Genomic DNA, 57671 nt, shown 5'->3' with positions numbered 1-57671 from the left:
GCACCGGCAACTGCAACTCCCGCTGCGCATCGATCGCCGCCCCCACTGCAGACATCGGCGACGAGAACGCCGCAGCCATCCCGTCACCGCTGTGACTGAAGACGTACCCCCCATGGGCATCGATCGTGGTGCGCAGCACCTTGTCATGCGCCGCCAGCGCCGCGCGCATCGCATCCGCTTCCGACTCCCACCGACGGGTCGAACCCTCGATATCGGTGAACAAGAACGTGACCACGCCACTGGGCGGGTCCCCCGCGGGCACCTGCACAGAATCGCACACCAAGTTCGCTGAGTGGCTAGTTACGACACGTTTTCTGCCACCGGTTCACGTGCGATAACTCCACATTCGGCGACGAGCTAGGCGTCTTCGAGCAGATCCGGTGTGACGGCCGACTCGGTGTCGGGAATACCGTCCTGCTTGGCCTTGCGGTCTGCCATGGACAGCAGCCGTCGAATACGGCCCGCCACGGCGTCTTTCGTCATCGGTGGATCGGCGAGCCGGCCCAACTCTTCGAGCGACGCCTGCCGATGCTCGACGCGCAGCTTGCCCGCTGCGGCCAGATGGTCCGGAACGGTGTCGGCGAGGATCTCCAGCGCCCGCTCCACGCGCGCGGCCGCAGCGACCGCCGCCCGCGCCGAGCGCCGTAGATTCGCGTCGTCGAAGTTTGCCAGCCGGTTGGCGGTGGCACGCACCTCGCGGCGCATCCGCCGCTCCTCCCACGTCAACCTGGTGTCCTGGGCACCCATGCGCGTCAGCAATGCGCCGATGGCCTCGCCGTCGCGCACCACCACCCGGTCGGCGCCCCTGACTTCACGGGCCTTCGCGCTGACCCCGAGTCGGCGTGCCGCGCCGACGAGCGCCAGCGCCGCCTCGGGCCCTGGGCAACTGACCTCGAGCGCCGAGGACCGGCCCGGTTCGGTAAGGGATCCGTGCGCCAAAAACGCGCCACGCCAAGCAGCTTCGGCGTCGGCGACGCTACCGCCGACCACTTGTGCGGGAAGGCCACGCACCGGCCGTCCACGCAGATCCAGCAGACCGGTCTGGCGGGCCAGCGCCTCACCGTCCTTGGCGACCCGCAGGACATACCGGGTGCTCTTGCGGATACCGCTCGCCGACAGCACATGCACCACAGCGTTGTAGCCGTACAGGTCGTAGATGTCCTTACGCAGGCGCCGGGCGATGATCCCCAAATCGACCTCGGCCTCGACAACCACCCGGCCGGACACGATGTGCAGTCCACCGGCGAACCGCAGCAGCGATGCCACCTCGGCGCGGCGCGCACTCACCGAATTGACCTGAAGACGGCTGAGCTCGTCTTTGACCTCGGCTGTCATCGCCACGAGTCGTCACCTCTCGGTCCGTTCGCTGTCGGTGTGGGCACGGTCGGCGTTGGAGACGCAGGCGGCGCCGCACCACGCAACCGCACACCCTCCAGAGCCGCGGCCAACCTCGCCGGGTCATGTAAAGGTGTACCAGGTCTGGACACGTCAGCAAACTCCACTTGGGCATCCAAGATTTTCGCGGTTCGGCGCAATTGCTCACGCTCCCGCTCGGTCGGGACACGGCTGGCGTCGACGATGACCTCGTGCATCGTGAAACCCGGCGCGTGCTGCGACAACACATGGATATGACGTTCGGCCGAGAACTCCGCGGTCTCCCCGGGTTCTGCCACCAGGTTCACCACCAGCGCCCGACGTGCGGCCGTCGCCTGCAGCGCCGCCACCAGCTGCGGAACGAGCACGTGCGGGATGACGCTCGTGAACCACGACCCAGGACCGAGCACGACCAGGTCGGCGGCCATGATCGCGTCCACCGCCTGCCTGGTGGCCGGCGGGTCACCCGGTATCAACCGGACCCTGCGCACCTTCCCGACGGTGGTCGCGATCGCCACCTGCCCCCGGATCACCCGGCTCATCCGCGGATCGGATTCCAGGCCCGCCACGTCGGCCTCGATGCTCAGGCCCATCGGGCACATCGGCAGGACCCGGCCGTGGATGCCGAGGACGCGGCCCAGCTCGTCGAGCGCCGCCACCGGATCGGCGAGCACCTCGTTGAGACCCGCGAGCATCAGGTTGCCGATCGGGTGCCCCGCGAGCGCACCGTTGCCACCAAACCGATGCTGCAGGATCGTCGCCCAGAGTCGCCCATGCGGTGTGTCGGATGCCAACGCGGCCAAAGCCATTCGCAGATCACCCGGCGGCACGACATCGAGTTCGCTGCGTAGCCGGCCGGAGGAACCACCGTCGTCGGCGACCGTGACGATCGCGGTGACGTGCGGGGTGAGTCTGCGGGCCGCCGACAGCGTGGCGTAGAGGCCGTGCCCACCTCCGAGGGCAACGATCCGCGGACTCATTCGCGCCCCAAATCCCGGTGCAATACCCGCACCGTGAGGTCGTCACCGCCCTGCAGTCTGGCCGCCAGCGCCTCGGCGATCGCCACGCTGCGATGCTTACCTCCGGTGCAGCCAATAGCAACAGTCATATAGCGCTTACCCTCGCGACGGTATCCGTCGATGACGAAGTCCAGCAGACGATGGTAGGTCTCCAAGAATTCTCCGGCGCCCGGTTGGCCGAGTACGTAGTCGCGGACGGCCGGGTGCTGTCCGCTATGCGGTCGTAGCTCGTCCACCCAATGCGGATTTGGCAGAAAGCGCACATCCATCACCGTATCGGCGTCCATGGGCAACCCGTACTTGTATCCGAAGGACTCGACGGTGACATTGGTGTGAGCGACGGTTTCGCCGCCGAAGGCGCGCTCGATGCTTTCCCGCAACGCGGGAACGGGCAGTGTCGACGTGTCGATGACCAGATCAGCGGCGGCCCGGATGGGCGCGAGCATGGTCCGCTCGGCCGCAATGCCTTCTGCAAGAGTCTGATTCCCCTGCAATGGATGGCTGCGCCGGTTTTGCTCATAGCGGCGGACCAGGATGTCGTCGGACGCTTCGAGAAACAGCACCCGCGGGGTGATGTTGCGGGTGGCCAGGTCCTTGCGGACCCAGTCGAGATCGCCGGTGAACCCGCGGGACCGCACGTCCATGACCACCGCCAGCTGGGTGATCCGCGAGCCCGCCGCCAGTCCAAGCTCTACCATCCGAGCGATCAGCTCGGGCGGCAGATTGTCGGCCACATACCAGCCGAGATCCTCCAGCACCTTGGCCGCCGTACCCCGGCCTGCGCCGGACAGCCCGGTGACCAGTACGACATCGATGCCGGATCCCCCACGTTCGCCGTTGCCGGCGCCATCCTGCAATTCTTTTTGCATGCCCTGATCTGTCATCCGGATGCTCTGCTCTGATCATTGCCGATAACCGGTTCGGGCGCTCCGGAATCGGGCGGGACACCGAGAGCTTCCAGAACGGCCTTCGCCGTCGCCGCACCGATGCCGGGCACGGCGGTGATCTCCTCGACGCTGGCCTCCTTCAAGCGAGCGACCGATCCGAAATGGGTGACCAGCGCCTTACGACGATGCTCGCCGAGCCCGCGGATCGAATCCAGGGCCGACGCCGTCATCCGCTTCGACCGCTTGCTGCGGTGATAGGTGATCGCGAACCGGTGCGCCTCGTCGCGTACCCGCTGCAGCAGATACAAGCCTTCGCTATTGCGCGGCATGATCAGAGGGTCAGGCTCAGCCGGGACCCACACCTCTTCCAGCCGTTTCGCCAGCCCGATGACGGCGACATCGCTGATACCCAGCTCATCGAGCACCGCCTGCGCGGCGTTGACCTGCGGGGCTCCGCCGTCGACGACGAACAGATTGGGCGGGTAGGCGAATTTTCGCGATTTCCCTTCCAGTGCAAGCTCTGTCGGATGTTGCAGGTCGTGCACGTGCCGGTGGAAACGTCGCCGGGTTACCTCGGCGATCGACGCGACGTCGTCGGAGCGCCCCTCCCCCGCAGCGCCCCTGATCGCATAGTGGCGATAGTCGGACTTGCGCGGTAGCCCGTCCTCGAACACCACCAGCGAGGCCACGACATCGGTGCCCTGAACGTGGCTGATGTCGACGCACTCGATGCGAAGCGGCGCGTCGGCCAGACCCAGCGATTCCTGAATGCTCTGCAATGCAGCGCTTCTTGCGGTGAAGTCGCCCGCTCGCCGGAGTTTGTGCTGCGTCAGCGCATCCTGCGCGTTGCGTTTGACCGTCTCGGCCAGCGCGCGTTTGTCACCGCGCTGAGGGACCCGCACCGACACCCTCGAGCCGCGCAGCTGTGACAACCACGTCTCGATTTCTTCGGCGTTGTCCGGCAGACACGGGACCAGCACCTGCCGGGGCACCGGCGTCAACGACATATCGGCGGCGCCGTCGAGGTCGGCCTGATCGCCGTAGAACTGGGTCAGGAACTGCTCGACGAGGTACTCGAGGCCGGATTCACCAGGCTCACCGGACTTTTCGACGATCCAACCGCGCTGGCCGCGCACCCGGCCACCCCGCACGTGGAACACCTGCACAGCAGCTTCCAGATCGTCGTCGGCGAAGGCCACCACGTCCGCGTCGGTGCCGTCGCCGAACACCACGGCCTGCTTCTCCATAGCCCGCTTCATCGCGGAAATGTTGTCCCGCAACCGGGCCGCCCGCTCGAAGTCCAGCAGCTCGGCAGCACGGTTCATCTCGTGTTCCATGTCACGGATCAGCCGGTCGGTCTTGCCCGCCAAGAAGTCGCAGAAATTCTCGACGATCTGCCGGTGCGACTCGGCCGTCACCCGCCCGACGCACGGTGCCGAGCACTTGTCGATGTACCCGAGCAGGCAGGGCCGGTCGATCTGCCTGTGCCGCTTGAAAACTCCCGCCGAACAGGTGCGCGCCGGAAAGACCCGGGTCAGCAGGTCGAGCGTTTCGCGGATCGCCCACGCATGCGAGTAGGGCCCGAAATAGCGAACCCCCTTGCGCCGCGCGCCGCGATAGACCATCAGCCGCGGGTACTCCTCGTTCAGCGTCACGGCGAGCACCGGGTACGACTTGTCATCGCGGTAGCGCACGTTGAACCGCGGATCGAACTCCTTGATCCAGTTGTACTCGAGCTGCAGCGCCTCGACTTCGGTGTTGACCACGGTCCACTCGACGCCGGCCGCCGACGTCACCATCTGGCGGGTGCGCGGCGCCAGGCCGGACAAATCGGCGAAGTACGAGTTCAGCCGGCTCCGCAGACTCTTGGCCTTGCCGACGTAGATCACCCGACCGTGCGGATCCCGGAACCGGTAGACACCCGGCTGGATGGGGATCGACCCGGGAGCGGGTCGGTACGTCGCTGGATCGGGCACGGATTCCAGGTTACTGCCGTCCCCGGACGAGTCCGATGAACTACCGTCGGGTGATGCGGTTTTCGGCGCTGACCAAGGTAATTGCCCCGCTGACCGGCGTCGTCTTGGTGCTTGCCGGATGTGCGGCCGACGAGAACGCGGAGCCCGACGCCGCCGGACCGTGCGCAATCGTCGCCAACGGCACCGCGGCGCCCAAGGCCCCGGCCAGCCCGACCGTCACCACGTCCCGAAATATCTCCACCAATCCCGCAGTCGCGACCGGATACCGCAAGGAAATGACCGCCGTCCGGACCAGCACCTACTCCGTGGCCACCGCCAATCCGCTCTCCACCCAAGCCGCATGTGAGGTTCTTCGCGACGGTGGCACGGCCGCCGACGCGCTGGTCGCCGCGCAGGCGGTGCTCGGTCTGGTCGAGCCGCAGTCGTCCGGCCTCGGCGGCGGCGGCTTCCTGCTGTACTACGACGCGGCGGCGGATTCGGTCCAGGCCTACGACGGCCGAGAGGTCGCACCGGCGGCGGCAACCGAGAACTACCTGCGCTGGATCTCCGACACCGACCGCACCGAACCCAAGCCCGACACCCGCGCATCCGGCCGTTCGATCGGGGTGCCTGGAATTGTGCGGCTTATGCAGGAGGTGCACGCTGAGCACGGGAAGACCGGTTGGCGCGACTTGTTCAGTCCTGCGGTCACCCTCGCCGACGACGGCTTCAAGATCAGCACGCGAATGGCGACCGCCATCGCCGGCGCTGCCTCGCAACTGAAATTGGATCCACGGGCGGCCGAATACTTCCTGAACCCTGACGGCAGCGCGAAGTCCGAAGGGACAGTCCTGACCAATCCCGCCTACGCAAAGACGTTGGGGGTCATCGCATCTGATCCGCAATCGTTTTACACCGGTGCGATCGCCGGCGATATCGTCGACGCGGTGGCCGACATCTCGGGCGGGCGCACCCCAGGCATGATGACCCGCGAAGACCTTGCCGGATACGCCGTGAAAATGCGCGAGGCGCTGTGTTCGCCATATCGCGGCAAGGTGATCTGCGGCATGCCGCCTCCCTCGTCCGGGGGCATCGCAGTCGCCTCCACGCTGGGCATCCTCGAACACTTCGCCATGGCGGGCCATAAGCCCACGGACATCGATCTAGACGGGGGCAGACCATCCGTGATGGGCGTGCACCTGATCTCCGAGGCGGAGCGGTTGGCCTACGCCGACCGGGACAAGTACGTGGCCGACACCGATTTCGTTCCGCTGCCCGGTGGCACGCCCAATACCTTGATCAACACTGACTACCTCGCGGGCCGCGCGGCACTGATCTCCGAGCAACGTTCGATGGGCACGGCGAAACCAGGAGAATTCGGCCCGCCGACCACCCCGGTGCCGCCGCCCCCGGAGCACGGAACAAGTCAGATCAGCATCATCGACGCGCGCGGAAACGCCGCATCGATGACCACGACGATCGAGTCGTCATTCGGCTCGTTCCACATGGTGGACGGCTTCATCCTCAACAACCAACTCACCGACTTCTCGGCCGAACCCACCGGACCCGACGGCGCTCCGGTCGCCAACCGAATCCAGCCCGGTAAGCGACCGCGCAGCTCGATGGCGCCCACGTTGGTCTTCGACGCGGCAGACCAGCCCGGAACGCGAGGTCCCCTGTACGCGACACTCGGATCGCCGGGCGGCTCGGTCATCATCCAGTTTGTCGTGAAAACCATTGTGGGAATGGTGGATTGGGGCCTGGACCCGCAGCAGGCGGTGTCCATGGTCGACTTCGGCGCGGCCAACACTCCGAAGACCAACGTCGGCGGCGAGCATCCCGTCATCGACACATCCGACAACGGCGACCACGACCCGCTCGTGATCGGTTTGCGCAAACTCGGACATCAGGTCGACCTGGCCGATCAGACGAGCGGATTGTCCGCGATCATCCGTGACAACGACGGTTTCATCGGTGGCGCTGATCCTCGCCGTGAGGGGCTGGTGATGGGCGACACCGGATGACCGCGAAGGTCATCCGTTTCGCCGAGTCCGATTGGAGGGTGTTCGCCGCGATTCGGTTGCGGGCTCTGATCGACGCGCTCGGAGAGCGGGATCCGCAATACCAAAAGGAAGCCGGGTTCACCGCGGCGCAGTGGCGGCGACGGCTACGCAACCACGCGCAATTCGCGACGCTCGTCGACGGTCGCCCCGTCGGGTTGATTGCCGCACAGCAGGAGAATCCGGACTCGGTGTATCTCTATTCGCTGTGGTTGGACCCGATCGTTCGTGGTCGGGGGCTGGCACGCCCGCTGGTGGCCGCTGCGGTGGACTGGGCTCGCAGCGAAGGCGTCCAGACCATCACGCTGCGGGTGGCATCCGGCAATCTGGCGGCGCGGGCCGTTTACGAGAGCCTGGGTTTCAGGTTTGCCGCCGTGTCGGACAACGCGAAACCCCGAGACGAAGTCGCGATGACGCTCAGCGTGAGTTGATGCCCTTGTAGCGTGCGAGCAGTCCACGAACGGTCTCCATCGCCTCGACTGCCCGTTCTTTGTCGACCGCCTGAATCGCCAGCACCGGAACGTACTCATCGTCTGGCAGATCCACCCGAGCCCAACGAGCGCCGGGATGGAAGGACACGTCGACGACGTCCGACCATCCAATGAGTCGATAGGTCAACAGGTTCCGCACCGCAATCCCCTGTGCACCGACTCGGACCCGCGGACGCGCGAACATCAGCACGAGCGCAGCGATGACGACACCGAGCAGGGCGATCGCCACCTGATCGGCGGTCTGGAAGATCACACCCGTCGACGCGATCTTCAGCAGTGCTCCGACGGTGACGTGCGCCGCCAGGATGAGCGCTGCTGCGCCGTACGCGAAATACGGTGTCAGATGAGGCCGTATCTCGACGTCCCAGTCGCTCATGATCGCGGCCGCCGCAGGTCGCGCAGCGTCATCGCGGTGGATATCGCCGCCGCCGCCGCCTGCGCACCCTTGTCCTCGGCCGAACCGGGCAGCCCGGCGCGATCCAGTGCCTGCTCCTCGGTGTCGGTGGTGAGCACGCCGTTGGCCACGGGGGTCGAAGCATCCAACGACACCCGGGTCAGACCCTGCGTAACTGCGTCGCAGACATAGTCGAAGTGCGGTGTTTGCCCGCGGATCACCACGCCCAGCGCTACCACGGCATCGTGAGTGGCAGCCAATGCCTGTGCGACGACGGGGATTTCGATGGCACCCAGAACGCGTACGACCGTCGGGTCGCTGATCCCGGCATCTGTGGCGACCTTGCGCGCACCGTCGAGCAGCGCGTCGCAGATCGTTCCATGCCACGTGCTGGCGACGATGGCAAGTGTCAGATCCGAGGCGTCGAGCTGAGGCAGATCGGGAACGCCTGCGCCTCCACTCAATTCAGGACTCCGTCCCGGCCGCTCACAGGGCTCCGCCGAGATCGCGCTCGGTTGGGGTGCGATCACGATCACCCAGCAGGTACACACCCTCTTCGTACGAGTCCATGGTCACGGCCTCGTGGTACTCATCCAAACCGATGAGGTCGTGGCCCATCCGGTCGCGTTTGGTCATCAAATAGCGGATGTTCTCCGCGTTGGCGCGGACTGGAAGCGGAACACGCTCGATGATGTGCAGCCCGTAGCCGTCGAGGCCGACACGCTTGGCCGGGTTGTTGGTCAGCAGCCGCATCGACCGGACCCCGAGGTCGACGAGAATCTGTGCGCCGATGCCGTAGTCGCGCGCGTCCGCAGGCAGGCCGAGTTTCAGGTTGGCGTCGACGGTGTCCTCGCCGGCGTCCTGCAGCTGGTAGGCCTGCAACTTGTGCATCAGGCCGATGCCGCGGCCTTCGTGACCGCGCATGTACAGCACGATGCCGCGACCTTCGCGAGCCACCATCGCCAGCGCGGCGTCCAGCTGCGGACCGCAATCGCAGCGCCGCGACCCGAACACGTCGCCGGTCAGGCATTCCGAGTGCACCCGGACGAGGACGTCGTGCCCGTCACCGTGCGGCCCGGCGATGTCGCCGCGCACCAGCGCCACGTGCTCGACGTCTTCGTAGATGCTGCTGTATCCGACCGCGCGGAATTCGCCGTGTCGCGTCGGGATGCGTGCCTCGGCGATGCGCTCGATGTGCTTCTCGTGCTTGCGACGCCACTCGATGAGGTCAGCGATCGAGATGAGCGCCAAGTCGTGCTCGTCGGCGAAGACCCGTAGCTCATCGGTCTGCGCCATGGCGCCTTCGTCCTTTTGGCTGACGATCTCGCAGATCGCCCCGGCGGGCTGCAGACCGGCGAGCCGGGCCAGGTCGACGGCGGCCTCGGTGTGACCTGGACGGCGCAGCACGCCACCGTCTTTCGCGCGTAGCGGCACGACGTGGCCGGGCCGGGTGAAGTCGTCGGCAATACTGGTGGGATCGGCGAGCAACCGCATGGTGGTCGCCCGGTCTGAAGCCGAAATACCGGTTCCGACACCCTTTTTCGCGTCGACGGTCACCGTGTACGCGGTGCCGTGCTTGTCTTGATTGACCGCGAACATGGGCAGCAGGCCCAGCTTGTCGCAGACCGCACCATCGAGCGGGACGCACAGATAGCCGGACGTATAGCGCACCATGAAGGCCACCAGCTCGGGGGTCGCCTTCTCGGCGGCGAAAATCAGATCGCCCTCGTTCTCGCGATCCTCATCGTCGATGACCACCACGGCCTTGCCCGCGGCGATGTCGGCGACCGCCCGCTCCACGGTGTCAAGCCTCGTCACCACATCAGTATGAACCACCCGGGCCGAAGTCTTATTCTCGCGCCCCTGACCTGGGTTTTCGGTTAATCTCCCGAGGCTTCGATCGAGCCGTCTCTGGCATCCAACAGCCGCTCGACATATTTGGCGATGATGTCGACCTCGAGGTTGACCGAGGTGCCGACGCCGGCCCGTCCCAACGTCGTCAGCTCGAGCGTCGTCGGAATGAGCGAGATCTCGAACCAGTCGTGTCCGACGGCGGAGACGGTCAGCGACACACCGTCGACGGTGATGGAGCCCTTCTCGACCACATATCTACTGAGGGCCATCGGCAGTGCGATCCGCACCACCTCCCAATGCTGCGCGGGGGTGCGCGCGATGACGTGACCGGTTCCGTCTACGTGGCCCTGCACGATATGACCCCCGAGGCGGCTGTTGACCGCTGCCGCGCGCTCCAGATTCACCCGGCTCCCCACGCCGACACCGCGCAGGCTGGATCTGTTCAGCGTCTCGCCCATGACATCGGCGGTGAACGCACCGTCGGAACGCACCTCGACCACGGTGAGGCATACACCGTTCACCGCAATCGAGTCACCGTGGCCGGCATCTGAGGTGACGATGGGCCCGCGGATGGCGAACCTCGCGGAGTCGCCCAGGTCTTCCTTGCCGACGATTTCGCCCATTTCTTCGACGATTCCGGTGAACACGCCGCCAGACTAATCCCCCATACAAGAAAGTCCAGCTCATCGGCTACTTCTCCGCTCCCGCGCGCGCCCGGCTAAAGGTTGCTGATGCCCCCACCCACTACGATGCAGTCATGCCGACCCGCCTCTTGGCGATCTTCGCCGCGCTTTTCACTTCCGTCGCTCTGCTCGCAGGGTGCTCAAGCTCCGAGGACGACTCGAACCTGCCCGACGCCGCGACGCTGCTGCAGCAGTCCGCCGAGACCACCAAGAGCCAGACCAGCGCGCACCTGCTGCTGACGGTGCAAGGCGAGATCGCGGCTCTTCCGATCGAGTCGCTCGAAGGCGATCTGACCCTCAAGCCCGCCGTCGCCGCGGAGGGCAAGGCCAACCTCTCGTTCCTGGGCACCCGCCTCGAGGGCGTCGGCTTCGTCGTCCTCGACGGCACCTTGTACGCCGCCATCACGGCCGGCACCTACCAGGACTTCGGGCCGGCCGCCGATATATACGACGTCTCGGCGCTCCTGTCGCCTGAGAAGGGTGTGGGCAACGTCATATCCAATTTCTCCGACCCCAAGGCCGAGGGCCGCGAGACCATCAACGGCGTAAAGACGGTCCGCGTGACCGGAAAGATCAGCGTCGATGCCGTGAACGCGATCGCGCCACAGCTCGCGGTGACAGAGCCGGTGCCCGGCACGGCGTGGATTGCCGAAGAAGGCGATCACGAACTGGTCCAGGTCAAGATGGAGCCCGCCCAGGGCCAAGCCGTCACGATCGCGATCTCGGACTGGGGTAAGCCGGTCACCGTCAACAAGCCGACGGTCTGATGCAGGCTTCGACCGAAACCGCGCAGCCGGAGACCGCCGGTCGGCGCATCGCGATCAGCGCAGGCAGCCTTGCCGTGCTGCTCGGTGCTCTCGACACCTATGTCGTGATCACGATCATTCGCGACATCATGAACGATGTCGGCATCGCGGTGAACCAGATCCAGCGGGTCACTCCGATCGTCACCGTGTACCTGCTCGGCTACATCGCGGCGATGCCACTGCTGGGCCGCGCGTCGGACCGGTTCGGTCGAAAGATGTTGTTGCAGGTCAGCCTCGCCGGTTTCGCCGTCGGCTCGGTGGTCACGGCGATGTCGACGGATCTCGACATTCTCGTCATCGGGCGGTTGATCCAGGGCATTGCCAGCGGTGCGCTGCTCCCGGTCACGCTGGCGCTCGCCGCCGACCTGTGGTCGAGCCGCAAACGTGCCGCGGTGCTCGGAGGTGTCGGCGCTGCCCAGGAACTCGGCAGTGTGCTCGGACCCATCTACGGCATCCTGCTGCTCTGGGCGTTCGGCCATTGGCAGTCGGTGTTCTGGGTCAATGTGCCGCTCGCGATCATCGCCATGGTGATGATCCACTTCAGCCTGCCTGCTCGTCAGAAACCCGAGAATCCAGAGAAGGTCGACGTCGTCGGCGGTCTGCTGCTCGCGTTGACCCTGGGCCTGGCGACCTGGGGCCTCTACAACCCCGCCCCGGACGGCAAAGAGGTATTACCGCGCAACGGTGTCATTTTGCTCATCGGCGCTCTGATCGCGGCCGTGGCGTTCTTCGTGTGGGAGCGGTTCGCCAAGACCCGGCTGATCGAGCCCGCAGGCGTGCACTTCCGGCCGTTCCTCGCGGCGCTGGGCGCGTCCCTGGTCGCGGGCGCCGCCCTGATGGTGACGCTCGTCAACGTCGAGCTGTTCGGTCAGGGAGTGCTGGACAAGGACCAGATCGAGGCCGCCCTGCTGCTGCTGCGGTTCCTCGTCGCGCTGCCGATCGGGGCTCTGCTCGGCGGCTGGATCGCCACCAAGGTCGGCGACCGGATCGTCGCGTGCGCCGGACTGTTGATTGCCGCAGGCGGTTACTACCTGGTCTCTGGTTGGCCCGCGGACGTGCTTTCGGCCCGCCATGACCTCGGCTTCATCTCGTTGCCGATGCTGGATACCGACCTCGCGATCGCCGGTCTGGGATTGGGTCTGGTCATCGGCCCGCTGACGTCGGCGACGTTACGTGTGGTACCCGCCGCCCAGCACGGCATCGCCTCGGCGGCCGTCGTGGTTGCCCGCATGATCGGCATGCTGATCGGCGTTGCGGCGCTGTCCGCATGGGGCCTGTACAAGTTCAACCAGTACCTGCAGGAGCGTCTCGCGGCACTGCCGCCCGCGGACGCCGACTCCCCCGGTGGGCTGATAGTGGCCGCTACCGCGCGGGTGAGCGAGGCATCACGTCAGGCCTACGTCCTGCAGTACGGCGAGATCTTCAGGATCACCTGCATGGTGTGCATCGTCGGGGCGGCCATCGCCCTGCTGATCAGCGGTCGTGACGAGCACGCTGACGAGCCCGAACCCGTCGAAGACGTCCCGAAGCGGGTGCGGGCCGGTTCACCGGCCGACGACAACCCGACTCAGGCATTCGAGACGCCGACACACCGCATTTCGAGTCAGTCTGCGGATGAGACGGCCCGCCTGGAACAACCGCGGGGCCACCGCCGGGCCGATTGATTCCGGTCAGCAGCGCTCGAGTCCCCGGCGCATCAGGGTGTGCTCGGGTACTGATTGCGGCTCATCGACCGACAGGCCCTTGATCGCGTCCCAGATCAACCCCTTGAGGTTGCGGGGATCCATTGTCCGATCATTGAGCCAGTCCTGCAATGCAGTCATGCTCGTCGTCCTTCGTTCGTGCTCACCCGCGCAGCTCGTCGGTGAAAGCGCGATATCCGGCAGAAAACGCAGCCGGACCAAAATGGCCAGCTCTGGTACGAGTGTACCGACCTGAACGGCCCTGTTTGTTGCTCACCACGCCGGGTATGCGTGAAAAAGCGACGATCAAAGGACAAAAATTCATGGCAACTTCACTGAATGGCAAGACTATTGCGTTCCTGGTCGCGCCCGAAGGCGTTGAGCAGGTCGAGTTGACGGAACCGTGGAAGGCGGTGGAACAGGCGGGCGGGACACCTGAACTCGTGTCGACCGAAGTCGGCAAGGTCCAAGGCTTCAACCATTTGACTCCGGCCGACACGTTCGAGGCGGACAAGGCGGTGGGCAGCGTGTCCGCATCCGACTACGCCGCGCTGGTCCTGCCCGGCGGTGTCGCCAATCCCGACTTCCTACGCACGAACAGCGACGCCGTCGCCTTCGCCAAGGGCTTCTTCGACGAAGGGAAACCCGTCGCGGTCATCTGCCACGGGCCATGGACGCTCGTCGAGGCCGATGTGGTGCGCGGCCGCACGATCACCTCGTGGCCCAGCGTCAAAACGGATCTGGTCAACGCCGGCGCAAATTGGGTCGACGATGAAGTCGTCGAATGCTCGCGCGGCCCAAACACATTGGTTTCGAGTCGCAAACCCGATGACCTACCCGCCTTCTGCAAGTCGTTGGTCGGGGTCATTTCGAAGGTCACATCGTAGCCAAACCCGACCCGCGGACGCGCAACCGTCGGTAACGTCGCCAGCATGCTGATGGCCGCGCTGCGCGACATGCAGTGGCGACGACGGCGATTCGTCATCGCGATCCTGTCCACCGCGATCATCTTCGCGATGACACTCGTTCTCACCGGTCTAGCCAACGGGTTCCGCGTGGAGGCCGACAAAACCGTCGATTCTCTCGGCGTCGACCTCTTCATCGTCAAGGCCGGTGCGTCAGGTCCATTCGTCGGAGCGACGCCGTATGCGCCGGTGGAACTGCGCAGGATCGCGAACGCGCCCGGCGTGGAGGCGGCCGCTCCCCTCGCCTACGCAGGCGGAACGGCCACACTCGATGGTTCGACGCGCAACGTGGACATCTTCGGGGCGCCGGAGAACGGTCCGGGCATGCCCGCGGTCTCGGAGGGCCGGCCGCCGTCGGCACGGTACGAAGTGGCGGTTTCGTCCACGCTCGGCAAGGCCATCGGCGACGAGGTCGAAATCGCCTCGCACAAGCTGCGCATCGTCGGCATCGTGGAAAACTCCACCGCGCTGGCGAATCTGCCCAACGTGTTCCTCACCACCGAGGGCGCGCAACAACTGGTGTACGCAGGCGAACCCCTCGTCGCATCGATCGGCGTGCGCGGCGGCCTCGACGAGGCGCCCCCCGGATACCGTGCCATCGACCGCAACGGTGCCGTCGAGGATCTGCTGCGGCCGCTTAAGGTGGCCGTCAACTCGATCACGATCGTCGCTGTGCTGCTCTGGGTGGTCGCCGCCCTCGTCGTGGGCTCGGTGATCTATCTATCAGCGCTCGAACGTCTCCGAGACTTTGCGGTGTTCAAGGCGATTGGAGTGCCCACCAAAGCCATCGCCGCCGGGCTCGCGATGCAAGCGATCATCGTGGCGTTGCTCGCCGCCCTTGTCGGCGCCGGACTTTCCATGTTGCTCGGGCCGCTGTTCCCGATGCAGGTCATTGTTCCCGCCGAGGCGTTCATCGCGCTGCCCGCCATCGCGATCGTCATCGGATTGATCGCTAGCGCAACTGGTTTGCACCGTGCCGTTTCGGTCGATCCCGCCCTCGCGTTCGGGGGTCCCTGACATCGTGGGCGATCTCAGTATTCAGAACCTGGTGGTCGAATACGCCAGCGGCGCCGACACCGTGCGCCCCATCGACGGCTTCAACCTCGATGTGTCTGCCGGCTCACTCGTGATCCTGATGGGCCCGAGCGGGTGCGGAAAGACGACACTCCTGTCGTGCCTCGGCGGCATCTTGAAGCCGAGTTCAGGCGCCATCAAGTTCGGTGACGTCGACGTGACATCGCTTGAGGGTCATGAGCTTTCGAATTACCGTCGCGAAACCGTGGGCATCGTGTTTCAGGCGTTCAACCTCGTGCCCAGCCTCACCGCGCTCGAGAACGTCATGGTGCCGCTGCTCGCGGCGGGCCAACCGCGCCGCGCGGCCCGCAAGCGCGCCGGGCAACTGCTCGCACGCGTCGGACTCGAGGAGCGAATGTCCCACCGGCCGGGCGATCTCAGCGGCGGTCAACAGCAGCGGGTGGCGGTCGCGCGGGCGATTGCACTCGATCCGCCGCTGATACTGGCCGACGAACCCACCGCGCACCTGGATTTCATCCAGGTGGAGGAGGTTCTGCGACTCATCCGCGAACTCGCGAGCGGTGACCGGATGGTCGTCGTCGCGACCCACGACAGCCGGATTCTGCCGTTGGCCGATCGTGTCGTCGAGCTCGTTCCCGATTTCGCGTCGACGGACCGCGCTCCCGACACCGTCGAGTTGGAGGCCGGAGATGTGCTGTTCGAGCAGGGCACGATGGGCGAACTGATCTACGTCGTCGCGGAGGGCGAGCTCGAGATCGTCCGCGAATTGGCCAGCGGCGGTGAAGAATTACAGAAACTGGCCAAGCGGGGCGACTATCTCGGCGAGATCGGTCCGGTGTTCCACCTCCCCCGCTCGGCGACTGTGCGCGCTCGGACCGACGCGACCGTCATCGGCTATACCGTGCGGGCGTTCCGGGAGCGCCTTGGCATTGGCGGTGTGCGCGATCTGATCGAGCACCGGCCACTGAGCACCGATCCCGATTCCGAACCCGAATCCGATCCGGACCCCGAACCCGAATCCGACTAGTTCGGAACCAGGCTGAGCAACACGTCGGGCCCGATCGACTCGACACCGTCGAACCGCCAGCGCTGCGCATGCGCGATCGACAGCACGCCGACATCATCGATCGCGGTGATCGGGCCGCCCAAGAGGATGGGGCCGATGTAGGCCAGGATGCGGTTGATAACGCCGGCGCGGAGAAACGCGCCCGCCAGCGTCGGTCCGCCCTCGAGCAGCACATCGGTCCGGTCCGAGAGCGCCTTGATGACCTCGTGCGGATCTCGGGTCCTGATCACCATCGTCCGCGAGTCGTCGTTCAGAACCTTTGCCTCAGAGGAAATTTCGCGCTCCCCAACCACCACCCGCAACGGCTGGCGTTCCGCCAGAGAGCCATCCGGCAGCCGCGCGGTCAGCAGCGGGTCGTCCACGAACACCGTGCCGGTACCGACGAGCACCGCGTCGGCCACGGCGCGCCTGCGGTGCACGTCGGCGCGCGCCGCCTCACTGGTGATCCACTGACTGGAGCCGTCCGCCGCGGCACTTCGACCGTCGACACTCGTCGCGAATTTCCATGTCACATGCGGCTGCCCGGTCCGCTGTTTGTGCAACCACTCCCGCAGCGGTCCACCGGCAACCTGATCAGCCAGCACGCCGGCGGTTACCTCGAGTCCGATGTCAGCCAGCCGCGACGCCCCGCCCGCCGCTACCGGGTTCGGATCCGCGACGGCGTAGGCCACCGCCGAAACACCGGCCGCGACAAGCGCATCCACGCAGGGCGGAGTGTGGCCATGGTGATTGCACGGTTCCAGCGTCACCACCGCCGTGCCGCCGACGGCGCGCTCCCCCGCTCTGCGCAGCGCCAGCACCTCGGCATGCGGGCCTCCCGGCGGCTCGGTCGCCCCGACGCCGGCGACGTCGTTGTCGCTGTCCAGGATCACCGCGCCCACGGGCGGATTGGGATATGTCGCACCCTTGACCCGGTCGGACTGTTCGATCGCCAGCCGCATCGCGGCCTCGAGGTTCATAGCTGAAGATGCGGGGATGCGTCTGCCGCCCGGCGCCGCAACGACTCCACAGCGACGGCGGGGTCCGCCGCGCTGTAGACCGCCGAGCCGGCCACGAAGCAGTCCACTCCGGCCAGCGCCGCCTCTTCGATGGTGTCGGCGTTGATGCCGCCGTCGATCTCGACCACGATCGTCAGCTCCCCCGCGTCGACGAGTCGGCGGATGGTCCCGACTTTCGGCAGCACCTCGGGGATGAACTTCTGGCCACCGAATCCTGGCTCGACAGACATGATCAGCACGGTGTCGAACTCGCGCAGGATCTCGAGGTACGGCTCGATAGGCGTGCCGGGTTTGACGGAAAGTCCGGCCTTGGCCCCCGCGGCGCGAATGTCGCGCGCCACGCCGACGGGGTTGTCGGTCGCCTCGGCGTGAAACGTCACGTTGTAGGCACCCGCCTCCGCGTACGGCGGCGCCCAACGCTCGGGGTTCTCGATCATCAGGTGGCAGTCCATCGGGATGTCGGTTCGCTTGAGCAGGGCTTCGACGACCGGCAACCCGATGGTCAGGTTCGGCACGAAGTGGTTGTCCATCACGTCGACGTGCAGCCAGTCCGCACCGGCCACTGCGGCGGCCTCGTCGCCCAGCTCGGCGAAGTCGGCGGCCAGAATCGACGGCGCGATCAGCGGCTTCGGCATGGCCTCACCCTACTTTGAGCGCCGCGGCGAACATCGCATCGGTGCCATGCCGGTGCGGCCACAACTGCACGTGGGGACCGTCACCGAGGCCGTCGACCGGATCGAACAGCGGCCGGGTGTCCAGCGCCGTCACAGGGTGGCGACGCAGCGCGTCGGCGACGACGCCCACGGTCTCGGCGAGATGCGGCGAGCAGGTGGCATACAACACCACACCGCCCGGCCGGGTGAGCCGGATCGCCGAGGCCAACAGCTCGCGTTGCAGTTTGGCCAGCTGCGGGACATCGCCGGGCATCCGACGCCAGCGCGCCTCGGGCCTGCGCCGCAGCGCCCCCAGCCCGGTGCAGGGTGCATCGACCAGCACCCGATCGAAGCCGGGATCCAGCCCCGGATCCCGGCCGTCGACGCGAAGCACATCGACCGGCAGCCCCTTGGTGTTCTGCTCGACGAGTTCGGCGCGGCGTTCGGCCGGTTCGATCGCGGTCACCCGGCCGCCGTCGGCAAGCGCCGCCAGCAGCGCCGTCTTGCCGCCGGGCCCGGAACACAAGTCCAGCCAGCGTCCGGTGTCCGGGCCGTCCAGCTCGGCACGTGTCAGGGCGAGGGCCACCAGTTGGCTGCCCTCGTCCTGAACGAGCGCGGCGCCGTCTCGGATCGCGGCGAGCCGGCCTGGATCGCCGCCCGGTAGGTACACCGCATACGGCGAGTAGCGGCCGACGGTGCCGTCGACCTGCTCGGCCAGCTGTGCGGCGGTCAGCACACCGGGGCGTGCGGCCAGATGGACGACAGGCCGTTCGTCATCGCTGCTCAACAGTGTGTTCAGCTGTCCGGCGTCGGCGCCGAGCGCGTCGGCGAAGGCCTGCGCGATCCAGCGGGGATGCGCGTGCACGAATGCCGCATGACCGATGGGATCGGTGGTGGCTTCGGGGGCCAGCTCGCTCACCCAGCTCGCCTCGTCGCGGCCCGCGATCGTGCGCAGCACACCGTTGACGAAACCTGCTCGTGCTGAATCGAATTCGATACCAGCCTGTTCGACCGCGGTCGACACCGCCGCGTGCGGTTCGACGCGGGTTCGCATGAGCTGGTAGGTGCCTAGGCGAAGCAGATCCAGCAACACCGGATCGATATTGTCCGGGGAACGTCCCGCTGCCGCAGCGATGATCGCGTCGAGTAGGCCGCGGGTGCGACAGGTGCCGTACGTCAGTTCGGTCGCGAAGGCGGCGTCCCGCCCGGTGATTCCGCGGTCGCGCAACATCGCGGGAAGCGCAAGGTTTGCGTAGGCATCCTTCTCCGACACCGCGCGAAGAACGTCGAATGCGGCGCGACGGGCCGGGTCGAGCGGCTTACGGCGCGTAGGACGCTTGTTGTTTCGAGGCCTGGTCATTGTGCCCGCGCGTTTTCGTCGAGACGTGCGCCGCGGGCCCAGTCCACGGCATTCATCGGCTTCTTTCCCGGGGCTTGGATGACACCGAGCGCGACGGGCTGCGAACCGGTGCCGATGTGCACGCCCTTACGTTCAACTCGGATTGTCCCGGGTGGCAGCGTGTCCGCGGACTGCTCGACGCTGACGGGCCCGACCTTCACTCGCAGATCCCCGATCATGGTCCACGCGCCGGGGTTTGGCGTGACCGCCCGGATACGGCGCTCGACGACGTGCGCGGGCAGGTCCCATCGCACCCGGGCCTCCTCGACGGTGATCTTGGGCGCGATGGTGATGCCGTCGGACGGTTGCGGCACGGCCGTCAGCGATCCGTCGGCGATGCCGTCCAGGGTTGTGGCCAACAGCGCCGCACCCGAGATCGACAGCCGCTCAAGCAATTCCCCCGCAGTATCGGTGGGCCGGATGGTTTCGGTGACCACGCCGTACACCGGTCCCGAGTCGAGCGCGGGTTCGATCTGAAAGGTGGTGGCGCCCGTCACGGTGTCGCCGGCGGCGATGGCTGCTTGCACGGGGGCCGCACCGCGCCATGCCGGCAGCAGCGAGAAGTGCAGGTTGATCCAGCCATGCTTGGGCACGGCGAGCAGTCCCTCGCGCAGCAGGGCACCGTATGCGACCACCGCGCAGCACTCGGGTGCCAGCGCGGCCAGCTCTTCGATGAACTCCTCGGAGTTGGGCTTGGTCGGCCGCAGCACGGGGATGTCGTGGTCCATGGCGAATCGTGCCACCGGCGACGGCGACGGTGTGCCCCGCCTACCGACGGCGGCGTCGGGACGGGTCAGCACGGCGACTACATCGTGACGTGGTGATTCGACGAGCCACGCCAGCGAGGGCAGGGCGGGCTCGGGGGTGCCTGCGAAGACAAGACGCACCGCGCCAGTCTAGAAGCGCCCCCACCCGGAAAAATTCAGCGAGGCGTTTGGTAGTACTCCTGCTCACTCACACCGGTCAGCGGTGCGACGAACATCCAGGGGATGGTGGTGATCAACCCGTTCAGGGTGGCCACCGAATCGTTGTAGTACTGACGCGCGAAGGCCAGCTTGTTCTCGGTGTCGGCCAGGTTGTCCTGCAGGTTCAGGAAGTTGTTCGACGAGTTGAGCTGCGGATAGCTCTGGCCGAGCGCCAGCAGCGGCGCCAACGCGGAATCCAGATCCTTCTCGGCGGCGCTGCGCTGGGCTACCGACGTGCCGCTTGTCGCCGACGTCAGCGCGGCGCGTGCGTTCGTGACGTGGTCGAGAATGCCCTTTTCGTGGACGGCGAACGTCTGCACCGTGTGCACCAAGCTCGGGATCAGCGACGCCCGCCGGGTCAGCTCGACATCGATGCCGGACAGTGCTTCGGCGACCCGTACGTGCGCCGAGCGGATCCTGTTGTAGCCCAACACGAAGATGATCAGTGCCGAAAGCGCCAGCACCAGCACGATGACGAGCAACAACCTCACCATGATCCGCCTCCTCCTCCACCGCCGCCGCCACCGCCACCGCCGGAGCTGAAGCTGCTGCTACTGCTGCCCCCGCTGGAGGACGACGACTGCGACGCAGTGTATGCACCGATCGATGACGACAACGCGGACTCGAAGCTGTCGAAGTCCGGGCCACCGGAGCCCCCGACAAAGCCCGAGCTCCTCGCCGACGACGAGTGATACCAATCGGGTTGCGGTGCAACGGTACCCGTCGTCGTCTCGTATTTCTTCGCCCACAACGCCGCGGCGCCGGCGGCCACCGCGAACGGAACGTAGGCCATGTAGAGGTCCTTGCGCGCCCCGAAGTCGAACCGCGCCTCGGACGAGTCGGTGGTCAGCATGCGGTGGAATCCGCCTGCACGCGACCATAGTTCGCGGCCGGCCTCGGTGCGCCTGGTACCCACACCGTCCTTCCAGGACGCCGAGGAGAACAGGAAGAATGCCGCGAACGGCAGCGCCCACATCGTGGTCGGGAAGCCCCAGCGGAAGAAGCCGAACAGCATCAGGATGAAGGCGATCGCGTTGGCGGTGCGCACCCACATTTCCTTCTTGCGCTTGACCATCAGCCCGTTGTCGAAGGCCCACTTCCGGACCTCCTCGGCCATATCCGTCTTGGCCTTGCTGAGCTTCTTTCCCGCTTTGGCAGTCTGCTTGGCCTCGAACTCCCGGCCGGGGCCCTGCACGTTGAGCGCCTTTGCGACCGCGACGCTGACCGGATCGATGTTCGCCCACGCGTCCCAGTCCGCAGCCCTGCTGCGGATGTTCCACTGTTTGTCGTTGACCTGCCGCATGTCAATCAGGCCGCGGTCGGCGAGATAGAACAGCGTGGCGGTCAGGCCGCTCTTGGGCACGCTCTCGGTGCGGATGTATTCGGTTTGCACCGGACCCAGTCCGGGCGGCGGCCCATATTGCAGCGGGAACCCGGGTGAGGGTTCAACGGTGGTGCGGTAGTACAGGATTGCGCCGAGCGCGCCGGCGACGGTGAGCGCGAGCACCCACAGCACGCCGCCCATGGACTGGCCGAGGACGCGATCCCAGGCAAAGGACCACGGCACCTCGTTGCGCGGCGGGGTCGGCACGTCCACGCCGGCGCGCAGCGTCACCGGGGTCCGCGGCGCCAGGTTCGACGCCGACAACTCGACCCGCTTCCCGCTGACGGTCAGATCGTCGCAGGCCCGGCCGATGCCGAAGCCGACAGAGCACTGGGCGCGTCCGACGTCGCCGGGCAGAGTCACCGAAATCTGGGCACGATCGATCTCGTTGTTCCACGCCTGCGCGATGACATTCCAGAAGAACACAGAGGGCGATCTCGAGTCGTTGCCGGTGGAGTCGGCGAACTTCTTGTCGGCGCCGGTTGTGCCCGGATCAAGGACACCGTCGATGTTGTAGCGGATCTCGAAGACATGCGTGCCGTAGCTGAGGTATTCGTCCGGATCGCCGATCTTCGCCACGCGGAATCGCTCGCCGCCTTCCCAGAGCATCTGGTAGGGCGCCGGTTCGCCGTCGAGCAGGATCGACGTGATCTCCGGGATCTGCCGCACCCCCGGATCGTTCTGATTGTCGACCGCCCAGTACTTGAAAAGCCCGTGCCGACCGCCCGGGAATTCGGCAGTGATCGTCTCCACCGCATCGAGGCGCCCGCCGGCACTGACGATGAGATCCACGTCGTAGTTGCTGAAGACCACGGGGTCGTCGGCGTCAGAAGCCTCCGCCGATGGGCGGAACACGACCGGCCACAGCACACCAACGGCGATGAGCGCCAACGGAATAAGCATCAGAAAGAAGCGACGCACGCCAACCTCCTGTCCACCACACGCCGGGCTGCCCGCATTACCCTATGTGCAAGGGGTCGATTTGCACACGCACCGGCTCGTTCTCGCGCCGCGCACTGAGCACACCGGCGGCGCGCCGCAGCGCCGCCGCGAGCGGCAGTCCGGCGTCGCGCGGCACTCGCACCAGCATCCGATTGACCGGCTTCTCCGGCGGCGTGCCGGGCGGTCGACGTGCGCCGGGTGGCAGGTCGACGGGCCCGAGCAGGTCGGCGTCGTCGGGCAGTTCCGCGGTGTCGATCATCGCGCGCACAGCGTCGGGCGCTCCGTCGATCGCGGCCATGTGCACCGCGGGGGGCAACCCGACCTCCGCGCGGGCGTCGAGCTCGGATTCGGCGTGGCCGACGGGATCCCACCGGATCAGCGCCTGCACAGTGGGGATGGCGGATTCGGCGACCACCGCCACGACGCCGCCGTCGGCACGGCTGCGGACGAGAGCGGCGGCGGCCATCCAGCGGCGCAACGCGTCCTCGGAAGCCCGCAGATCCTGCCGTCCGAGCAACGCCCACGTGTCGAGGAGCAGGGCGGCGCCATAACGGCCTGCAGCGAGCGGTTCCGCGCCGGGTGTCGACACGACCACGGCCGGCTCCGCAGGCACCGCGCCGACCATCGCGTCGCCGCCCGATGTCACGACGGTGACACCGGGAAATGCGCGGCCCAGTTCCTCGGCTGTCCGACGGGCACCGACGACGACGGCCCGCACGGCGTCGGATCCGCAGCGCGTGCAACGCAGTGCCGGTTCCTCTCGGCCGCACCACCGGCACATCGCGCCCGCGGCGTCGCGTGCGGGCAGCGACAGCGGGCCCGTGCAGTGCCTGCAGCGGGCGATCGTGCGGCAGCGACTGCACGCCAGCGCGGGCACATATCCGCGGCGGGGTACCTGGACGAGTACGGGCAGCCCGGATGTCAGCGCCGTACGCGCGGCCTGCAGCGCCATCGACGGCAGCCGCGCCGTCCGTGCCGCCGGATCGCGTTCCTGGGCGAAACCGCTGTCCTCGATCGCGATCACGCGCGGAGACCGTGCCCGCACCTCCTGTCGGGTGGCGACCAGATCGTGCGCCCAACCGGTGCGGACCAGTGCCTGCGCCTCGGCGGTGCGCGCAAAACCTCCGATGAGCGACGCGCAGCGCAGCTGGTGAGCCCGCAGCATCGCTACTTCTCTGGCGTGCGGGTAGGGGGCACGCGGCTCGGCGAGTGTGTCGTCGCCGTCGTCCCACACCATCACCAGTCCCAGATTCGCCACCGGCGCGAAAACCGCGCTGCGGGTACCGATGACGATGCGTGCCCCGCCCCGCAACACCGACAGCCATCGCCGATAGCGTTGTGCGGGGCCAAGACCCGCGGACAGCGCCACCACATGAGCCTCGTCGATCAGGGTGATGGCCGCGGCGTGCATCGCGTCGACGTCGCGCTGGTCGGGCAGGACGATCAGGGCGGCGCGGCCGGTGTTCGCGGTCGCCGCGGCCAGCTCGGCAAGACGTTCCGGCCAACCTTCCCCTGGCAGCGCCTGCCACACCGCGCGTGCGGCGCGCCCGTCGTACAGGGCGGCGACGTACTGCTGGCCGCCGCGGTACGCGGCCCACGCTGTGGTGTCCACGGGTTCGACGGCCAGGGGTTTCTGCTGCGGTGGGGGCTGCTTTTCGACGTTGGCATGGCGCGGTGGGACGGCGAGCCGCAATACGTCGGCCCGGGTGCCGCCATACCGGGCGGCGACGGCGTCGGCGAGCCTGCGCACGTCGGGCGTCAGCACCGGCTCGGCGGAGACAACCCGATCCAGCCAGCCGAGCTTCCCGACATGGTCCGTCTCCGAACGCCTTTCGAGCACGAATGCGTCGACCAGGCGGCCGTGGAATCGCACCCGCACACGCACCCCGGGTTGCGCGTCGTCGGACTGCTCAGCAGCGACCAGATAGTCGAATTCGCGGTCGAGATGCGGCACCGACAGCATCGGGAGCACGCGCGCAATGGGCTCGTGCTCGGCCTGCTGTCGCGTGCTGGTCACCTATGCAGATGTAGCAGATGACGCCGACGGATCTGCCGCGCGGCCGAAGAAGAAGCCCGCGGTGATGAGCAGCAGCGACGTCGCGTACGCCCACCAGATCGGTACGGCGAGCATCTCTGTGTTTGTTGGCGTCAATACGAACTTGGAGATGCCGATCATGCCGTCGGAGACCGCGAAGCACACCGCGCCGAGCGCGGTCCACGGCGTCGGCAGCCGGGCCATCAGCGCCGTGCACACCATGGCGCCGAGCACCGCGATGTAGAGCGTCACCGGTACAGCCATGCCCTCGGCGATCAGCCGTGGCCAGAACCACACCAACAGGGCGATACAGGCGCACACCGTGATCGCCGCAGCCGCCAGCCGAGGCCTCGACCGCGCCGCCAGCGGGAGAAGCGCGGCCAGGAAGCACAGGTGCGCGACGAGGAATGCACCGAGGCCCAGCACAAACGACGGCTCCCACCACGGCATCGCCAAGAAGAAGTCGCCCGCCGCCGAGAACAATAGCGCCGCCAACAACCATCGGCGTTCGCGAGCGACGGGGTGCGCCAGCGCGGCGGCGGCGAGCAGCACCGCCGTCGCCGCCTTGACCTCGGGTTGCAATGCGAACTGGCCGGTCAGCTCGGCGCCGGCCGGCAATCGAAGCGCCGTCACGATCAGAAACGCGCCGTAACCGGCGCCGACGACCGCGGCAGTTACCCACAGAAGCCTGGTTCGTGGGTGTGCGTGCCGTGTCCCCATGTCCGTTTCTGGGGAGAAGCCGGCCGTCGACGCCATTCTGCAGAAGGTAGTGGAAGCCGTCCCGTTTCAGTTGACATCCGACGGAGGTTTTGCAGAAGCGCACCGGCGTTTTCAGGGTGGTACCCGCTGCCACGAACGCCGTCGATCGTGCACTGTGTTGGCTTCGGAGCGCGTTACATCCGGCCTAAGCTCGCGACGCCCTGTTCCCAAGCGCGAAAGTATTCAAATGCCGGAAGATGTTGCGCGAGTGGTCGACTCGGACTCATTGGCACCACACAGGACGCGCCGCCAGGCTTTCGGGACCGTTCAAACGACGATCGCGGACCCCACGTCGCGGCGCCCACCAACCTCAAGAGGTTCGCTGTGGCCTGAAACCGCTGTTGCTGACACCAGTGCCTAGCTCGCGACGCAGGACGGGGCGATGGGCTCCCATTTGTCTAGCTAGGCAAACATTATCGATAACCGTGCTGACATCAATACGTCGATCGGAATACAAACAACACTACAAAAGGTGTCCCCGGGTTGTTTACTCGCCCGGGCGGCCCGGAATATTTCATACTTTCGTTGCCGACAATTACGCGTGTTTGCCGGTCACTTGCGCTGCGTCAGTGTTAGCTTGCAATCATCGCTGAGTTCGCTGCATGAGCGAACGGAGTCCGTTGGGGGAATCTCATGGGATATAGCAGTCATGTAGGCCGCGTCGGCGCTCTCGCGGTTGCGTTGGGGGTCGGCTTCGCGATCGCACACGGCGGTGGGGTGGCCTGCGCCGAGACCGGGTCAGAAGCCAGCGACAGCCCGTCCGCCGATGCGGGTCAGACGAACAACACCGACACGACGACGGACAATCCCGCCACTCAGACCGATACGACCAACCCCACCAACCCCACCGATCTGAACAGCGAATCGCAAAACGACACGGGCACATCCAATCCGCCCGTGAGCGAGGGCGGTACACCATCGTCTGGATCGTCCGGGAAAACCGAGGAAATTGCTCCAGGAGTCATCGTGTCCAGCTCCGGAGGGGCGCAGACGTCCTCCAACCGTCACGGTTCTCGGTACAGCAGGCCGAAAAATTCGTCGAGAATCGCGACATTATCGAAGCCCGCAGCGTCGGAGTCGGTGAAGACGGCTGACTCGCCGACCCTCGGCACACAATCCAACTCCACCCCCAGAACAACTCCAACCCAGTCGGCGTCGGTTGCCGATCCGTCTACGGCGACAGTGCAAATTTCCTCAGCGACGAGGGGAAATTCCGGCTTTGTCTCGGCGCCGATAACCTCGACTCCCGCCCGCGAAGAGATGGTCGCCGTGCCGGTCGTTTCCACTTCGTTGACCGGGGCGTTGGCGACAACCCTGCTGGGAACTGGACCTGACGCACCCCCGGAATCGCCGTTGTCATGGGTCGTGTTGGCCGCTGCCCGCCGCTTCAGCGCCGGGGCAGATAGCGGCGCAGACGTTCCGGCGTCCGCGGAGACGGCGACGACGCAGACGCTGTACAGCGTGACGGATGCCCAAGTGGCTGCGGCCGCGGTCGTGAATCTCCCACCCATCGTGGAGGAAGAGCCGGACTTCGGTACGCCGAACCCGACCACAGGCGCGGTGGCAGGGCAGATCGTCGCCAAGGACCCCGAAGGAAAGAAGCTCTCCTACACACTCGCATCCGGCCCTTCGGCGGGCAAATTGGTCTTCGACAAGAAGACCGGAGCATTCACGTATACGCCGACGGCATCGCAGCGGGTTGCCGCGGGTCTGACCCCTGGTGCCGACTACGCGCAGTTCACCGTGAAGGTGTCCGACGGAACCACCGCGAACATTCAGACCGTCACGTTCAACGTGGCGGTCAACCCTGCCGAATTGGAGGACGCCGGGACGATTGCGGTCGGCGGCCCGGGCGAGGCCATCACCGTTACGAAGACACGGGTATTCGTCACCAACGCGTCGGCGAAGACCGTCACCGTGATCGACTCCCTCAATCGCACCGTCGTCGCGACCATCTCGTTCGATGAGGCACCCGTGTCAGTTGCCGTCACACCCGACGGTAAGCGCCTCTACGTAGTAGACGACACGACGAATCTGATCCATGTCGTCGACGCCACCACCGGTACCAAGCTCACGGCGATCGACTTCGGCGAAAACCGCTATCCGGACTCGCTTTACATGTCGCCGGACGGCAAGACGCTGCTGGCGGCCGGTGGGCTGTACGACCCCAAGACCAACACCACCACAAGCGTCATCACCAAGGTCGCCACCGCAACAGGCAAGATCGCCGGAACGGTGAAGTTGGTCGGCGCTTCACCCGACGATTTCTACAGCGTCGCGTTCACACCGGATAGCAAGAAGGTGTACGTGGTAGTCGACCTCCTCCCCGCGAACCCCGGGGATCCGGTGTCGTCGGCGGTGTACACCTTCGCCACGACAGCAACGTCGGCCAAGCTGCTCACAACGGGCACATTCATCATCGACGTTGCCGTCAATCCGGCGGGCACCCTCCTCTATGTCAACGACGTCGGGGCCGACGAAAACGGCTTTGGTTCCCTGAGGGTGTTCGATATCAAGTCCAACAAGCTGGTTACTGAGATTCCCACTGAACCAGAGAGGTTGAGCGGCCTCACCTTCAGCAAGGACGGGACCCTGCTCTACACGTTGAACACCGTGACCAACCAAGTGGGGGCGTTCGACGTCGCTGCAGGCCTCGTGCCTGTCTCCATAATTGACACGGGGACGACCAACAACGAGTTCTACCCGAATGTGGCGATATCTCCGGACGGGCGCGCGCTCTACTACAACACCGACAACGGCCTGCAGGTCGTCTCCTTGCTACCCGCCACCGCCGCCTCGACGCCCGGCGCGCCGGTCGGCAATGTCATCAAAGGCGCCTTCGGTACCCGCTACCAGGTGATGGCCGATGTCGACCCGGTGACGTTGCAGCCCAACGGCAACACCCGCGTCAGCATTCTGGACAAAGACGGCCGGGTCATCACGACGACGCAGGACATCGTCGGCATCCCGAGCAGTTCAGTTCCGGTCGTGCGTCCGGACGGCAGCCTCCTGGTGGCGACCTATGACGCAGGCACCAACACCACGACCATCACGGCGGTGAGCACGTCCGGTGTCACCACTCCGGCAGGATCGCTGACCGGCAAGGCAGTCCGACAGATCTTCATCGCCTCGAACGGGGCGGCCTACCTGCAGACCGATGTGAACGGCGACGGACTGGCTTACAAGTTGGTCCGGATTTCTACCGAGAATGCGTCGCAGACCTACGACATCGACGGATCCACGTCCGGTCTGCCGGTCAAGTTGGCACCGGACGGCAGCGCGTACGTCGTGTACAAGGACGGTGGCGATCAGGTCTCGGTCCTGGCGATCGATCCCAATGGTGACTCGATCACCGTGCCCGTGGGAACCGGGTCGCCCGAAGGTTCCCTTGCGCCCGTCGTCATCTCTTCCGACGGCAAAGCGTATGTGACCGTCTCGACGCTGGACGCCCAGGGGTTCACCGAAACCAAGATCCTGACGTTCACGGGTACCGCCTCCACGGAACGCACAGTCGCCGGGCAGCAGGTGGGTTCCGCCGTCGTCGGCGCGAAGGGCGCTGTGTACCTGGTCACCGGTGCCCAGGGAACCGCATCTGTGACGAAACTGACGAGCACCACGCTTCGGACCAGTGTGTTCAATGCAGCCGCAGTGGGACAGCCGGGGGTGGCGAGCGATGGCACCGCCTACGTGCTCCTCAACACCGGGCCCGGACAACACGGCCTCGGAATTGTGAACCCGGCGGGCAAGACCAAGATCGTGCCGATCAACGGTCAATTCGCCCAGGCGATCGACAATCCTGGCGGCCTAGCGCTCACCGTCGGATACGACAAGAAGGCCTACGTTGCCTACGTCGACAGCACCGGTCGCTATCACGTCGCCATCGTTGGCGGCTCGGGCACCGCGTCGATCAAAGACATGCCGGTGGGAACCACGACCAAGCACAGTGTCTACTTCACGATCAGAGGCGTCGCGGCGCAGATGGTCCAGACAGTCGACCCCGTCACTGGCGCCATCACGGGCACCTCGGCCTACATCTTGCCGTCCGGCAAACGCACCGAGGAGGTCCCCGGTGATCTCGTCGCGGGAGCCATCGACTTCAAGAACAACGGTTACATCGTCAGCAGTGCCGAAAATGCCAACGGTGATCTAGAGGTAACGGTGCTGGCCTTCACGTCGGCCGGCAAGACGCTCGCGAAAATCGCGGCGCCCGGCGGCATCGTTCTGGCGGTTGACAACCTGGCCGGGCCATTCGGGGCCCGACCGGTGGTGTTGTCTCCCAAGGACGGAACGGCGTACGTGACGCTTTCGACAGGCCAGGACAACCTTCCTGGTAGTGCCGAAGTCTGGGCCATCAACCCGAAGGGCGGCGCGACCAAGGTTTTGGATGTCGACACCGCATTGGTCACCGCAGTGACGGTCGAACCCGACGGCACGGCATACGTCACCGTCAGCGAACTCGTCGGCGGCCAGTACGTCAGCACCGTTCGCGTCCTCAATTCGACGACGGCCGTTTAGTCAGGATCCGGGTCCCGGCAGCCGCCATGAGCGCGGCGGTCGGGGTTGCCCGGGGGTGTGCGTGTTGGCCTCGACGCGTTCGAATAGCGCGGTCGCTCAGTGCTATTCGTACGCGTCCGGTTCACGCACCGAGAATCGGCACCGTCACCGACTGGGTTGTGGTGGCGCCGTACTTGTCGGTCACCTTGATGGTGAACGTGTCGGTGGTGTCTGCGCCGGAGGACGCCGCGCGGCGCGCGGCGGCAGTGGGCGTGTAGGTGAACGTGCCCCCTTTCGACACGGTCACATAGCCTTTCGATGTCCTAGTCGAGCCGGAGAACGTGAAGGTGTCGCCGTCAGGATCAGAGGCGCCCAACGAACCTTTGACGGCACCGTTGCTCGTGGCGGGCGCACCGACATTGAGAGCGCCGGTGACCGGAGCCCGGTCCGTCGGCGCAATCGAAGTCCGCACGGTGATCGTCTTCACCCCGCCGTGGCCGTCGTCGACGGTGACCGTGAACGTGTCGGTCCCGACGGCCTTCCTGACCCGCGCCTGCTGACGAGCGACATCCGACGGGTTGTAGATGAAGGTTCCGTCGGAGTTGATCGTGACCGAGCCCGACCCCGGGGTGCTGTGAGTGTAGGTGACGTTGTCGTTGTCGGCGTCGGTCACCGTGATCGAGCCGAGGACGCTGCCTTCCACCGGATCTGCCTTGCCGACTGTGGCTCTGGCCGACGGCACCGCGTTCTTCCCCAGCACCGTCACGGTCACCGGAACGGCCGTCGTGTTGCCGAAGTCGTCGCTGACCGTGATGTCGAAGGTGTCCATTTTCTGGTCGTCCGTAGCGTTCACTGCCGCGGCGGTGTGGCGCGCGGTCGGTGTCGGGGTGTACGTGAACGAACCCGTCGACGTCACCTTGACGGCGCCCTTGTCGGTTGTCATCCCGGTATAGGTAAGCTTTCCCCGCTCCGGGTCGAGCGCTGTCACCTTGCCCGTAACGCTCCCGGTCGCCGAATTCGGCTTGTTCTGAGTAACTGTCGCCGTCGGCGGCTGGTTCGGCACCGAAGCGTTTAGCTGGAGCACGACGGCGTAGCCGGTGTGATCGCCGGTGGTTTGGGTCGCGGAGTTCTCTGCGTTGCCCAGGTAGACGTTGTCGAGTCGCGTTGCAGCCCCGCTGTTTACGAGCTGCTGGGCCAGTTCCTCGCCAGCCGAGTCGAAGGAGGCATAACCGTGGGTGGCTTGCTGTGTGCTGAACGCGCCTGTCCAGACAAACCCTTGCCCGTTCGCAACTGGAGCGGGTCCGAACATCCGACCGTGGTCGGCAAGGCCTTCGTTGTCGACGTACGCCTGAAGGAAGCCGCTAGGCTGCTGACCGTACGTGACGTGATCGATGATTCCGTAATAGCCGGTGCTGTGCGGTTGCCGCGCCGGGAAACCGGACGCACGCATGGCGGCGTTGAGCCTCTGGATGGACTCCTCCCGACTGGTCGACGTCGGATCGACGATGATGACGTTGACCGGCTCCAGCAGGCCCTTGCCCTCGTATGTCTGGCCGCCCCAATTCGCAATGTCACCATTGGATTTCAGCATCCATTTGCCGATGTCACCGTATTCGGTGGTGGTCGTGTCACCCGGTTGGGGAGCCACTGCCGCGGCAGCGAGGGCATTCGGCGCCGACGTCGCCGACGCTGGGGAGACGACGACACTGCGTGCCGCCACGGCGCCAGGTGCAACGCCGGGCGGCGAGCTGAGTACGTCGCGTTCGATCTCGCGGCGGATCGCCTGCAGCAGGCCCAGCGCCACCACGTCCGGTGCCGTCGGCGCATCGCCGGTGCGCACACCGTAGGGCGTGACGACGCCGACCGCGGTGAGCAGCCTCGACACCACCGTCACCGGAGACGCCGCGGGTGCACTCGTGATCGCAGGTGACAGAGCGGCACTCGCCAGTTTCGTCGTGCTCGGATGGGGCGCGTAGTCGGTGCGCGCCAGAGCCTCACGTGCACCCGGAATCGGCTTGTCCATCAGCGCTCCGCTGGGCCTGTGCTGGACATCAGCCGCGTCCCGCGCATCAACCCGCGTCGTGATCACCGCTGCGACACTCTCGGACCGGGTCCATCTGCGGGTGCCGGAGTCGGCAACCGTGTGCTCGACACGGGAGGTACGAGGGTTGTCGGTGGCGGGTCCCCCATGCCCGTTGGGGCTGTCGAGCACCGTGGTGCGTCTCGAGGACGCCAGCCGCTCACGAAACCGCGCGAGGTGGTCGGCCACGGCCGAAGGTCGGTCGTCGCCTTCGCCGGAATCGCGGATGTCAGGCCGCGTTGCCGCTGCATCACCTGAGCGCGTGTCGTCATCTAGCGTGTCGTCATCCCGCGCGCCGGCATTTCGAGTGCCGCCAGGGGTGCCGCCGCTGTTGTTCTGTTGCATCCGCGGGGGGCGCGGCACACTGGGTGTGCCGTGCGTCACTCGGCCCGCTGCGCCGGTGGTCGCAGTGACATTGGCTGTGGTCGACGTGCCGGCAGGAGTCCCCGCCGCCGGTGAGTGGACTGCACCGCCCGAATGGTTGTTCACGGAGTCATCGGCAAGGGCCGTTCCCGTCCCGGCGGCGACGAAGGCTCCGATCCCCAAAGCGACCGCCATCGCGCCGACACGCCCGGTGTGCCGCCCGGCCCCGGCCGACCGTCCAGCGGAAACCGACTGTCGTGTGGCCGCAGCGTCCGCGCGGTACTGCTCCATCAATTCTCCACCCCCGGGCACGACCATCCCTTGGCCATGTTCAGCTATGGCCGACCCCCAGATCCTAGGCGCGCCCAAGCCTCAGAGCAACGAGTGCCCTGGACATCAATCACTTTGTCTCGTCCGCAAAGGTCCGATCAAGGCAAAGACCCCGTTGATCGCAAAGACCATTGACTCACCATAGTTAGCGCGCTGTTACGACCGATACAGTAATCGACGAGTCTCGGCTAGCGAATGCGCCACGACGGTTCTTGAGAAACTTAGCCCGATGCTTCAGCAAAAGTTGATTTCAGTCCCGCGCCCGAATCTATTCATCGGAGCCTCCGCCAAGAGCCTCGGTCTGGTGGAACGCTGATGACGGCGATCATGAGCCGACGGTTCGCCATCGACGTGAGCCCCAGCCATGCGGTAGAACTCGAAGCAACGCTGACGCTGCGGCCAGAGAACGGATTGCACGTCATCGCCCAACGACGGGAGGCTCTATGACAGCGCCGCAGTACGACACCGTCATCGTCGGCGCCGGTTTCTCCGGCATCGGCACCGCGATCAAACTGGACAAGTCCCGGATGGGCAATTATCTGGTGATCGAAGCGGGTGACGGGCCGGGCGGCACCTGGTACTGGAACACGTATCCCGGTATCGCCGTCGACATTCCGTCGTTCTCCTACCAGTTCTCCTTCGAGAAGAGCCCGAACTGGACACGCACCTATGCGCCGGGACGGGAACTGAAGGCCTACGCCGAGCACTGCGTCGACAAATATGGCCTGCGCCGCAAGATCCGATTCAGCACCAAGGTGCTCGGTGCGACCTTCGACGACGACGACCGCCTATGGCGCGTACACCTCGACACCGGCGACGCGGTGACAGCCAGGTTCCTCGTCAACGCCAGCGGCGTGCTGATCACGCCCAATATGCCCGACATCGACGGTGTCGACTCGTTCGCCGGCGTGACGATGCACACCGCACGCTGGGATCACGAGCAGGACCTCACCGGTAAGCGTGTCGCCATCATCGGGACCGGCGCGTCCGCCGTGCAGGTCATCCCCGAGATCGCGCCGATCGTGGAGCGCCTGACGGTTTTTCAGCGCACCCCGATCTGGTGCCTCCCCAAGCCTGACGTGCCGCTGTCGCCCAGGACCCGACGTCTGATGCGACTCCCCGGTGGGCCGACGGTGCAGCGTCTGCTCAGCCAGGCGTACGTCGAACTGACCTTCACCTTGCCCGCGCAGTACTTCACCCTCAACCCGATGGCCAAGAACATGTCGCAGATCGGCAAGTCGTATCTGCGCAAGCAAGTCCACGACCCGGAGGTGCGCGACAAGCTCACCCCGCGCTACGCCGTCGGCTGCAAGCGCCCGGGTTTTCACAACACGTATCTCTCGACGTTCAACCGAGACAACGTTGAACTGGTGACCGAGCCGATCGACAAGATCACCGGATCGGGCGTGGCGACCGTCGACGGTGAGACCCGCGACGTCGACGTGCTGATCCTGGCGACCGGGTTCAAGGTGATGGACATCGAAGACAACCCGACCTACCCGGTGACCGGGGCCGACGGCCGTTCCTGGAGCGAGCATTTCAGCGAGCGGCGCCTGCAATCGTATGAAGGCGTCGCCGTGCCCGGTTTTCCGAACTTTTTCACGGTGTTCGGCCCTTACGGGTACGTCGGCAACTCGTACTTCTCACTCATCGAGACCCAGACGCACCACATCGTGCGCTGTCTCAAACATGCTCGCAGTAAGCGCGCCAACCGCGTCGAGGTCAAACAAGAGGCCAACGACCGCTACTTCGCCGAAATGATGAGCAAGCGGCACCGGCAGATCTTCTGGCAGGACACGTGCAAGGACGCCAGGAGCTACTACTTCGACAAGAACGGTGATGTGCCGCTGCGGTCGGCCAGCACACTGCAGACACATTGGCGCGCTCGCCGCTTCCCGCTCACCGATTACGAGTTCAGCGCGTAGTCCCGCGTCTAGCACGGAGATACTTGCCGATTCCCGGCTGACGCGCGCGCCGACAAACCTACGCTCGAGACATCATTCGATCACTGAGTGGGGGCCAGACATGCAGAGTCTGACGTTTGAAGGCATCCCGGTTGCCGTCAACGGGGAGGGCGTGGACTTTCGCAGCCAACCAGTAGGCGAGATGTCCATCGCGTGGGTCAAGCTCGGCGCCGGTGCGGACCTGCGGCCGGCGCTGGCGGGGCTGCCCGGCGACATGTGCCAGTGCCCACACTGGGGTTACATGCTGAGCGGGCAGCTTCGCATGCACACAAGCACCGGCGAGCAGACCTACAACGCGGGCGAGGCGTTTAACTGGGCCGCCGGGCACGCGCCGGAGGCCGTCACCGACTGCGAGTACATCGACTTCTCGCCGACCGAAGAACTACAGACGGTCCTGCGCCACGTCACGGGCGGCTAGACGGCCGCCTTCAGCTCGTCGACCTTGTTGACCTGTTCCCAGGGCAGCTCGACGTCCGTGCGACCGAAGTGGCCATAGGCGGCGGTCTGCGCGTAGATCGGCCGTAGCAGATCCAGATCGCGCACGATCGCGCCGGGCCGCAGGTCGAACACCGAGGTGATCGCCTTTTCGATGCGGGCCGGGTCAACGGTTTCGCTGCCGAAGGTCTCCACGAACAGCCCGACGGGGGCCGCCTTGCCGATTGCGTAGGCGACCTGCACCTCGACCCGCTCCGCCAACCCGGCTGCGACCACGTTTTTTGCCACCCAGCGCATCGCATACGCCGCGGAGCGGTCGACCTTGGACGGATCCTTGCCGGAGAACGCGCCGCCGCCATGACGGGCCCAGCCGCCGTAGGTGTCGACGATGATCTTGCGGCCGGTCAGACCGGCATCACCCATCGGACCACCGAGCACGAACTTGCCGGTCGGGTTGACCAGCAGCCGGAAGTCGGAGGTGTCCATCGAATCGTGGTTGAGGTCGGCCAGCACGGTGTTGACGACCTTCTCCCGGATGTCGGGCGCCAGCGTGGCGTCCAGGTCGATACCGGCGGCATGCTGCGTCGAGAGCACCACCGTGTCGAGGCGCACCGGAGTAGTGCCGTCGTATTGCACGGTGACCTGGGTCTTGCCGTCGGGACGCAGGTAATCCAGCACGCCGCTCTTGCGAACCTCGGTCAGCCGGCGCGACAGCCGGTGCGCCAGTGCGATCGGCAGGGGCATCAGTTCGGGAGTGTCCCTGATGGCGTAGCCGAACATCAGGCCCTGGTCACCGGCGCCCTGGGCGTCCAGCGGGTCACCTGCGCCTTCGACGCGCGTCTCGTGAGCGGTGTCGACGCCCTGCGCGATATCGGGTGACTGCGCGCCGATTCCGATGTTGACGCCGCAGGTCTCGCCGTCGAAACCCTTCTCCGAGGAGTCGTAGCCGATGTCGAGGATGCGAGCCCGCACCGTGTTGGTGATGTCCGCGAACGCTTCCTTGGCCGTCGTCGTGACCTCGCCGACGACGTGTACCTGGCCGGTGGTGACCAACGTCTCGACCGCGACGCGTGATTTGGGATCGTCCGCGAGCAACGCGTCGAGCACCGAGTCGCTGATGGCGTCACAGATCTTGTCGGGGTGGCCCTCGGTCACCGACTCACTGGTAAACAGCCGAGCTTCACTCACGGTGTGATCCTTCCACCCAAGTCACCTTGAGATAGTTAGTTAGTCAAATTATATGCTTGCTCGTTTTGCACCCAAGCGTGTGCAAAGGTTCCGCACAACCCTTTCACGGCCCCGGAGTCGTGATTCGCGTTACCCGCTACCGTCCTGCAGCACCGCCACGATCGCGTCCACGATACGGCTGGCCATCAGAGTTTTCGAACCGTGCTCCAATGCGGACTCCGTGCCGTCGGCCGCCAGCAGCCACCCGTCGTTGTTGTCCACTTCGAACGCCCGATTCTCGCCGACGGCGTTGACCACCAGCAGATCGCATCCCTTGCGCCGCAATTTGGTTCGGGCGTGGAACAGCACATCGCCGTTCGCGTCGCCGGTCTCGGCGGCGAACCCGACGATGGCGCGCATGTTGGGCAGCTGGCCGTCGGTCCGTGCCCGGACGGCGCCCGCGAGCACGTCGTCGGTGCGGGTGAGCTCGATGACCGGTGCCGCCGCATCGGGGTCGGCGGACTTCTTGATCTTGTTGGTTTCCACCTGAGACGGACGGAAATCGGCGACCGCGGCGGCCATCACCAACACATGCGCATCGGGTGCGTGCTTCGAGACGGCGTCCCTGAGCTGCGCAGCCGAGCCGATGTGGACCACGTCCACCCCCGCCGGGTCGATCAGGCCCGCGGTATTGCCTGCGATGAGCGTGACGTCGGCCCCGCGCTGTGCCATCACCCGCGCCATTGCATAGCCCTGCTTGCCCGAACTCCGGTTGCCGATGAATCGCACCGGATCGATCGGTTCGCGCGTGCCGCCGGCGGTGACAAGGACCTTGACGCCAGCCATGTCATACGGCAGGGCGTCTCCGCGCTCGAGTAGCAGGTGGGCGAGGGTGGAGATCTCCTCGGCCTCCGGCAGTCGGCCCGCGCCGCTGTCGGCGCCGGTGAGCCGCCCGGATGCCGGCTCCAACACCACCGCGCCCCTTCGCCGCAGCGTGGCTACGTTGTCCACGGTGGCCGGGTGCAACCACATCTCGGTGTGCATCGCGGGAGCGAAGAGCACGGGACATCGCGCGGTGAGCAATGTGGCGGTCAGCAGGTCGTCGGCACGGCCGGCGACAGCTCGCGCCAAGAGATCGGCCGTCGCCGGGGCGACCACGACGAGGTCGGCCTCCTGCCCGATCCGGACGTGGGGCACCTCGTGCACGTCATCCCAGACGCCGGTGTGAACAGGGTTACCGGAGAGCGCTTCGAACGTCGCCGCACCGATGAAGCGTAGGGCGGACTCGGTGGGAACGACGCGAACGGCGTGGCCCGCCTCGGTCAGCTGCCGTACGACGGTGGCCGCCTTGTAGGCGGCGATGCCACCGGCGACGCCGACGATGATCCGCTTGCGTTCGGTCACTTCAACCCTTCGCCCAAGGACTCATCGCCGGGCTCCTCCGCTACTCGCCTTCGGTGTGCTCGAGTAGGTCGCCGTGAATCTCGCGCATCGCGATCGACAGCGGCTTCTCCTGCAGACCGGGCTCGACCAGCGGTCCCACGTATTCGAGGATGCCGTCGCCGAGCTGGTTGTAGTAGTCGTTGATCTGGCGCGCGCGCTTGGCGGCGTAGATCACCAGCGCATACTTGCTGGACGCGCGGTCGAGCAGCTCGTCGATGGGCGGATTGGTGATACCCAGCGGGGTGTCATAGGCGCCGGCGCCGGGTGCGATGTCGTCGACAGCGGTCAACTGGGCGTCGGCGTGGGGGGTGGTCACGTAGAGGATCTCCAGACGGTTATGCGTGAAATTCGGGTGGCTCACCGCGGGCCACCAGCAAGGATACCAATTCAGAGCAGGCAGACTCCAATTCGCTGTTCACGACGACGACATCGAAGTCATTCTGAGCTGCCAGTTCGTCGCGTGCGGTGGCCAGTCGGCGGGCCATCACTTCGGCGCTTTCGGTGCCGCGCCCGATCAGCCGGCTCTCCAGGGCCTCCCAGCTGGGCGGCGCGAGGAAGACCGTGAGGACTTCCGGCATGGACTTCTTCACGGCTCGAGCGCCCGCCAGATCCACTTCGATCAGAACGGGACGGCCGGCCTCGATGGCCTCGCAGACGGGCGCCGCCGGGGTGCCCGACCGATGCAGACCGCCGTGGATCTCAGCCCATTCCAGCAGGGCCCCGCTGTCGATCAGCTCCTGGAACCGCTCTGCTGTGACGAACGAATAGTCGATGCCGTCGACTTCGCCCGGCCGCGGGGCCCGAGTGGTGACGGAAACACTGAAGTGCAAGTCGGGAACGCGGTCACGCAGACAGCGGACAACAGACGATTTCCCGACGGCAGAGGGGCCGGACAACACGATTGCCCGCCCGGCCCCCCGGCCGGCGCTCAACTTATGCGCCCGGAATTACTGGTCGAACTTTTCCAGCAGCGCCTTACGCTGGCGATCTCCCAGGCCACGCAGGCGGCGGGTCGGGGCGATCTCGAGTTCGGTCATGATTTCCTGCGCCTTGACCTTGCCCACCTTGGGCAACGCCTCCAGAAGGGCAGAAACCTTCATCTTGCCCAAGACCTCATCGGTCTCGGCATCCTTCAGCACCTGCTTGAGGTTGGTGCCGCCGCGCTTGAGCCGGTCTTTGAGCTCGGCACGTATGCGTCGTGCGGCAGCAGCCTTCTCCAACGCTGCCGCGCGCTGCTCGTCGGTCAACTGGGGAAGGGCCACGGGGTTCCTCCGTCTCTCACACCATCATTGTTTCTTTTTCGGCCGCTATGAAAATTCCACAACAGCCAGCGACGACGACCGTACCCACGCAACCTGACGAAAGCGAACCCCACCCCCTGGTTCTGACGCCAAAAGCCCAGCGTGTAAGGCAGGGCCGCCGTGAGAGCCGATGCGCCCAAAACGGCGCGAAAGCGTCGATTTGAGCCGTAGAGGGGCCGGATTCGCCTGCGTATCAAGGCCTTTCAGTCCGCTTGGAGGGGCTTACCGACCCACTCAGCCTGTGGCCTGGACCACACCTCGTCAGCGGTTCACGGTCGGTCAAGAAAATTTTGCCTGGTCACCGCATGTCGGGCGTGTCGCAGCCGCCTTACGGGCCGGTTCGGGCGGCTACGCGAGCGTCAATATTTGGTTTGAATGCAAAACTTCGGTTTGGGGACGTGGCGGACGGTGCCTATGAGGCTGATGTTGCTTGTGTCGTCACTGTTGTTCGCTGTTTGGTGGCTCGTCCGAGGCCGGCAACGAAATAGGATTCGCCGCGAGGAGGTCGTCGTGGCCACACGCGTCTGTCGATCCATCGCCCTGGTGCTCGCTCTGCTGGCCGGGGCGGCGTTGGTGAACGTCGCGAGCCCGGCGTGGGCCTGTGGCTGTGGGGCCTACGTCCCCGACAGCCCCGGCTCGTCAGTGGCCGACGAGCGCGCGCTGATCGCCTGGGACGGCAGCACTGAGGACATCTTGATGTCGCTGTCGGTGACCGGTTCGTCGGACCGGGCCGCGTGGGTCATGCCGGTGCCGTCCGCCGCGCGTATCACCCTCGGCGATACCGAGGTATTCGAAGCACTAGGCCAGCTCACTGCACCGAGGATCGAGTACCGCGATTCGTGGTGGCCGACCATTCCCTGGCTGGTGTGGGCGGGATCGCCGCCGGACACTGCGGGCGCACCGTCGGGCGCGGTCAGCGTGCTCGACCGCCAGCGTCTCGGGCCGTTCGACGTCACCCGGTTGGCGGCAGATGATCCGTCTGCGCTAGCAAAGTGGTTGAGTGACAACGGCTTTCCTCATCCGGACGGACTTAATGACAACCTGGCACCGTATGTCGCCGACGGTTGGGAGATCGTCGCAGTTCAGCTGGTACCCGCCGACGCGGGCGGTGCACTGACGGGGCCCCTTCAGCCGCTGCGACTTTCGTTCGAGACCGACACCGTCGTCTACCCGATGCGGCTGTCCCGGTCGGCGACGATGTCACAGCACATCGACCTGTACGTGCTGGCTCAGCATCGGATGGATCCGTCGACGCTTCCCGTGCCCGGCGACAAGCCGACTCTCGAATTCGCGGGCCGGATCGATCGCAGCGCCTCCCCCGCTTTGGCCGACTACGCCGGGGACGCAGCGTTTCTGACGAGGTGGAAGAACACGATCTGGGACCCCGCCTCGATCGAAAGTGACTACATCTTCGAGCAGGCGCCCGCCGATACGCCCTTCCAGCAGGTCGTCTATCGCACGCGCGACCGCGGCGACCTGACGTACCTGGTGTTGCTCGGCATACTCGGCGTCGGTGGCGTGGTGGCGATCGTCTTGCTGACGCGGCTCCTGCCGCGTAAGTCGGCGAAGCGTTAGCGCTTGAGCTCGACGACAAGCACCCACGCATTGGCCGTCGCCGCGACGAAACCCGTCGTCACAGCGGCGGTGACCCAGTACAAGCCGCCGCCACGCTGACACCACAGCGATACGGCCGCGACCATGAGCATCAGGTTGGGCAGCAGCAACATCAGCATCGAGGTCAGCACCTGAGTCCGGCGCGGGCCTGCCCGCTGGTGCCGCATCGCCACCACCACCATGGCGGCCGTCGCGACGCCGAGCACCGCCATTTCGATCGACAGCGCGTGCCTGCTCTGTCCGGGAGTCGCGACGAAGATCGCGGTCAGAAGAATCGCCACCGTCAGGCCCAGCGTCGCCGCGGCACGCGACGGCACGCGACGGCACGCCCGGATACTCGAGAACCTCCGACAGATTCAGCGACAATCCGACGAACAGCAGCCCCGCCAGTGCAGCCGCCCCGCCGGCGACAGTGTTGGCGAAATCGGTCCACGCCGCCAGGTCGTACGCGCTCATGCCAGGTAGGCCACCGCGTCGCGGAATTTCTCGGCAGCCGACCGCAGTTCGGCGACACCGGGTCCGGCACGCAGTATTTCCCGGGACACCGCCGGAAGCAGTTGACCGGCACGTGCCCCGCCGAGTCCGCCCAGCGCGTCCGGTCGTCCGCCCTGCGCCCCGACACCCGGCACCAGCACCGGACCGCCCAATGCGCTGACATCGGGCGGTTCGGCGAGCGTCGCGCCGACGACGACGCCGACAGAACCGGGTCCCGGCAAGCATTCGCGGTTGACCGCGGCCGCGGCGGCCACAATCGACTGCGCGACGGTTCGACCACCGGTCTCGGCGCGCTGCACGGTCGCGCCCTCGGGGTTGGATGTCGCGGCGAGGACGAAGACGCCGCGACCGTTGGTCTGTGCGGTGTCGAGCAGCGGCTGCAACGATCCGAAGCCCAGATACGGCGACGCGGTCACGGCGTCGGCGGCCAGCGGCGAATCACCCGCCCACGCATTGGCGTAGGCGGCCATCGTCGAGCCGATGTCCCCTCGTTTGGCGTCCGCCAGCACCAGCACACCGGCGTCGCGTAGCGCGGCAATGGTGTGTTCCAGCACCGTGAATCCCGCGGCGCCGTACGCCTCGAAGAATGCCACCTGCGGTTTGACGATCGCGAAGCCGGCGAACGCCTCCACACAGATATCGCAGAACCGTGACAACCCGTCGGTGTCGGCCCTCAACCCCCAGGCGCTCAGCAGCTCGGGATGCGGATCGATACCGGGACACAACGGCCCTCTGGCAGCGATCGCCTCGGCCAGCCGGGCCCCGAAAGCCGTCACGTCCCCAGCACGCTGTGCAGCTCCTGCAGCGACATCACGCCGATGTCCCCGCGGATGCCGGCCTCGATGCCCTGTACCGCAGCCGAGGCGCCCTGCACGGTGGTCACGCACGGGATGTTCATCGACACTGCGGCCGAGCGGATCTCGTAGCCGTCGATGCGCGGACCCGAGTTGCCGTACGGGGTGTTGATCACCATGTCCACTTCGCCCGAGCGGATCAGGTCGACCGCCGACGAGGCGGGTCGGCCCTCCCCTGGCTGCTCGAAGTGCTTGCGTACTTCGTCGCACGGAATGCCGTTGCGGCGCAGCATCTCCGCGGTGCCCGCGGTGGCCAGCACCCGGAATCCCAGATCGGCGAGCCGCTTCACCGGGAACACCAGCGAGCGCTTGTCCCGGTTGGCGACGGAGACGAAAACGGTGCCCTCGGCTGGCAACGACCCGTAGGCCGCGGTCTGGCTCTTGGCGAAGGCGCTACCGAAGTCGTGGTCGATACCCATCACTTCGCCCGTGGACTTCATCTCGGGGCCGAGCAGCGAATCGATCTGCGAACCGTCGGCCTTCCGGAAGCGATGGAAGGGCAGCACCGCCTCTTTGACCGCCACCGGTGCGTTACGTGCGGTCGTCGCACCGTCGCCGGTGGGCGCAAGCACGCCTTCTTCGCGCAGCTGGGCGATGCTGGCGCCCAACATGATTCGCGCACAGGCCTTCGCCAGTGGAATCGCCGTCGCCTTGGACACGAATGGCACCGTTCTGCTGGCGCGCGGATTCGCCTCGAGCACGTATAGCACGTCGTCCTTGAGCGCGTACTGCACGTTGAGCAGGCCGACGACGCCGATGCCGTGCGCGATCGCCTCGGTCGCACGCCGCACGGACTCGACGTCACTGCGGCCCAGGGTCACCGGCGGCAGCGCACAGGCCGAGTCGCCGGAGTGGATGCCGGCCTCCTCGATGTGCTCCATGACGCCGCCGATGTACACCTCAGTTCCGTCGCACAGCGCGTCGACGTCGATTTCGATGGCGTCCTCGAGAAATCGGTCCACCAGCACCGGATGTTCCGGTGAAAGTTCGGTGGCCCTGGTGATGTAGCCCTCGAGGGTCTCCTCGTCGTAGACGATCTCCATGCCCCGGCCGCCCAGGACGTAGGACGGCCGAACCAGCACCGGATAACCGATGTCGGCGGCGATGCGGCGGGCCTGCTCGAAGCTGGTCGCGGTGCCGAACCGGGGCGCAGGCAGTCCGGCGGTGTTGAGCACCTCCCCGAACGCACCACGGTCTTCGGCCAGGTCGATCGCCTTGGGGCTGGTGCCGACGATCGGCACACCAGCCTTCTCCAGACGTTCCGCGAGGCCGAGCGGCGTCTGGCCGCCGAGTTGCACGATGGCGCCTACGACACCGGGGCCTCCTGCGCCGGAGGCGGATTCGGCGTGGTAGACCTCGAGCACGTCCTCGAATGTCAGCGGTTCGAAGTACAGGCGGTCAGCGGTGTCGTAGTCGGTGGAGACCGTTTCCGGATTGCAGTTGACCATGACGGTCTCGAATCCGGCCTGGCTCAGCGTGGTGGCGGCATGGACGCAGCTGTAGTCGAACTCGATGCCCTGCCCGATGCGGTTGGGCCCGGAGCCCAGGATCAGCACCTTGGGCTTATCGGTCTGGGGGGCGACCTCACTCTCGGCTGCGGGGTCGAGTTCGTAGCTGCTGTAGTGGTAAGGGGTCTTGGCTTCGAACTCTGCCGCACAGGTGTCGACCGTCTTGTACACGGGATGAATGCCCAGCCGGGTGCGCAGGGACCGCACACCGATTTCGCCGGCCAATTCCGGTCGCAGGGCTGCGATTTGACGATCCGAAAGGCCGTGATACTTGGCGCGCCGCAGAAGGTGCTCGTCGAGCACCGGGGCGTCGACCAGCTCGGCGCGCAGCGTGACGAGCCCGGCGATCTGTTCGACGAACCACGGATCGACACCGGAGGCCTCGGCCACTCGCTCGACGGTGGCTCCCTTGCGCAGCGCCAGTTCGAGGTCGTACAGCCTCCCGTCGGTAGGCGTCCTCAGGCCCGTGAGCAGGTCATCGACGGAAACGTCGGGGTCGGGCTTCGTCCAGAACCCGGCGCGACTGGTTTCCAACGACCGCATCACCTTGCCAAGCGCTTCGATGAAGTTGCGGCCCAACGACATCGCCTCACCGACGGATTTCATGGTCGTGGTGAGTGTGGCGTCTGCGCCGGGGAACTTCTCGAAGGCGAAGCGGGGCGCCTTGACGACGACATAGTCCAGGGTCGGCTCGAAGCACGCCGGCGTTTCCTTGGTGATGTCGTTGACGATCTCGTCGAGGGTGTAGCCGATCGCCAGTTTCGCGGCGATCTTCGCGATCGGGAAGCCCGTCGCCTTCGACGCCAGCGCACTGGAACGCGAGACGCGGGGGTTCATCTCGATGACGATCAGGCGCCCGTCGGCTGGGTTGACGGCGAACTGGATGTTGCACCCGCCGGTGTCGACACCGACCTCCCGCAGGATGTCGATGCCGAGACTGCGCATCTTCTGGTACTCGCGATCGGTCAGCGTCATCGCCGGCGCCACGGTGACCGAATCGCCGGTGTGCACGCCCATCGGGTCGAAGTTCTCGATCGAACAGACGACCACCACGTTGTCGTGGCCGTCGCGCATCAGCTCGAGCTCGAATTCCTTCCAGCCGAAGATCGATTCCTCGATCAGGACGTTGGCGCTCGGCGATGCCGCCAGCCCTTCGCCGGCCATCCGGTCCACATCCTCTGCGGAGTAGGCCATGCCCGAACCGAGCCCGCCCATCGTGAACGAGGGCCGCACCACCACCGGCAATCCGAGCTCGGCGACCGTCTCGCGGACCTCGTCCATCGTGAAACACACACGGGAGCGGGCAGATTCGCCGCCGACCTTGCTGACGATGTCCTTGAACTTTTGTCGGTCCTCGCCCCGCTGGATCGCCTCGAAATCCGCGCCGATGAGCTCGACACCGTAGCGTTCGAGCGCGCCGTTCTCGTAGAGAGCGACAGCGGTGTTCAAGGCGGTCTGCCCGCCGAGGGTGGCTAGCAGTGCGTCGATCTTGTTGCCGCGCTCGGCCTGTTGGGCGATGACCCGTTCGACGAACGCCGGGGTGATCGGTTCGACATAGGTGTGGTCGGCGTACTCGGGGTCGGTCATGATGGTCGCAGGGTTGGAGTTGACCAGGCTGACCTCCATGCCCTCGGCACGCAGGACACGACAGGCCTGCGTTCCCGAGTAGTCGAACTCACAGGCCTGGCCGATGATGATCGGTCCGGAGCCGATCACGAGCACGTGGTTCAGGTCGCGGCGCTTCGGCATCAGCGGCCCTCCGCCATCAGGTCGACGAACTGGTCGAACAAGTAGTTCGCATCGTGTGGGCCCGCAGCGGCCTCGGGGTGGTACTGCACCGAAAACGCTCTCCCATCAACCAGTTTGATGCCCTCGACGACGCCGTCGTTGGCGCAGGTGTGACTGACGATCGCGGTACCGAAGTCGGTGTCGAACGTCTCACCGGCCTCACCTTCGAGTGCGAACCCGTGGTTCTGCGCGGTCACCGCGACCCGGCCGGTGGCGTGGTCCATAACGGGCACGTTGATGCCACGGTGACCGAAGACCATCTTGTACGTCGAGCGTCCCAGCGCGCGGCCGAGAATTTGATTGCCGAAGCAGATCCCGAAGAGTGGTATCCCCGCGCCGAGGACTTCCCGTGTCACACCGACGATGTGGTCGGCGGTGGCCGGATCGCCGGGCCCGTTGGAGAGGAACACTCCGTCAGGTTTGAGGTCGGCGATCTCGTCGTACGTGACCGTCGACGGCAGCACGTGGCTGCGGATGCCGCGGCTGGCGAAGTTGCGCGGCGTGTTGGTCTTGATGCCCAGGTCGATCGCCGCGACCGTGAAGCGTTGGGCGACATCGGGTTCGACGATGTAGGTGGTGTCGGTGCTGACCTCGCCGGCCAGGTTGGCGCCCAGCATCGACGGCTGATCGCGGACACGCCCGAGCAGTTCGTCGACTCCCCCACCTGCACTGGCGAGCGCATCTCCGGAGAACACTCCGGCCTTCATCGAGCCGAGGCTGCGCAGGTGCCGTACCACGGCGCGGGTGTCGATGCCCGCGATGCCGACGATGCCCTGACGGACGAGCTCATCGTCGAGAGTGCCTGTCGCGCGCCAGTTCGAGGCCCTCGGGGACGGATCGCGTACGGCGTAGCCGGCCACCCAGATCTTGTCGCCGCGGCTCTCGGCGTCCTCCTGGTTCCAGCCGGTGTTGCCGATCTGCGGGGCGGTGGCGATCACGATCTGCCCGTGATAGCTCGGGTCGGTCAACGTTTCCTGGTATCCGGACATACCGGTGGAGAACACCGCCTCACCGAGCGTCTGGCCGATGGCTCCGAACGCGGTGCCGGTGAAGATGCGCCCGTCCTCGAGCACCAGCACCGCCCTGCTCGTGCTCATGCGGTCTCCAGCCACGGCTCGTATGCCGCACGGTTGTCGGCGCGGAACCCGGTGTCGATCTCGGTGCCCGATGGCAACCGCCACCGGATTGCGAGAATGCCCTCGTGGGGCTGCGCCTTCCCCCGGGTCCCTCCGCTCCTGCCCCCAGGGATGACCCTACCGGCGACGCCCCGTTCGGTGCGGATCGCGGTGATCGACTCTTCGGGTATCCAGATCGGTCCTGCGCCGCTGCGCTGCAACATGATCCCTTCGGGGTAGCGGGTCAGCACCGCCTTGTGGCGGAATGCGAGATCTCCGACGGCGACGCGGTCATTCCAGTGCGGGACGAGCGTGCTGCCGACGTACAGGCCTTTGGTGGCAGAAACAATCGCCGACCCCACCGTGTCGGGCAGTGGCGGCAGCGTGCCGATCAGTTCGGCCTGCCGCTCGGCGCGGCGACGCCAGCCACGCAGCATCGCCTGGATGATGATGGCGATCAGCACGGCCAGCACCGCGGCCATGATCAGCGACCCGACAAGGGTTCCGGTGTTCATGCGCGATCCACCTGCGCTACTCGCTGGCCGTTCATGCCGGACTCTTTCCGTCGCGCGCGGTGACCTTGCCCCGCAACAACGTCAGCGTCACCGTCGCAGGCAATTCCATCGATTCGTACGGCGTGTTGTCGGAGCGGCTCGCCAACTCTGACCCCTCCACCGTCCACGTAGCGTCGGGATCGACGACGGTCAGGTTGGCGGGCTCGCCTATCTCCAGCGGCCGGCCCTGATCCGGCAATCCGACGATGCGGGCGGGGTTCTCGCTCATCACCCGGGCTACGTCGCGCCAGGTGAGCAGGCCGGGACGCACCATGGTCTCGACGACCACCGACAGCGCGGTCTGCAGGCCGAGCATGCCCGGGCGCGCGTGGGCGAACTCGCACATCTTCTCGTGCTCGGCATGCGGCGCGTGGTCGGTGGCGACGCAGTCGATCACCCCGTCAGCGAGCGCCTGACGTAAGGCCTCGGCGTCCGACGCTTCGCGCAGCGGTGGGTTCACCCGGTTGCGGCCGTCGTAGGAAGCCAGGCGCGTGTCGTCGAGCAGAAGGTGGTGCGGCGTCACCTCGGCGGTGATCGAAATACCTTGCTCCTTGGCCCATCTGACGATCTCGACGGTGCCCGCCGTGGAGGCGTGGCAGATGTGTACCCGCGCGCCGGCATCGCGGGCCAGCAGCGCGTCGCGGGCGACGATGGATTCCTCGGCCGCACGCGGCCAGCCCGCCAGACCCAGCAGTGCGGCGTTGGGCCCCTCGTGCGCGACGGCGCCGACGGTGAGGCGGGGCTCTTCGGCGTGCTGGGCGATCAAGACACCGAGGCCCGTCGCGTATTCGAGTGCGCGGCGCATGATCAGCGGGTCGTGGACGCAGATGCCGTCGTCGGAGAACATCCGTACCTGTCCGGCGCCGTCGGCCATCATGCCCATCTCGGTGAGCTGGGCACCGGCCAGACCCATCGTCACCGCACCGACGGGATGCACGTCGACCAGCCCGACCTGCTGGCCGCGGTGCCAGACGTGGTCGGTGACGACCGGGCTGTCCGCGACCGGGTTGGTGTTGGCCATGGCGAACACCGCGGTATAGCCACCCAAAGCCGCTGCAGCCGAGCCGGTTTCGATGTCCTCGGCATACTCTCGGCCGGGCTCGCGCAGATGGGTGTGCAGGTCGACGAATCCGGGAAGAAGAATCTGACCGGTGGCGTCGACGACATCGGCATCGTCGGGAACATCGAGCCCGGCCCCGATGTCGGCGATCTGGCCGTCCGAGACGAGCACGTCGACCCGGTCACTCTCGCCGTAGAGCCGCACCCCGCGGATCAGGACGCTCATACGCTGACCGCTTCCAGCTCAGCGCCCACCAGCAGGTGGAACAACACCGCCATTCGGATATGTACACCGTTGGAAACCTGCTGCAGGACAGCCGATTGCGGCGAATCAGCGACGGAGAACGCGATCTCCATACCGCGCACCATCGGGCCGGGGTGCAGGACTACCGCGTTACCCGGAAGCAGTGCCTGGCGCTTCTCAGAGAGGCCGTAGAGCACCGAGTACTCGCGCGCGGATGGGAAGAATCCGCCGGTCATCCGCTCGGCCTGCACACGCAGCATCAGCACCGCATCGGCGACGGGCAACTCGGCGTCAAGGTCGTGCGACACGGTGACCGGCCAGTCTGTCACCCCGACCGGTAGCAGCGTGGGCGGGGCGACGAGCACCACTTCTGCGCCGAGCGTGTCGAGCAGCAGCACGTTGGACCGCGCGACCCGGCTGTGCAGCACGTCGCCGACGATGACGACGCGCTTGCCTTCGATGTCGCCAAGCCGTTGGCGGATGGTCAGCGCGTCGAGCAGTGCCTGCGTCGGGTGCTCGTGAGTGCCGTCGCCGGCGTTGATCACCGACGGGCCGGACCCTTCCCCCGGTCGCTTCGCTCCTGCCCCCGGCAAGTGCTCGGTGCGTGTCCACTCGGCAAGCTGCTGGGCCGCTCCGGAGGCGGGGTGGCGGATGATCAGGGCATCGGCCCCGGCGGCACGCAGGGTGAGGGCGGTGTCACGAAGCGACTCACCTTTGGAGACAGAGGATCCCGATGCGCTGACATTGATGACGTCGGCACTCATCCACTTGCCTGCGACCTCGAATGACACCCGCGTGCGGGTGGAGTTCTCGTAGAACATCGTGATGATGGTGCGGCCGCGAAGCGTCGGCAGTTTCTTGACCTCGCGGCCGAGCAGCGCCTGGCTGAACCGGTCGGCGTTGTCGAGAATCGCCAGCGCTTCGGTCCGTGACAGGTCGCCGGCCGAGAGCAGGTGCTTCATCTTGGGGGCCCTCCCTGCGGTGCGATCCAGATCCCCTCGACGTCGTCGTCTTCGGTGAGACGGACCTTGACGTTCTCGGCCCGCGAAGTCGGCACGTTCTTGCCGACGTAGTCGGCGCGCAGGGGAAGCTCCCGGTGACCGCGGTCGACGAGGACTGCGAGCTGGACGGCCCGGGGCCGACCGATGTCACGCAGTGCGTCGAGCGCCGAGCGCACGGAGCGACCGGTGTAGAGGACGTCATCGACCAGGATCACGAGCGTGCCGTCGATGCCGCCCTCAGGTATCGAGGTGTCCTCCAACGGCCGGGGTGGCTTGCTGCCGAGATCGTCACGGTAGAGCGTGATGTCGAGCCCGCCGCGGGCGACGGTGACGTCGGAGAATTCCTTGATCTTCTCGGCCAGCCGAGCGGCGATGGTCACGCCACGGGTGGGAATGCCGAGCAGGATGACGGTCGGAGCATCGGGACCGTCGAGTGCGGTCTTCTCGATGATTTGATGGGCCATGCGGGAAATGGTCCGGCTGACGTCCGCAGCGGACATCAGTTCCCGGTCGGTGCCAGGCGCGCCCAAAGACCCTGACCTCCTTCTCCGCCTCTCAGGACGGCTCTTTAAAGGATGTCGAAACTGCGGGGAGCTTAGCACCTGCATTTCGGCCGGCCACACACGACACCATCGGTCCCCGGTGCTTCAGTACGCTGACGTCGATGAAGCTCGACGGTAACCAGACATCCATCCAAGAGGCCATCGACGCCGGGTTGCTCGCCGGGGCCGTCACGCTGGTGTGCCGCGCGGGCGAGGTGCTGCAAGTCAACGAGCTCGGTTACCGCGACGTCGACGCGGGCCAGCCGATGGAACGGGACACGATCTTCCGTATCGCGTCGATGACCAAACCCGTGACCGTCGCCGCCGCGATGAGCCTGGCCGAAGAGGGCAAGCTGTCGCTGTCCGACCCGGTGTCGACATGGCTGCCCGAGCTGGCCGATATGCAGGTGCTCGTCGACCCGCACGGCCCGCTCGACAAAACCACTCCCGCCCGCCGGCAGATCACGATCGACGATCTGATGACCCACCGCAGCGGGCTCGCCTACACGTTTTCCGTCCTGGGTCCGCTGAGCAAGGCGTACGGGCGGATGTCCTTCCGCCAGGATCAAGACCGCTGGCTGGCCGAGCTTGCGACGCTGCCGCTCGTGCACCAGCCCGGCGATCGCCTCACCTACAGTCACGCCACCGACGTCCTGGGCATCGCGCTGTCCCGGATCGAGGGCAAGTCACTGTCCGATGTGTTGTCCGAGCGCATCTTCGGCCCGCTCGGGATGGTCGACACCGGCTTCTCGGTGGGCACAGCGGGACGTCGTCGTGCCGCGACGATGTACAAGCTCGACGCGAATATGGCGCTGCAGCACGACGTGATGGGTCCGGCGCCGATCACCGATCCGCCGTTCTGCACCGGCGGCGCCGGTCTATGGTCCACCGTCGATGACTACCTTCGGTTTGCCCGGATGCTGCTCGGCGGCGGCACATTGGACGGTGTACGGGTGCTGTCGGAGAAATCGGTCGAACTGATGCGCACCGACCGGTTGACCGATGAGCAGAAGCGGCAACCCTTTCTTGGATCCCCGTTCTGGGTGGGCCGCGGTTTCGGTCTCAACCTCTCCGTCGTGACCGACCCCACCAAGTCGCGCCAGCTGTTCGGTCCCGGCGGACTCGGCACCTTCAGCTGGCCCGGCGCGTACGGCACCTGGTGGCAGGCCGATCCGAGCGCCGATCTCGTCCTCATCTACTTGATCCAGAATCTCCCTGAAATCAACGCCGACATGGCAGCGGCCGTCGCGGGCAACACCTCGTTGGCGAAACTGCAAAGCGCACAACCCAAGTTCGTCCGGCGGACGTACCAAGCCCTCGATCTCTGACGCGGCGGTGATGGCATGACCCAGCCCACGGTGGTGATCAGCGGCGCCGGAATCGCGGGCCCCGCACTGGCATTCTGGCTGACCCGCAACGGATATCGGGTCATCGTCGTGGAGATCGCGCCCGGGATCCGACCCGGCGGTCAGACTGTCGACCTGCGTGGCGCCGGCGGCGAGGTCGTCGAACGGATGGGCCTGATCGACGAGATGCGCGCCCGGGCAGTCAAGCAAGCCGGCGCCGCCTGGGTGAAGCGCGACGGCAGCAGACGCGCCGAGATGCCGGTGACCGCGTTCGACGGCAACGGACTGGTGTCCAAATTGGAGATCCTGCGCGGCGATCTCGTCGACGTGTTGTACCACGCCACTCGGGAAAGTGCCGAATACCGCTTTGGAACAAACATTTCGGAGGTGAAGCAGTCCGACAACGCGATCGAGGTGACCTTGGCCGACGCAACGACGGTGCGTGCGGACCTCGTCGTCGGCGCTGACGGCCCGCATTCCGCGGTGCGGCGGCTCGTCTTCGGGCCGGAGGAACGGTTCGTCAAGCCGGTCGGCGGCTACAACGCTTGGTTCTCGGCCCCCGATCGTGTCGGACTGGGCGGCTGGTTCGTGATCTACCAGGCGCCCGGCGGCATCAACGCCTCGATGCGCCCGTCACGCGACCCGGCGATCGCCAAGGCCGGGTTCACGTTTCAGTCAGAGCCTCTTACGTTCGACCGACGTGATCTCGATGGGCAGCGCCAAATTCTCGTCGAACGATTCGCCGGAGCGGGATGGGAATGCGACGCGCTGCTGGCCGCCGCCCAGGAGGCCGACGACTTCTACTTCGATTCCCTCGCCCAGGTCCACATGCCGTCCTGGTCGTCGGGTCGCGTCACCTTGGTCGGCGATGCGGGGTACTGCGCATCACCGCTGAGCGGCATGGGCACCAGCCTCGCGCTCGTCGGCGCGTACGTCTTGGCGGGTGAACTCGGGCCCGCGGATGGTTTTGACGGCGAGCGTATTCAGGAGTCACTTCGACGCTACGAATCCGTCATGCGCCCGTATGTCGACAGGTGTCAGGACCTGCCGAACAGCCTCGCACGGTTCGCGCCGAAGACGGAATCCGACATCGCGATCACCGCCCTGGTGATGAAGTGGATGCAACGCTGGCCGTTCCGACCGATCGCCGCCAAGCTCTGGTTCAACACGGCGGAATCGATTGAGCTTCCGGACTATTCCTGATGGAACGCTATTCGATGCAGCGCGAGAGCACCCGGCCGAACTGGAGTAGACGCTGCATCTGGGCCAGGCCACCGTTGTCGACCGACTTGTAGTAGCGGAACGACTCGCAATAGATGTCGGTCTCGGTCACCGACTTCTGCCGCGATCGGGTGACGAGTTGGGTGTACATCCGCAGTCGGACCTCCGAAAGCCTGCGGGTGCCATCGTCAAGCGCCTCGTACTCGGTGGTGAGCACATGGTCGGTGATGGTCGACAGCAGGATCGTGCGCACAGACGCGTTGAGCACCCGGCGCTCGCGCTCGTCGACAATCGACGACTCGTCGTCCGCGCGCCAGATGATCAGCCGGTGCCCGTCGGTGAGCACCACCTCCTGCCACACCGGGTTTTCGTCGGTGTCACCCCACGACCCGTCGCTGAATCCGCGCGACATGATGAACGACTTGATCGCGGGAAGGTCGATGACAGAACGCAATTGGTCCAGCGCCAGTTCGGGATCACGCAGGTATACCTTGGCCGCCTCGTCCATACTCGAGTACGGCGCCCAGTCCTGCGGTACTCCCATTTACGTCCCGACGCCCGAATCGCCCGTTCCCCGAACAGCTTCTGCGGCCGCCCGGATCTGCGGTGTCACCAACATCACCTGACCCAGCACACCGTTGACGAAACCCGGTGAGTCGTCGGTGGACAACTGCTTGGCCAGTTCGACGGCTTCGTCGACGGCAACCGGTTCGGGAACATCCTCGGCGTGCAGCAGTTCCCACACCGCCACCCGCAGGATCGCCCGGTCGACAGCCGGCAGCCGGTCCAGCGTCCACCCCTGCAGATGCGCAGCGATCAGTTCGTCGATGTGCGCGGTGTGTTCGGTGACCCCGCGCGCCACCGTCACCGTGTACGGATTCAGCGGTGAAACGTCGGACTGCGTCTGAGACAGGGCGCTACGCGACTCGGCGACCTCCGCGGGCGTGATCCCGCGCGCCTCGGCTTCGAAGAGCAGGTCGACGGCGCGCTTCCTGGCCTGATGGCGGCCACGGTCGGATCGCCGATTTCTCCCATCCCCCCGGGGATTTTTCCCGTCGCTTCGTCCCCCTGCGCTTCGCGCGGGAGGTTCCCCCACGCCCCGGAAGTCAGGCATTCACCCTTCCCAGGTAGCTGCCGTCACGCGAATCCACCTTCAGCTTGTCGCCGGTGTTGATGAACAACGGCACCTGGATCTCCGCACCGGTCTCGACGGTGGCGGGTTTGGTGCCCGCGCTAGACCGGTCGCCCTGCAGGCCCGGCTCGGTGTGGGTGACCTCGAGTTCGACGGTGACCGGCAGTTCGAGATACAGCGGCGCGCCGTCGTGGAAGGCGATCTGTACCGGAAGGCTCTCGAGCAGGAACTTGGCGGCATCGCCGACGAGTGACTCCGGCAGCGGGTGCTGCTCGTAGTCCTCGGAGTCCATGAACACGAAGTCCGAGCCATCGCGGTACAGATAAGTGGCGTCGCGGCGGTCGACGGTGGCGGTCTCGACCTTCACACCGGCGTTGTAGGTCTTGTCGACGACTTTGCCCGAAAGCACGTTCTTGAGCTTGGTACGCACGAACGCGGGGCCCTTACCCGGCTTGACGTGCTGGAATTCGGTGATCTGCCACAGTTGGCCGTCAATCTGGAGGACGAGCCCGTTCTTGAAGTCGGCGGTCGATGCCACGGTTGATTGTTCTCCTGTTCAGAGGATCGCCAGTTCCTTGGGGAACCGGGTGAGCAAGTCAGGGTTCGGGTGTGAGTCACTGCCGACGACAAGCGTGTCCTCGATTCGGACGCCGCCGCGGTCTGGCAGATAGACACCGGGTTCCACGGTCACCGCGGAGCCAGCAAGGAGTGTACCGGCGGATGACGCGCTGATACCCGGCGCTTCGTGTATCTGCAAACCGACCCCGTGCCCCAATCCATGACCGAAGTTCTCGGCATAACCTGCGTCGGCGATGATCTGTCGCGACGCCGCGTCGACATCGGAGAGCGTGACCCCGGGCGCGAGCGCCTCTCGGCCGGCCCGCTGCGCGGCCGCCACCAGTTCGTAGAGGTCGAGCTGCCACTGGGCGGCCTGCGACAACACGAAGGTCCGGGTCATGTCGGAGTGGTAGCCGCACACCAGCGCCCCGAAGTCGATCTTGACGAAGTCCCCCGCGGCCAGCACCGCGTCGGTCGGCCGATGGTGCGGGATTGCGGAGTTCGGCCCGGCGGCCACGATGGTTTCGAACGACCTGCCGTCGGCGCCGTGATCCAGCATCAGCGCCTCGAGTTCGCGGCCGACCTCTTTCTCGGTACGGCCCGGACGCAGCCCACCCCGCTCGACGAGATCGTGCAGCGCCGCATCGGCGGCCTCACAGGCCAACCGCAACAGCGCGATCTCGCCGGCGTCCTTGACCTCGCGTAACGCCTCCACCGTTCCCGAAGCCCGGACCAGTTCGGTCCGGTCTCCCGCAGCCTTGCCGAGCACGCTGAACATGTCGACGGTCACCACATGACTTTCGAAGCCGACGCGGGACAGTCCGTCGGCCGCCGCGCGCGCAACCAGGTGCGGCCCGCAGGCCCGTTCGATGACGAGTTCGGAGTCGGGCGCCTGCTGCGCGGCCTGGGTGCGGTAGCGCCCGTCGGTGGCCAGCACCGGTGTCGGGTCCTCCGCGCGTATCAGCAGAGCTGCGTTGGATCCCGTGAAGCCGGACAGATATCGGACGTTGACCAGGTCCGATACCAGCATGGCGTCCAGGTCGTCGGCGACCAGTCGCTCACGCAGCCGGTCCCGACGCTGTGAAATAGTCACGGTTGTTGAACCTACTCGCTAAGGTGTGGCCTCATGAGTAAGTGGTTGCTGCGCGGACTGGTGTTCGCGGCCCTGATGGTGATCGTGCGATTGCTGCAGGGAGCGATGATCAACGCGTGGGAGACCAGGGCCGGGCTGATCAGCCTCATTCTGGTGATCATCTACGCCGTCATCGTGTTCGTGTGGGGCCTGGCCGACGGCCGCGCGGACGCCCGCGCCAATCCCGATCCGGACCGCCGCGGCGACCTGTCCATGACGTGGCTGCTGGCCGGCCTGTTCGCCGGCATCGTCAGCGGCGCCGTCGCGTGGTTCATCCACCTCTTCTACAAGTCCCTCTACGTCGAGGGGCTGATCAACGAGCTCACCACCTTCGCGGCGTTCACCGCCTTGCTCGTGTTCCTGGTGGCCCTCCTTGGCGTCACCATCGGCCGCTGGCTCGTCGACCGCAACGCACCCCCGGTCACCCGGCACCGTTCCGGAGACGACGAGCGCGCTGACACCGACGTGTTCGCCGCCGTCAACCAGCCCGAGGGCGAGCGCACCGGGGAGTACGAGACGGTCGAGACCCGTCGCGACAACTAGTCCTGGCGCCGTCTGACGACCTGAGCTCCTCAAGTCGATCGTGAATCCGGACGAATTCTGCACGTCCGATCAATGGAGCGTGCTGTCGTCCGCGGCCTCGCACTCCCAATTCGCAGGCGTGCTCGGTGGCTTCCTCATCACCGCGATCGCTCTGCTGATGGACAAGAAGAGCCGCGAGAGCATTCACACGCTCGCACTGTTCTCCTCCGCGGTGCTGATCCTGATGCTGTCCAGCTTCCTGTTCAGCCTGATCACCGGCAGCCAGGTGCCTGCCGAGGGCGATGCGCGCGGCATCTGCGCGATCGCGTGGACGCAGGGTGCAGTGTCGACGGGAATGCTCGCCGCGGGCGCGACGGCCCTGTTCGGCGGACTGGGCTGGATGCTCGCAAGTCATGCGGTCAACAGGGTGTCCGAACAAGACCCCGAGGACGTCGGCGCCTACTGCTTTCTCGCCGATCTGGGTGGCTGGCTGACGTTCGCCGCCGCCATGACGACGACGCTGATCCTCTCCGAAACCGCCGTCGACTATTTGCGTTTCATGTACGGCCGCAGGCCCGAGATCTGGGTCACCGGCATCATCATCGCGACTGCCGCGCTGGTCATCATCTCGGATTTCGTGCTTGTGTACGTCCGGACCAAGACGCTGCGCAGATCGTTGGCCGACAGCGGCGCACCGACCCGTCTGGCACTCCGCTCGATCAAGGTCGCCACCATTGCCACGGTGATTCTGGCGATCGGCGCGTCCTGGCTGGCGGTCAGCCTCGCCCGAATCCCCAAGCCCTGGTTGACAGATCCGGCCGCCGGTCTGATCGCGTTCGTCCTGACCTTGACGTTCGTGCTGCCCACGATCGTCGCGACAGCAATCTGCTACTCGGTGGCCAGCACCGACGAGCGGGTCTCCATCCGAGGAGCTCGAGCCGAAGCAGCGCCGCGACGTTAGTTGAGCGGCACCGACATTCGTTCGGCCAGCGCCTCGACGGTGGACCCGAATGTCTCCAATACACGTATGCCGCCGTTATCACCGGAGTCGATCGCGAACACCGCGTGGTCGGTGTAGACGCGGCTGACGCACCTGGTGCCGGTGAGCGGATAGGTGCACTGCGGCACCAGCTTCGGCTTGCCGTCCTTGGCGAACAAATTCATCATGACGAACACACTTTTCGCGCCGATGGCCAAATCCATGGCGCCACCGACCGCCGGAATGGCGTCGGCCGCACCGGTGTGCCAATTGGCCAGATCGCCGTCCCGACTGACCTGAAATGCACCGAGCACGCATACGTCGAGATGGCCGCCGCGCATCATCGCAAACGAGTCGGCGTGATGAAAGTACGATGCGCCAGGGGTTTCGGTGACCGGCACCTTGCCCGCATTCGTCAGATCCGCGTCGATCTCATCACCGACCGCTTCGCCGCCCATGCCGAGCATGCCGTTCTCGGTGTGCAGCACCACACCTGCCTCCGGCGACAAGTATTCGGCGACCGTCGTAGGTTGTCCGATCCCGAGGTTGACGTATGAACCGGACGGGATATCGCGGGCGATGACCGCCGCCAGTTCGCGGCGGTCGAGCGGACCGCGATCCAGATGCTCGACGGTGATGGTACGACTTGGGACGTGGAGCGTCACGACGCCTCCTCCCTCATACGTCGGTCGGCCGAAAGGTCGAGGATGCGGTCTACGAAGATTCCGGGGGTGACGACGACTTCAGGATCGATCGATCCCGCTTCGACCACCCGGGACACCTCGGCGATGGTGAGCGACGCCGCGGTCGCCATCACCGGACCGAAATTGCGAGCAGTCTTGCGGTACAACAAATTCCCCGCCCGGTCGCCGATATGGGCGCCGATCAGCGCGACGTCGCCCCGAATCGGATATTCCAGTACGTAATCTCTGCCGTCGATGGTTCGGGTCTCCTTCCCTTCAGCAAGGGGCGTGCCGACGCCGGTTGGGCAGAAGAACGCGCCGATCCCCGCACCCGCCGCCCT

53 protein-coding genes and 1 pseudogene (2 of these 54 running past the window's edge) are annotated in these 57671 nt (G+C 66.1%); 16 read left to right on the top strand and 38 right to left on the bottom strand.

The window, feature by feature from the left end; genetic code table 11:
- The 5 genes from G6N42_RS05970 to uvrC form a co-directional block, all read right to left on the bottom strand.
- Window positions 1-262: the start of an adenylate/guanylate cyclase domain-containing protein gene (locus G6N42_RS05970; RefSeq protein ID WP_434059567.1), read on the bottom strand. Its footprint begins 2384 nt before the window's first position; 262 of the gene's 2646 nt are visible here — the first part of the coding sequence; its start codon is at window positions 260-262; the stop codon falls past the left edge of the window.
- Window positions 263-357: 95 nt separating this feature from the next.
- Entirely contained in the window at window positions 358-1335 is a 978-nt protein-coding gene (gene whiA, locus G6N42_RS05965; protein WP_083123731.1) for a DNA-binding protein WhiA, read from the bottom strand.
- Window positions 1332-2354, bottom strand: coding sequence for a gluconeogenesis factor YvcK family protein (locus tag G6N42_RS05960; protein WP_163727369.1), 1023 nt, complete (start codon window positions 2352-2354; stop codon window positions 1332-1334). Before G6N42_RS05960 ends, whiA begins: the two co-directional genes overlap by 4 nt.
- Window positions 2351-3262, bottom strand: a complete 912-nt coding sequence (gene rapZ / locus G6N42_RS05955) for an RNase adapter RapZ (RefSeq protein WP_163737044.1) — start codon at window positions 3260-3262, stop codon at window positions 2351-2353. Before rapZ ends, G6N42_RS05960 begins: the two co-directional genes overlap by 4 nt.
- 11 nt (window positions 3263-3273) lie before the next feature.
- Window positions 3274-5256, bottom strand: a complete 1983-nt coding sequence (uvrC, locus tag G6N42_RS05950; RefSeq protein ID WP_163727367.1) for an excinuclease ABC subunit UvrC — start codon at window positions 5254-5256, stop codon at window positions 3274-3276.
- A gap of 53 nt (window positions 5257-5309) precedes the next feature.
- Between uvrC and G6N42_RS05945 the strand changes: the two genes are divergently transcribed.
- Together G6N42_RS05945 and G6N42_RS05940 are read left to right on the top strand one after the other, a co-directional pair.
- Window positions 5310-7259 carry a gamma-glutamyltransferase family protein gene (locus G6N42_RS05945; protein WP_232076090.1) on the top strand — a complete coding sequence of 650 codons (1950 nt, stop codon included), beginning with the start codon at window positions 5310-5312 and terminating at the stop codon, window positions 7257-7259.
- Window positions 7256-7726, top strand: coding sequence for a GNAT family N-acetyltransferase (locus G6N42_RS05940; protein WP_163727363.1), 471 nt, complete (start codon window positions 7256-7258; stop codon window positions 7724-7726). The genes G6N42_RS05945 and G6N42_RS05940 overlap by 4 nt, the downstream gene beginning before the upstream one ends.
- Here the strand turns inward: G6N42_RS05940 and G6N42_RS05935 are convergent.
- From G6N42_RS05935 to G6N42_RS05920, 4 genes are all read right to left on the bottom strand, one after another.
- Window positions 7713-8162 (bottom strand): PH domain-containing protein, encoded by a 450-nt coding sequence (locus G6N42_RS05935; RefSeq protein ID WP_163727361.1) that lies wholly within the window; start codon window positions 8160-8162, stop codon window positions 7713-7715. The two genes, G6N42_RS05940 and G6N42_RS05935, sit on opposite strands and share 14 nt — an antisense overlap.
- Window positions 8159-8644, bottom strand: a complete 486-nt coding sequence (gene ribH, locus G6N42_RS05930) for a 6,7-dimethyl-8-ribityllumazine synthase (protein WP_163727360.1) — start codon at window positions 8642-8644, stop codon at window positions 8159-8161. The genes G6N42_RS05935 and ribH overlap by 4 nt, the downstream gene beginning before the upstream one ends.
- Window positions 8645-8666: 22 nt before the next feature.
- Window positions 8667-9998: a bifunctional 3,4-dihydroxy-2-butanone-4-phosphate synthase/GTP cyclohydrolase II gene (locus tag G6N42_RS05925; RefSeq protein ID WP_163727357.1), complete on the bottom strand. Its 1332-nt coding sequence runs from the start codon at window positions 9996-9998 to the stop codon at window positions 8667-8669.
- A gap of 62 nt (window positions 9999-10060) precedes the next feature.
- A complete protein-coding gene (locus tag G6N42_RS05920) occupies window positions 10061-10681 on the bottom strand; it encodes a riboflavin synthase (RefSeq protein WP_163727354.1) in 621 nt (206 codons plus the stop codon).
- A gap of 110 nt (window positions 10682-10791) precedes the next feature.
- Here G6N42_RS05920 and G6N42_RS05915 point away from each other — a divergent pair, with 110 nt between their 5' ends.
- Both G6N42_RS05915 and G6N42_RS05910 read left to right on the top strand, forming a co-directional pair.
- Window positions 10792-11484: an LppX_LprAFG lipoprotein gene (locus G6N42_RS05915; RefSeq protein WP_163727351.1), complete on the top strand. Its 693-nt coding sequence runs from the start codon at window positions 10792-10794 to the stop codon at window positions 11482-11484.
- Window positions 11484-13187, top strand: coding sequence for an MFS transporter (locus G6N42_RS05910; protein WP_163727348.1), 1704 nt, complete (start codon window positions 11484-11486; stop codon window positions 13185-13187). The genes G6N42_RS05915 and G6N42_RS05910 overlap by 1 nt, the downstream gene beginning before the upstream one ends.
- A 6-nt stretch (window positions 13188-13193) precedes the next feature.
- On the opposite strand, the gene G6N42_RS30905 is transcribed toward G6N42_RS05910, so the two are convergent.
- Window positions 13194-13346, bottom strand: coding sequence for a hypothetical protein (locus tag G6N42_RS30905; protein ID WP_174262025.1), 153 nt, complete (start codon window positions 13344-13346; stop codon window positions 13194-13196).
- A gap of 182 nt (window positions 13347-13528) precedes the next feature.
- On the opposite strand from G6N42_RS30905, the gene G6N42_RS05905 reads away from it, so the two are divergent.
- From G6N42_RS05905 to G6N42_RS05895, 3 genes are read left to right on the top strand one after another with little or no spacing between them, the layout of a single operon-like run.
- Window positions 13529-14092 (top strand): type 1 glutamine amidotransferase domain-containing protein, encoded by a 564-nt coding sequence (locus G6N42_RS05905; protein WP_174262024.1) that lies wholly within the window; start codon window positions 13529-13531, stop codon window positions 14090-14092.
- A 45-nt stretch (window positions 14093-14137) separates the two neighbouring features.
- Complete coding sequence (locus G6N42_RS05900) at window positions 14138-15187, top strand: ABC transporter permease (RefSeq protein WP_163727345.1); 1050 nt, start codon at window positions 14138-14140, stop codon at window positions 15185-15187.
- A 4-nt stretch (window positions 15188-15191) separates the two neighbouring features.
- On the top strand, window positions 15192-16232 hold the full coding sequence (locus tag G6N42_RS05895) for an ABC transporter ATP-binding protein (protein ID WP_163727341.1): 1041 nt from the start codon (window positions 15192-15194) through the stop codon (window positions 16230-16232).
- Here G6N42_RS05895 and ribD read toward each other — a convergent pair.
- The 8 genes from ribD to G6N42_RS05855 are packed head-to-tail and all read right to left on the bottom strand — an operon-like array spanning window position 16229 to window position 25403.
- Window positions 16229-17230 carry a bifunctional diaminohydroxyphosphoribosylaminopyrimidine deaminase/5-amino-6-(5-phosphoribosylamino)uracil reductase RibD gene (ribD, locus tag G6N42_RS05890; protein ID WP_163727338.1) on the bottom strand — a complete coding sequence of 334 codons (1002 nt, stop codon included), beginning with the start codon at window positions 17228-17230 and terminating at the stop codon, window positions 16229-16231. The two genes, G6N42_RS05895 and ribD, sit on opposite strands and share 4 nt — an antisense overlap.
- The gene (gene rpe, locus G6N42_RS05885) at window positions 17227-17904 is read right to left on the bottom strand and encodes a ribulose-phosphate 3-epimerase (RefSeq protein WP_163727335.1); all 678 of its coding nucleotides are present in this window, start codon (window positions 17902-17904) and stop codon (window positions 17227-17229) included. The genes ribD and rpe overlap by 4 nt, the downstream gene beginning before the upstream one ends.
- A gap of 4 nt (window positions 17905-17908) precedes the next feature.
- Entirely contained in the window at window positions 17909-19282 is a 1374-nt protein-coding gene (locus tag G6N42_RS05880) for an RsmB/NOP family class I SAM-dependent RNA methyltransferase (protein WP_163727332.1), read from the bottom strand.
- Window positions 19279-20208 (bottom strand): methionyl-tRNA formyltransferase, encoded by a 930-nt coding sequence (fmt, locus tag G6N42_RS05875; RefSeq protein ID WP_163727329.1) that lies wholly within the window; start codon window positions 20206-20208, stop codon window positions 19279-19281. The genes G6N42_RS05880 and fmt overlap by 4 nt, the downstream gene beginning before the upstream one ends.
- A 35-nt stretch (window positions 20209-20243) precedes the next feature.
- Window positions 20244-20780: a LemA family protein gene (locus tag G6N42_RS05870; protein ID WP_163727326.1), complete on the bottom strand. Its 537-nt coding sequence runs from the start codon at window positions 20778-20780 to the stop codon at window positions 20244-20246.
- A complete protein-coding gene (locus G6N42_RS05865) occupies window positions 20774-22591 on the bottom strand; it encodes a DUF2207 domain-containing protein (protein WP_410506723.1) in 1818 nt (605 codons plus the stop codon). The genes G6N42_RS05870 and G6N42_RS05865 overlap by 7 nt, the downstream gene beginning before the upstream one ends.
- A gap of 37 nt (window positions 22592-22628) precedes the next feature.
- A complete protein-coding gene (locus G6N42_RS05860) occupies window positions 22629-24575 on the bottom strand; it encodes a primosomal protein N' (protein ID WP_163737036.1) in 1947 nt (648 codons plus the stop codon).
- A gap of 54 nt (window positions 24576-24629) precedes the next feature.
- The gene (locus G6N42_RS05855) at window positions 24630-25403 is read right to left on the bottom strand and encodes a lysoplasmalogenase (protein WP_163727323.1); all 774 of its coding nucleotides are present in this window, start codon (window positions 25401-25403) and stop codon (window positions 24630-24632) included.
- 1272 nt (window positions 25404-26675) lie between these two features.
- Between G6N42_RS05855 and G6N42_RS05850 the strand changes: the two genes are divergently transcribed.
- Complete coding sequence (locus G6N42_RS05850) at window positions 26676-29921, top strand: VCBS domain-containing protein (protein WP_163727320.1); 3246 nt, start codon at window positions 26676-26678, stop codon at window positions 29919-29921.
- A 121-nt stretch (window positions 29922-30042) separates the two neighbouring features.
- Here G6N42_RS05850 and G6N42_RS05845 read toward each other — a convergent pair whose 3' ends face one another.
- Window positions 30043-32634, bottom strand: a complete 2592-nt coding sequence (locus tag G6N42_RS05845) for a cadherin-like domain-containing protein (protein WP_163727317.1) — start codon at window positions 32632-32634, stop codon at window positions 30043-30045.
- A gap of 351 nt (window positions 32635-32985) precedes the next feature.
- On the opposite strand from G6N42_RS05845, the pseudogene G6N42_RS31130 reads away from it, so the two are divergent.
- The 3 genes and pseudogenes from G6N42_RS31130 to G6N42_RS05835 all read left to right on the top strand — a co-directional run.
- A pseudogene (locus G6N42_RS31130) lies at window positions 32986-33120 on the top strand (hypothetical protein); the annotation flags it as partial.
- Window positions 33117-34598: a flavin-containing monooxygenase gene (locus tag G6N42_RS05840; protein ID WP_163727315.1), complete on the top strand. Its 1482-nt coding sequence runs from the start codon at window positions 33117-33119 to the stop codon at window positions 34596-34598. The pseudogene G6N42_RS31130 and the gene G6N42_RS05840, both read left to right, overlap by 4 nt.
- 100 nt (window positions 34599-34698) lie before the next feature.
- Window positions 34699-35055: a cupin domain-containing protein gene (locus tag G6N42_RS05835; RefSeq protein WP_163727312.1), complete on the top strand. Its 357-nt coding sequence runs from the start codon at window positions 34699-34701 to the stop codon at window positions 35053-35055.
- Here the strand turns inward: G6N42_RS05835 and metK are convergent.
- The 5 genes from metK to mihF all read right to left on the bottom strand — a co-directional run bounded on the left by metK (window position 35052) and on the right by mihF (window position 38944).
- Window positions 35052-36260 carry a methionine adenosyltransferase gene (gene metK / locus G6N42_RS05830; RefSeq protein WP_083123462.1) on the bottom strand — a complete coding sequence of 403 codons (1209 nt, stop codon included), beginning with the start codon at window positions 36258-36260 and terminating at the stop codon, window positions 35052-35054. The two genes, G6N42_RS05835 and metK, sit on opposite strands and share 4 nt — an antisense overlap.
- Before the next feature lie 129 nt (window positions 36261-36389).
- Complete coding sequence (coaBC, locus tag G6N42_RS05825) at window positions 36390-37643, bottom strand: bifunctional phosphopantothenoylcysteine decarboxylase/phosphopantothenate--cysteine ligase CoaBC (RefSeq protein ID WP_163727311.1); 1254 nt, start codon at window positions 37641-37643, stop codon at window positions 36390-36392.
- Window positions 37644-37683: 40 nt separating this feature from the next.
- Entirely contained in the window at window positions 37684-37998 is a 315-nt protein-coding gene (gene rpoZ / locus G6N42_RS05820; RefSeq protein WP_163727306.1) for a DNA-directed RNA polymerase subunit omega, read from the bottom strand.
- 19 nt (window positions 37999-38017) lie between these two features.
- Entirely contained in the window at window positions 38018-38614 is a 597-nt protein-coding gene (gene gmk, locus G6N42_RS05815) for a guanylate kinase (protein WP_163727303.1), read from the bottom strand.
- 15 nt (window positions 38615-38629) lie between these two features.
- Entirely contained in the window at window positions 38630-38944 is a 315-nt protein-coding gene (gene mihF, locus G6N42_RS05810) for an integration host factor, actinobacterial type (protein ID WP_006244838.1), read from the bottom strand.
- A 549-nt stretch (window positions 38945-39493) separates the two neighbouring features.
- Between mihF and G6N42_RS05805 the strand changes: the two genes are divergently transcribed.
- Complete coding sequence (locus G6N42_RS05805) at window positions 39494-40558, top strand: DUF2330 domain-containing protein (protein ID WP_163727300.1); 1065 nt, start codon at window positions 39494-39496, stop codon at window positions 40556-40558.
- On the opposite strand, the gene G6N42_RS05800 is transcribed toward G6N42_RS05805, so the two are convergent.
- The 8 genes from G6N42_RS05800 to pyrR all read right to left on the bottom strand — a co-directional run bounded on the left by G6N42_RS05800 (window position 40555) and on the right by pyrR (window position 49745).
- Entirely contained in the window at window positions 40555-40914 is a 360-nt protein-coding gene (locus G6N42_RS05800; protein ID WP_163727297.1) for a hypothetical protein, read from the bottom strand. The two genes, G6N42_RS05805 and G6N42_RS05800, sit on opposite strands and share 4 nt — an antisense overlap.
- 135 nt (window positions 40915-41049) lie before the next feature.
- Window positions 41050-41868 (bottom strand): orotidine-5'-phosphate decarboxylase, encoded by an 819-nt coding sequence (gene pyrF, locus G6N42_RS05795; RefSeq protein ID WP_163727293.1) that lies wholly within the window; start codon window positions 41866-41868, stop codon window positions 41050-41052.
- Window positions 41865-45203 (bottom strand): carbamoyl-phosphate synthase large subunit, encoded by a 3339-nt coding sequence (gene carB / locus G6N42_RS05790; protein ID WP_163727290.1) that lies wholly within the window; start codon window positions 45201-45203, stop codon window positions 41865-41867. The genes pyrF and carB overlap by 4 nt, the downstream gene beginning before the upstream one ends.
- Window positions 45203-46339, bottom strand: coding sequence for a glutamine-hydrolyzing carbamoyl-phosphate synthase small subunit (gene carA, locus G6N42_RS05785; RefSeq protein ID WP_163727287.1), 1137 nt, complete (start codon window positions 46337-46339; stop codon window positions 45203-45205). Before carA ends, carB begins: the two co-directional genes overlap by 1 nt.
- Window positions 46336-46872, bottom strand: coding sequence for a PH-like domain-containing protein (locus G6N42_RS05780; protein WP_163727284.1), 537 nt, complete (start codon window positions 46870-46872; stop codon window positions 46336-46338). Before G6N42_RS05780 ends, carA begins: the two co-directional genes overlap by 4 nt.
- Before the next feature lie 31 nt (window positions 46873-46903).
- Window positions 46904-48196, bottom strand: a complete 1293-nt coding sequence (locus tag G6N42_RS05775; RefSeq protein WP_163727283.1) for a dihydroorotase — start codon at window positions 48194-48196, stop codon at window positions 46904-46906.
- A complete protein-coding gene (locus G6N42_RS05770) occupies window positions 48193-49176 on the bottom strand; it encodes an aspartate carbamoyltransferase catalytic subunit (RefSeq protein WP_163727282.1) in 984 nt (327 codons plus the stop codon). Before G6N42_RS05770 ends, G6N42_RS05775 begins: the two co-directional genes overlap by 4 nt.
- On the bottom strand, window positions 49173-49745 hold the full coding sequence (gene pyrR, locus G6N42_RS05765) for a bifunctional pyr operon transcriptional regulator/uracil phosphoribosyltransferase PyrR (RefSeq protein ID WP_286201636.1): 573 nt from the start codon (window positions 49743-49745) through the stop codon (window positions 49173-49175). The genes G6N42_RS05770 and pyrR overlap by 4 nt, the downstream gene beginning before the upstream one ends.
- Window positions 49746-49879: 134 nt before the next feature.
- Here pyrR and G6N42_RS05760 point away from each other — a divergent pair, with 134 nt between their 5' ends.
- Window positions 49880-51085 (top strand): serine hydrolase domain-containing protein, encoded by a 1206-nt coding sequence (locus tag G6N42_RS05760; protein WP_163727276.1) that lies wholly within the window; start codon window positions 49880-49882, stop codon window positions 51083-51085.
- Between the two features lie 15 nt (window positions 51086-51100).
- Window positions 51101-52306, top strand: a complete 1206-nt coding sequence (locus G6N42_RS05755; RefSeq protein ID WP_163727273.1) for an FAD-dependent monooxygenase — start codon at window positions 51101-51103, stop codon at window positions 52304-52306.
- A 7-nt stretch (window positions 52307-52313) separates the two neighbouring features.
- Here G6N42_RS05755 and G6N42_RS05750 read toward each other — a convergent pair whose 3' ends face one another.
- From G6N42_RS05750 to G6N42_RS05735, 4 genes are read right to left on the bottom strand one after another with little or no spacing between them, the layout of a single operon-like run.
- Window positions 52314-52868, bottom strand: a complete 555-nt coding sequence (locus G6N42_RS05750) for a hypothetical protein (RefSeq protein WP_163727270.1) — start codon at window positions 52866-52868, stop codon at window positions 52314-52316.
- Window positions 52869-53438 (bottom strand): transcription antitermination factor NusB, encoded by a 570-nt coding sequence (gene nusB / locus G6N42_RS05745; protein WP_232076087.1) that lies wholly within the window; start codon window positions 53436-53438, stop codon window positions 52869-52871.
- Window positions 53431-53994 carry an elongation factor P gene (gene efp, locus G6N42_RS05740; protein WP_163727267.1) on the bottom strand — a complete coding sequence of 188 codons (564 nt, stop codon included), beginning with the start codon at window positions 53992-53994 and terminating at the stop codon, window positions 53431-53433. Before efp ends, nusB begins: the two co-directional genes overlap by 8 nt.
- 18 nt (window positions 53995-54012) lie before the next feature.
- Window positions 54013-55107: a M24 family metallopeptidase gene (locus G6N42_RS05735; protein ID WP_163727263.1), complete on the bottom strand. Its 1095-nt coding sequence runs from the start codon at window positions 55105-55107 to the stop codon at window positions 54013-54015.
- Between the two features lie 33 nt (window positions 55108-55140).
- Here G6N42_RS05735 and G6N42_RS05730 point away from each other — a divergent pair, with 33 nt between their 5' ends.
- Both G6N42_RS05730 and G6N42_RS05725 read left to right on the top strand, forming a co-directional pair.
- Window positions 55141-55689: a B-4DMT family transporter gene (locus G6N42_RS05730; protein ID WP_163727260.1), complete on the top strand. Its 549-nt coding sequence runs from the start codon at window positions 55141-55143 to the stop codon at window positions 55687-55689.
- Window positions 55690-55729: 40 nt separating this feature from the next.
- Window positions 55730-56629 (top strand): hypothetical protein, encoded by a 900-nt coding sequence (locus G6N42_RS05725; RefSeq protein WP_163727257.1) that lies wholly within the window; start codon window positions 55730-55732, stop codon window positions 56627-56629.
- Here G6N42_RS05725 and G6N42_RS05720 read toward each other — a convergent pair.
- Both G6N42_RS05720 and G6N42_RS05715 read right to left on the bottom strand, forming a co-directional pair.
- The gene (locus G6N42_RS05720; RefSeq protein WP_163727254.1) at window positions 56626-57312 is read right to left on the bottom strand and encodes a 3-oxoacid CoA-transferase subunit B; all 687 of its coding nucleotides are present in this window, start codon (window positions 57310-57312) and stop codon (window positions 56626-56628) included. The two genes, G6N42_RS05725 and G6N42_RS05720, sit on opposite strands and share 4 nt — an antisense overlap.
- On the bottom strand, window positions 57309-57671 hold the 3' portion of the coding sequence (locus tag G6N42_RS05715; protein WP_163727251.1) for a 3-oxoacid CoA-transferase subunit A. Its footprint extends 333 nt past the window's final position; 363 of the gene's 696 nt are visible here — the last part of the coding sequence; its start codon lies beyond the right edge, outside the window — the gene reads right to left on this strand; it ends in the stop codon at window positions 57309-57311. Before G6N42_RS05715 ends, G6N42_RS05720 begins: the two co-directional genes overlap by 4 nt.

The organism is Mycobacterium gallinarum, assembly GCF_010726765.1.
Classification (GTDB): domain Bacteria; phylum Actinomycetota; class Actinomycetes; order Mycobacteriales; family Mycobacteriaceae; genus Mycobacterium; species Mycobacterium gallinarum.
The sequence above is the reverse complement of the archived record's forward strand: the minus strand, read 5'-3'. Positions and strand labels throughout refer to the sequence as shown.

Excerpts from the sequence above, each read along its gene's own strand:
- whiA (WP_083123731.1), bottom strand. The coding sequence starts at position 1,335 with ATGACAGCCGAGGTCAAAGACGAGCTCAGCCGTCTTCAGGTCAATTCG.
- G6N42_RS05960 (WP_163727369.1), bottom strand. The coding sequence starts at position 2,354 with ATGAGTCCGCGGATCGTTGCCCTCGGAGGTGGGCACGGCCTCTACGCC.
- rapZ (WP_163737044.1), bottom strand. The coding sequence starts at position 3,262 with ATGCAAAAAGAATTGCAGGATGGCGCCGGCAACGGCGAACGTGGGGGA.
- G6N42_RS05945 (WP_232076090.1), top strand. The coding sequence starts at position 5,310 with ATGCGGTTTTCGGCGCTGACCAAGGTAATTGCCCCGCTGACCGGCGTC.
- G6N42_RS05940 (WP_163727363.1), top strand. The coding sequence starts at position 7,256 with ATGACCGCGAAGGTCATCCGTTTCGCCGAGTCCGATTGGAGGGTGTTC.
- G6N42_RS05935 (WP_163727361.1), bottom strand. The coding sequence starts at position 8,162 with ATGAGCGACTGGGACGTCGAGATACGGCCTCATCTGACACCGTATTTC.
- G6N42_RS05915 (WP_163727351.1), top strand. The coding sequence starts at position 10,792 with ATGCCGACCCGCCTCTTGGCGATCTTCGCCGCGCTTTTCACTTCCGTC.
- G6N42_RS05910 (WP_163727348.1), top strand. The coding sequence starts at position 11,484 with ATGCAGGCTTCGACCGAAACCGCGCAGCCGGAGACCGCCGGTCGGCGC.
- G6N42_RS30905 (WP_174262025.1), bottom strand. The coding sequence starts at position 13,346 with ATGACTGCATTGCAGGACTGGCTCAATGATCGGACAATGGATCCCCGC.
- G6N42_RS05905 (WP_174262024.1), top strand. The coding sequence starts at position 13,529 with ATGGCAACTTCACTGAATGGCAAGACTATTGCGTTCCTGGTCGCGCCC.
- G6N42_RS05900 (WP_163727345.1), top strand. The coding sequence starts at position 14,138 with ATGCTGATGGCCGCGCTGCGCGACATGCAGTGGCGACGACGGCGATTC.
- ribD (WP_163727338.1), bottom strand. The coding sequence starts at position 17,230 with ATGAACCTCGAGGCCGCGATGCGGCTGGCGATCGAACAGTCCGACCGG.
- rpe (WP_163727335.1), bottom strand. The coding sequence starts at position 17,904 with ATGCCGAAGCCGCTGATCGCGCCGTCGATTCTGGCCGCCGACTTCGCC.
- G6N42_RS05880 (WP_163727332.1), bottom strand. The coding sequence starts at position 19,282 with ATGACCAGGCCTCGAAACAACAAGCGTCCTACGCGCCGTAAGCCGCTC.
- G6N42_RS05870 (WP_163727326.1), bottom strand. The coding sequence starts at position 20,780 with ATGGTGAGGTTGTTGCTCGTCATCGTGCTGGTGCTGGCGCTTTCGGCA.
- G6N42_RS05860 (WP_163737036.1), bottom strand. The coding sequence starts at position 24,575 with ATGCTGTCGGTGCCGCATCTCGACCGCGAATTCGACTATCTGGTCGCT.
- G6N42_RS05855 (WP_163727323.1), bottom strand. The coding sequence starts at position 25,403 with ATGGCGTCGACGGCCGGCTTCTCCCCAGAAACGGACATGGGGACACGG.
- G6N42_RS05845 (WP_163727317.1), bottom strand. The coding sequence starts at position 32,634 with ATGGAGCAGTACCGCGCGGACGCTGCGGCCACACGACAGTCGGTTTCC.
- G6N42_RS05840 (WP_163727315.1), top strand. The coding sequence starts at position 33,117 with ATGACAGCGCCGCAGTACGACACCGTCATCGTCGGCGCCGGTTTCTCC.
- G6N42_RS05835 (WP_163727312.1), top strand. The coding sequence starts at position 34,699 with ATGCAGAGTCTGACGTTTGAAGGCATCCCGGTTGCCGTCAACGGGGAG.
- carB (WP_163727290.1), bottom strand. The coding sequence starts at position 45,203 with ATGCCGAAGCGCCGCGACCTGAACCACGTGCTCGTGATCGGCTCCGGA.
- carA (WP_163727287.1), bottom strand. The coding sequence starts at position 46,339 with ATGAGCACGAGCAGGGCGGTGCTGGTGCTCGAGGACGGGCGCATCTTC.
- G6N42_RS05780 (WP_163727284.1), bottom strand. The coding sequence starts at position 46,872 with ATGAACACCGGAACCCTTGTCGGGTCGCTGATCATGGCCGCGGTGCTG.
- G6N42_RS05775 (WP_163727283.1), bottom strand. The coding sequence starts at position 48,196 with ATGAGCGTCCTGATCCGCGGGGTGCGGCTCTACGGCGAGAGTGACCGG.
- G6N42_RS05770 (WP_163727282.1), bottom strand. The coding sequence starts at position 49,176 with ATGAAGCACCTGCTCTCGGCCGGCGACCTGTCACGGACCGAAGCGCTG.
- G6N42_RS05760 (WP_163727276.1), top strand. The coding sequence starts at position 49,880 with ATGAAGCTCGACGGTAACCAGACATCCATCCAAGAGGCCATCGACGCC.
- G6N42_RS05755 (WP_163727273.1), top strand. The coding sequence starts at position 51,101 with ATGACCCAGCCCACGGTGGTGATCAGCGGCGCCGGAATCGCGGGCCCC.
- G6N42_RS05750 (WP_163727270.1), bottom strand. The coding sequence starts at position 52,868 with ATGGGAGTACCGCAGGACTGGGCGCCGTACTCGAGTATGGACGAGGCG.
- nusB (WP_232076087.1), bottom strand. The coding sequence starts at position 53,438 with ATGCCTGACTTCCGGGGCGTGGGGGAACCTCCCGCGCGAAGCGCAGGG.
- G6N42_RS05730 (WP_163727260.1), top strand. The coding sequence starts at position 55,141 with ATGAGTAAGTGGTTGCTGCGCGGACTGGTGTTCGCGGCCCTGATGGTG.